The 56,347-nt window shown below is 66.9% G+C and carries 56 protein-coding genes (1 of these 56 only partly in view); 30 read left to right on the forward strand and 26 right to left on the reverse strand.

Annotated elements, in window-relative coordinates; translation table 11 throughout:
• Positions 1–587, forward strand: the 3' portion of a protein-coding gene (locus ABNF93_RS09370; RefSeq protein ID WP_349327457.1) for a LysR family transcriptional regulator. Its footprint begins 328 nt before the window's first position; only the last 587 of its 915 coding nucleotides appear in the window; its start codon lies beyond the left edge, outside the window; the stop codon is at positions 585–587.
• An 11-nt stretch (positions 588–598) separates the two neighbouring features.
• On the opposite strand, the gene ABNF93_RS09375 is transcribed toward ABNF93_RS09370, so the two are convergent.
• Entirely contained in the window at positions 599–1,069 is a 471-nt protein-coding gene (locus tag ABNF93_RS09375; protein ID WP_349327458.1) for a MarR family winged helix-turn-helix transcriptional regulator, read from the reverse strand.
• A 72-nt stretch (positions 1,070–1,141) separates the two neighbouring features.
• Between ABNF93_RS09375 and ABNF93_RS09380 the strand changes: the two genes are divergently transcribed.
• Entirely contained in the window at positions 1,142–1,759 is a 618-nt protein-coding gene (locus ABNF93_RS09380; RefSeq protein ID WP_349327459.1) for a TIGR03086 family metal-binding protein, read from the forward strand.
• Positions 1,760–1,834: 75 nt separating this feature from the next.
• On the opposite strand, the gene ABNF93_RS09385 is transcribed toward ABNF93_RS09380, so the two are convergent.
• The 3 genes from ABNF93_RS09385 to ABNF93_RS09395 all read right to left on the reverse strand — a co-directional run bounded on the left by ABNF93_RS09385 (position 1,835) and on the right by ABNF93_RS09395 (position 3,852).
• Positions 1,835–2,101: a GlsB/YeaQ/YmgE family stress response membrane protein gene (locus ABNF93_RS09385; protein WP_349327460.1), complete on the reverse strand. Its 267-nt coding sequence runs from the start codon at positions 2,099–2,101 to the stop codon at positions 1,835–1,837.
• Positions 2,102–2,220: 119 nt separating this feature from the next.
• Positions 2,221–2,562, reverse strand: coding sequence for a hypothetical protein (locus ABNF93_RS09390; protein WP_349327461.1), 342 nt, complete (start codon positions 2,560–2,562; stop codon positions 2,221–2,223).
• Between the two features lie 90 nt (positions 2,563–2,652).
• Entirely contained in the window at positions 2,653–3,852 is a 1,200-nt protein-coding gene (locus ABNF93_RS09395) for an XdhC family protein (protein WP_349327462.1), read from the reverse strand.
• A gap of 141 nt (positions 3,853–3,993) precedes the next feature.
• Here ABNF93_RS09395 and ABNF93_RS09400 point away from each other — a divergent pair, with 141 nt between their 5' ends.
• Positions 3,994–4,938 carry a helix-turn-helix transcriptional regulator gene (locus tag ABNF93_RS09400; protein WP_349327463.1) on the forward strand — a complete coding sequence of 315 codons (945 nt, stop codon included), beginning with the start codon at positions 3,994–3,996 and terminating at the stop codon, positions 4,936–4,938.
• On the opposite strand, the gene ABNF93_RS09405 is transcribed toward ABNF93_RS09400, so the two are convergent.
• Entirely contained in the window at positions 4,888–5,658 is a 771-nt protein-coding gene (locus ABNF93_RS09405; RefSeq protein ID WP_349327464.1) for a MerR family transcriptional regulator, read from the reverse strand. The genes ABNF93_RS09400 and ABNF93_RS09405 overlap by 51 nt on opposite strands.
• Positions 5,659–5,741: 83 nt before the next feature.
• Here ABNF93_RS09405 and ABNF93_RS09410 point away from each other — a divergent pair, with 83 nt between their 5' ends.
• From ABNF93_RS09410 to ABNF93_RS09420, 3 genes are read left to right on the forward strand one after another with little or no spacing between them, the layout of a single operon-like run.
• Positions 5,742–6,758 carry an ABC transporter ATP-binding protein gene (locus tag ABNF93_RS09410; protein WP_349327466.1) on the forward strand — a complete coding sequence of 339 codons (1,017 nt, stop codon included), beginning with the start codon at positions 5,742–5,744 and terminating at the stop codon, positions 6,756–6,758.
• A complete protein-coding gene (locus ABNF93_RS09415; protein ID WP_349327467.1) occupies positions 6,755–7,525 on the forward strand; it encodes an ABC-2 family transporter protein in 771 nt (256 codons plus the stop codon). The genes ABNF93_RS09410 and ABNF93_RS09415 overlap by 4 nt, the downstream gene beginning before the upstream one ends.
• 15 nt (positions 7,526–7,540) lie before the next feature.
• Positions 7,541–8,326 carry an ABC transporter permease gene (locus tag ABNF93_RS09420; protein WP_349327468.1) on the forward strand — a complete coding sequence of 262 codons (786 nt, stop codon included), beginning with the start codon at positions 7,541–7,543 and terminating at the stop codon, positions 8,324–8,326.
• A gap of 111 nt (positions 8,327–8,437) precedes the next feature.
• Here ABNF93_RS09420 and ABNF93_RS09425 read toward each other — a convergent pair whose 3' ends face one another.
• Together ABNF93_RS09425 and ABNF93_RS09430 are read right to left on the reverse strand one after the other, a co-directional pair.
• Positions 8,438–9,526, reverse strand: a complete 1,089-nt coding sequence (locus tag ABNF93_RS09425; RefSeq protein ID WP_349327469.1) for a hypothetical protein — start codon at positions 9,524–9,526, stop codon at positions 8,438–8,440.
• A gap of 46 nt (positions 9,527–9,572) precedes the next feature.
• Complete coding sequence (locus tag ABNF93_RS09430) at positions 9,573–10,748, reverse strand: alpha/beta hydrolase (RefSeq protein WP_349327470.1); 1,176 nt, start codon at positions 10,746–10,748, stop codon at positions 9,573–9,575.
• Positions 10,749–11,047: 299 nt separating this feature from the next.
• On the opposite strand from ABNF93_RS09430, the gene ABNF93_RS09435 reads away from it, so the two are divergent.
• The 7 genes from ABNF93_RS09435 (at position 11,048) to ABNF93_RS09465 (ending at position 21,448) form a co-directional block, all read left to right on the forward strand.
• Positions 11,048–11,851, forward strand: coding sequence for an SAM-dependent methyltransferase (locus tag ABNF93_RS09435; protein ID WP_349327471.1), 804 nt, complete (start codon positions 11,048–11,050; stop codon positions 11,849–11,851).
• Between the two features lie 293 nt (positions 11,852–12,144).
• Entirely contained in the window at positions 12,145–14,874 is a 2,730-nt protein-coding gene (locus ABNF93_RS09440) for an NEW3 domain-containing protein (RefSeq protein ID WP_349327472.1), read from the forward strand.
• A 14-nt stretch (positions 14,875–14,888) separates the two neighbouring features.
• Positions 14,889–17,816, forward strand: coding sequence for a discoidin domain-containing protein (locus ABNF93_RS09445; RefSeq protein ID WP_349327474.1), 2,928 nt, complete (start codon positions 14,889–14,891; stop codon positions 17,814–17,816).
• 121 nt (positions 17,817–17,937) lie between these two features.
• Entirely contained in the window at positions 17,938–18,972 is a 1,035-nt protein-coding gene (locus ABNF93_RS09450) for an ABC transporter ATP-binding protein (RefSeq protein ID WP_349327475.1), read from the forward strand.
• Positions 18,969–19,766, forward strand: a complete 798-nt coding sequence (locus ABNF93_RS09455; protein WP_349327477.1) for an ABC transporter permease — start codon at positions 18,969–18,971, stop codon at positions 19,764–19,766. The genes ABNF93_RS09450 and ABNF93_RS09455 overlap by 4 nt, the downstream gene beginning before the upstream one ends.
• Positions 19,759–20,598, forward strand: coding sequence for an ABC transporter permease (locus ABNF93_RS09460; RefSeq protein WP_349327478.1), 840 nt, complete (start codon positions 19,759–19,761; stop codon positions 20,596–20,598). Before ABNF93_RS09455 ends, ABNF93_RS09460 begins: the two co-directional genes overlap by 8 nt.
• 112 nt (positions 20,599–20,710) lie before the next feature.
• A complete protein-coding gene (locus ABNF93_RS09465) occupies positions 20,711–21,448 on the forward strand; it encodes a transporter substrate-binding domain-containing protein (protein ID WP_349327479.1) in 738 nt (245 codons plus the stop codon).
• A gap of 33 nt (positions 21,449–21,481) precedes the next feature.
• On the opposite strand, the gene ABNF93_RS09470 is transcribed toward ABNF93_RS09465, so the two are convergent.
• Entirely contained in the window at positions 21,482–22,624 is a 1,143-nt protein-coding gene (locus ABNF93_RS09470) for a glycoside hydrolase family 183 protein (RefSeq protein WP_349327480.1), read from the reverse strand.
• 211 nt (positions 22,625–22,835) lie between these two features.
• Positions 22,836–23,396 (reverse strand): hypothetical protein, encoded by a 561-nt coding sequence (locus tag ABNF93_RS09475; RefSeq protein ID WP_349327481.1) that lies wholly within the window; start codon positions 23,394–23,396, stop codon positions 22,836–22,838.
• Positions 23,397–23,791: 395 nt separating this feature from the next.
• Here ABNF93_RS09475 and ABNF93_RS09480 point away from each other — a divergent pair, with 395 nt between their 5' ends.
• The 3 genes from ABNF93_RS09480 to ABNF93_RS09490 are packed head-to-tail and all read left to right on the forward strand — an operon-like array spanning position 23,792 to position 26,081.
• Positions 23,792–24,418: a dihydrofolate reductase family protein gene (locus ABNF93_RS09480; protein WP_349327482.1), complete on the forward strand. Its 627-nt coding sequence runs from the start codon at positions 23,792–23,794 to the stop codon at positions 24,416–24,418.
• A gap of 35 nt (positions 24,419–24,453) precedes the next feature.
• Positions 24,454–24,789 carry a YciI family protein gene (locus tag ABNF93_RS09485; protein ID WP_349327483.1) on the forward strand — a complete coding sequence of 112 codons (336 nt, stop codon included), beginning with the start codon at positions 24,454–24,456 and terminating at the stop codon, positions 24,787–24,789.
• Between the two features lie 32 nt (positions 24,790–24,821).
• Entirely contained in the window at positions 24,822–26,081 is a 1,260-nt protein-coding gene (locus ABNF93_RS09490; protein WP_349327484.1) for an RNA polymerase sigma factor, read from the forward strand.
• A gap of 36 nt (positions 26,082–26,117) precedes the next feature.
• Here ABNF93_RS09490 and ABNF93_RS09495 read toward each other — a convergent pair whose 3' ends face one another.
• The 6 genes from ABNF93_RS09495 to ABNF93_RS09520 all read right to left on the reverse strand — a co-directional run bounded on the left by ABNF93_RS09495 (position 26,118) and on the right by ABNF93_RS09520 (position 32,487).
• Positions 26,118–26,969 carry an ABC transporter permease gene (locus ABNF93_RS09495; protein ID WP_349327485.1) on the reverse strand — a complete coding sequence of 284 codons (852 nt, stop codon included), beginning with the start codon at positions 26,967–26,969 and terminating at the stop codon, positions 26,118–26,120.
• Positions 26,966–27,778, reverse strand: a complete 813-nt coding sequence (locus tag ABNF93_RS09500) for an ABC transporter permease (protein WP_349327487.1) — start codon at positions 27,776–27,778, stop codon at positions 26,966–26,968. Before ABNF93_RS09500 ends, ABNF93_RS09495 begins: the two co-directional genes overlap by 4 nt.
• Positions 27,775–28,806 carry an ABC transporter ATP-binding protein gene (locus tag ABNF93_RS09505; RefSeq protein WP_349327489.1) on the reverse strand — a complete coding sequence of 344 codons (1,032 nt, stop codon included), beginning with the start codon at positions 28,804–28,806 and terminating at the stop codon, positions 27,775–27,777. The genes ABNF93_RS09500 and ABNF93_RS09505 overlap by 4 nt, the downstream gene beginning before the upstream one ends.
• Positions 28,807–29,064: 258 nt before the next feature.
• Positions 29,065–29,886 carry a glycosyltransferase gene (locus ABNF93_RS09510; RefSeq protein WP_349327490.1) on the reverse strand — a complete coding sequence of 274 codons (822 nt, stop codon included), beginning with the start codon at positions 29,884–29,886 and terminating at the stop codon, positions 29,065–29,067.
• Positions 29,887–29,891: 5 nt separating this feature from the next.
• Positions 29,892–30,668: a hypothetical protein gene (locus ABNF93_RS09515; protein WP_349327491.1), complete on the reverse strand. Its 777-nt coding sequence runs from the start codon at positions 30,666–30,668 to the stop codon at positions 29,892–29,894.
• A 7-nt stretch (positions 30,669–30,675) separates the two neighbouring features.
• Positions 30,676–32,487 (reverse strand): polysaccharide pyruvyl transferase family protein, encoded by a 1,812-nt coding sequence (locus tag ABNF93_RS09520; protein ID WP_349327492.1) that lies wholly within the window; start codon positions 32,485–32,487, stop codon positions 30,676–30,678.
• A gap of 618 nt (positions 32,488–33,105) precedes the next feature.
• Here ABNF93_RS09520 and ABNF93_RS09525 point away from each other — a divergent pair.
• The 8 genes from ABNF93_RS09525 to ABNF93_RS09560 all read left to right on the forward strand — a co-directional run bounded on the left by ABNF93_RS09525 (position 33,106) and on the right by ABNF93_RS09560 (position 38,992).
• On the forward strand, positions 33,106–33,606 hold the full coding sequence (locus ABNF93_RS09525; protein WP_349327493.1) for a MauE/DoxX family redox-associated membrane protein: 501 nt from the start codon (positions 33,106–33,108) through the stop codon (positions 33,604–33,606).
• Entirely contained in the window at positions 33,606–34,172 is a 567-nt protein-coding gene (locus ABNF93_RS09530; RefSeq protein WP_349327494.1) for a hypothetical protein, read from the forward strand. The genes ABNF93_RS09525 and ABNF93_RS09530 overlap by 1 nt, the downstream gene beginning before the upstream one ends.
• Before the next feature lie 5 nt (positions 34,173–34,177).
• Complete coding sequence (locus ABNF93_RS09535) at positions 34,178–34,372, forward strand: hypothetical protein (protein ID WP_349327496.1); 195 nt, start codon at positions 34,178–34,180, stop codon at positions 34,370–34,372.
• 99 nt (positions 34,373–34,471) lie between these two features.
• A complete protein-coding gene (locus ABNF93_RS09540; protein ID WP_349327497.1) occupies positions 34,472–34,954 on the forward strand; it encodes a hypothetical protein in 483 nt (160 codons plus the stop codon).
• A 46-nt stretch (positions 34,955–35,000) separates the two neighbouring features.
• Entirely contained in the window at positions 35,001–35,756 is a 756-nt protein-coding gene (locus ABNF93_RS09545; protein WP_349327498.1) for a hypothetical protein, read from the forward strand.
• A 29-nt stretch (positions 35,757–35,785) separates the two neighbouring features.
• Entirely contained in the window at positions 35,786–36,343 is a 558-nt protein-coding gene (locus ABNF93_RS09550) for a hypothetical protein (protein WP_349327500.1), read from the forward strand.
• A 127-nt stretch (positions 36,344–36,470) separates the two neighbouring features.
• Entirely contained in the window at positions 36,471–37,886 is a 1,416-nt protein-coding gene (locus tag ABNF93_RS09555) for a PhoX family protein (RefSeq protein WP_349327501.1), read from the forward strand.
• A 182-nt stretch (positions 37,887–38,068) separates the two neighbouring features.
• Positions 38,069–38,992 (forward strand): sulfotransferase family protein, encoded by a 924-nt coding sequence (locus ABNF93_RS09560; protein WP_349327503.1) that lies wholly within the window; start codon positions 38,069–38,071, stop codon positions 38,990–38,992.
• Positions 38,993–39,169: 177 nt separating this feature from the next.
• Here the strand turns inward: ABNF93_RS09560 and ABNF93_RS09565 are convergent, their stop codons facing one another.
• From ABNF93_RS09565 to ABNF93_RS09580, 4 genes are all read right to left on the reverse strand, one after another.
• Positions 39,170–39,706 (reverse strand): GNAT family N-acetyltransferase, encoded by a 537-nt coding sequence (locus ABNF93_RS09565; protein ID WP_349327504.1) that lies wholly within the window; start codon positions 39,704–39,706, stop codon positions 39,170–39,172.
• Positions 39,707–39,956: 250 nt separating this feature from the next.
• On the reverse strand, positions 39,957–40,985 hold the full coding sequence (locus tag ABNF93_RS09570; protein WP_349327506.1) for an ankyrin repeat domain-containing protein: 1,029 nt from the start codon (positions 40,983–40,985) through the stop codon (positions 39,957–39,959).
• Positions 40,986–41,312: 327 nt separating this feature from the next.
• The gene (locus tag ABNF93_RS09575; RefSeq protein WP_349327510.1) at positions 41,313–41,747 is read right to left on the reverse strand and encodes a phosphotransferase family protein; all 435 of its coding nucleotides are present in this window, start codon (positions 41,745–41,747) and stop codon (positions 41,313–41,315) included.
• A complete protein-coding gene (locus ABNF93_RS09580; protein ID WP_349327512.1) occupies positions 41,677–42,084 on the reverse strand; it encodes a phosphotransferase in 408 nt (135 codons plus the stop codon). The genes ABNF93_RS09575 and ABNF93_RS09580 overlap by 71 nt, the downstream gene beginning before the upstream one ends.
• A gap of 88 nt (positions 42,085–42,172) precedes the next feature.
• Between ABNF93_RS09580 and ABNF93_RS09585 the strand changes: the two genes are divergently transcribed.
• On the forward strand, positions 42,173–42,682 hold the full coding sequence (locus ABNF93_RS09585) for a hypothetical protein (RefSeq protein ID WP_349327513.1): 510 nt from the start codon (positions 42,173–42,175) through the stop codon (positions 42,680–42,682).
• Positions 42,683–43,079: 397 nt separating this feature from the next.
• On the opposite strand, the gene ABNF93_RS09590 is transcribed toward ABNF93_RS09585, so the two are convergent.
• Positions 43,080–43,709 carry an LUD domain-containing protein gene (locus ABNF93_RS09590; RefSeq protein ID WP_349327514.1) on the reverse strand — a complete coding sequence of 210 codons (630 nt, stop codon included), beginning with the start codon at positions 43,707–43,709 and terminating at the stop codon, positions 43,080–43,082.
• 156 nt (positions 43,710–43,865) lie between these two features.
• On the opposite strand from ABNF93_RS09590, the gene sigJ (ABNF93_RS09595) reads away from it, so the two are divergent.
• Positions 43,866–44,777, forward strand: a complete 912-nt coding sequence (gene sigJ / locus ABNF93_RS09595; RefSeq protein WP_349327516.1) for an RNA polymerase sigma factor SigJ — start codon at positions 43,866–43,868, stop codon at positions 44,775–44,777.
• Between the two features lie 231 nt (positions 44,778–45,008).
• Here the strand turns inward: sigJ (ABNF93_RS09595) and ABNF93_RS09600 are convergent, their stop codons facing one another.
• From ABNF93_RS09600 to ABNF93_RS09610, 3 genes are all read right to left on the reverse strand, one after another.
• The gene (locus ABNF93_RS09600) at positions 45,009–45,443 is read right to left on the reverse strand and encodes an ester cyclase (protein WP_349327517.1); all 435 of its coding nucleotides are present in this window, start codon (positions 45,441–45,443) and stop codon (positions 45,009–45,011) included.
• 244 nt (positions 45,444–45,687) lie between these two features.
• Positions 45,688–47,262, reverse strand: coding sequence for a multicopper oxidase family protein (locus tag ABNF93_RS09605; protein ID WP_349327518.1), 1,575 nt, complete (start codon positions 47,260–47,262; stop codon positions 45,688–45,690).
• Between the two features lie 11 nt (positions 47,263–47,273).
• Positions 47,274–47,693, reverse strand: coding sequence for a hypothetical protein (locus ABNF93_RS09610; protein ID WP_349327519.1), 420 nt, complete (start codon positions 47,691–47,693; stop codon positions 47,274–47,276).
• A gap of 220 nt (positions 47,694–47,913) precedes the next feature.
• On the opposite strand from ABNF93_RS09610, the gene ABNF93_RS09615 reads away from it, so the two are divergent.
• The gene (locus tag ABNF93_RS09615) at positions 47,914–49,464 is read left to right on the forward strand and encodes an FAD-dependent monooxygenase (RefSeq protein ID WP_349327521.1); all 1,551 of its coding nucleotides are present in this window, start codon (positions 47,914–47,916) and stop codon (positions 49,462–49,464) included.
• A 40-nt stretch (positions 49,465–49,504) separates the two neighbouring features.
• Here ABNF93_RS09615 and sigJ (ABNF93_RS09620) read toward each other — a convergent pair whose 3' ends face one another.
• Positions 49,505–50,431 (reverse strand): RNA polymerase sigma factor SigJ, encoded by a 927-nt coding sequence (gene sigJ, locus ABNF93_RS09620; protein WP_349327523.1) that lies wholly within the window; start codon positions 50,429–50,431, stop codon positions 49,505–49,507.
• Between the two features lie 348 nt (positions 50,432–50,779).
• Here sigJ (ABNF93_RS09620) and ABNF93_RS09625 point away from each other — a divergent pair, with 348 nt between their 5' ends.
• Entirely contained in the window at positions 50,780–51,073 is a 294-nt protein-coding gene (locus ABNF93_RS09625) for a nuclear transport factor 2 family protein (RefSeq protein WP_349327524.1), read from the forward strand.
• Positions 51,074–51,249: 176 nt separating this feature from the next.
• On the opposite strand, the gene ABNF93_RS09630 is transcribed toward ABNF93_RS09625, so the two are convergent.
• Positions 51,250–51,663, reverse strand: coding sequence for a VOC family protein (locus ABNF93_RS09630; RefSeq protein ID WP_349327525.1), 414 nt, complete (start codon positions 51,661–51,663; stop codon positions 51,250–51,252).
• A gap of 825 nt (positions 51,664–52,488) precedes the next feature.
• Between ABNF93_RS09630 and ABNF93_RS09635 the strand changes: the two genes are divergently transcribed.
• Both ABNF93_RS09635 and ABNF93_RS09640 read left to right on the forward strand, forming a co-directional pair.
• A complete protein-coding gene (locus ABNF93_RS09635) occupies positions 52,489–52,890 on the forward strand; it encodes a hypothetical protein (protein ID WP_349327526.1) in 402 nt (133 codons plus the stop codon).
• Between the two features lie 87 nt (positions 52,891–52,977).
• Complete coding sequence (locus ABNF93_RS09640) at positions 52,978–53,685, forward strand: sulfotransferase family protein (RefSeq protein WP_349327527.1); 708 nt, start codon at positions 52,978–52,980, stop codon at positions 53,683–53,685.
• Positions 53,686–55,310: 1,625 nt separating this feature from the next.
• Here ABNF93_RS09640 and ABNF93_RS09645 read toward each other — a convergent pair.
• On the reverse strand, positions 55,311–56,216 hold the full coding sequence (locus tag ABNF93_RS09645; RefSeq protein ID WP_349327528.1) for an aminoglycoside phosphotransferase family protein: 906 nt from the start codon (positions 56,214–56,216) through the stop codon (positions 55,311–55,313).
• Positions 56,217–56,347: the final 131 nt, after the last annotated feature.

The raw sequence follows: 56,347 nt of genomic DNA on the forward strand, positions 1-56,347 counted from the left end.
TCGGCCGATTTCGGGCGGTCTGTCCGGAGGTCAGGCTGGAGGCAGGGTTCATGACCACGATGCGACAGATTCCGGCACTCCAGGCCGGTCTCCTCGATGTCGGACTCCTCCGCCCCCAGCAACCGGCGAACGCCTACAGCGGACTGCACACCCGGGTGATCTCGCGGGACGCCATGGTGGCTGTCCTCCCCGCGAGCCACCCACTGGCGGTCAAACGTCGCATCTCGCTGGCTGAGTTGGCCGGCGAAGCCTTCGTCGTCTACCACCGGGAGGAAGGGTCGACCGGCTACGAGGCGATCATCGACCACTGCCGCGGGGCCGGCTTCACTCCGCGCATCGTGCAGGAGGCGGGGGATGCCCAGACCATCGTGGCGCTGGTCGGTGCCAACCTTGGGGTGTCGCTGATGTTGGCCCCGACGCCGGACGTCGACCCTGACCTTGTCACCTATCGCCCGCTCAGTGACCGGATACCGACCTGGGACATGGCACTCGCCTGGTCGGTGGACAACAGGTCGGCCACGCTGGAGCGCTTCCTCGCGATCGCCACGGAGCTGACCGCAGGTGGAGCGCAGGTCGGATCTTCGTGAATGTCCCTGGGCTACGCGGACGGGTCGATGAACTCGTCCGCGGAGACCCTGGAGAGCTCCTGCAGGACGCGAAGGAACGCGCGGCGGTCGGCGGCAGGCACTCGAGCCAGCAGCCGTTCCTCCTGACGCTGGATGGCGTCTTGCGCGGACGTACGAACCCGACGGCCTTTCGCGGTCACTGAGACCAGACGCACCCGACGGTCGTCGGGGTCGGGCTCACGGCGGATCAGGCCGCGGTCCTGCAGGTCGTCGAGGATGGGGATGATCCTGGTCTTGTCCGCGCCGATGGCCTGAGCCAGCGCGGCCTGCGTACGCACCGGTTCGTCCTCCAGCCGGACGAGAACGGTATAGCCCCACATCGACAGGTCGTGGGCACGCAGGACCGGGAGTTCGGCCGCCATCAGGGTGCGGCCCAACGGCGCGACCAGTGCCGCGAGGTCGGGGCGAGTGGGGCGGCTTCCCGACGTGGACTTCCTCCGCATGGAACGACGATATGCCTTGACAAATCATGTGCTCTAGCAGATCGTAAGCGCACGCATATTAATGGAGGCATTATGAGCATCCCTGACCTTCGCGCGGAGCACCGGCGCGCGGCCGAAGCCACCATCGAGGTCGTGTCGCGCCTCACCCATGACGACCTGTCGCGGCCGACTCCGTGCGCCGACTGGAATCTGGGCGACCTGCTCGCGCACATGATCGTCCAGAACCACGGCTTCGCGGCGGCTGCGGAGGGAGGTGGCGCCGACCCGGCGATCTGGAAAGTCGGTCCGCTCGGCGCCGACCCGATGGCCGACCACACGGCCGCCACCGAGCACGTCATGACGGCGTTCGCGGCGGACGGTGTGTTGGACCAGCCGTTCTTCCTCGCGGAGCTGACCGACCAGCCCCTCCCCGCGACCCAGGCGATCAGTTTCCACTTCGTCGACTGTGTGGTGCACGGCTGGGACGTCGCACGCTCGGTGGGGCAACCATGGAAGCTCGACGCCGACCTTCTCCACGCCGCCCTGCCGGTCGCCGAAGCAGTGCCGGACAGCGACTTTCGCACGCTGCCTGGAGCGTCGTTCCGTCCCCGACTGCCGTCGACTCCCGCGGATGACCCGCTCGATCGAATCCTGCGGCTGCTCGGACGCTCGCCCGCGTGGCCCGGCGAGGCCCCTACGCCCGGACTCTGAGCCGCGCGGCCTGGGCGGGTCAGATAGCGGTGTCCGGAGACGTTCGTCGCAGGTGGGCTCCCACCGCTCAACCGCTCAGCGGCGGGTCCGGCCCGCGACAGCGCGCCAGACGAGCAGGACGAGAACGGAGCCGATGATCGCCGTCAGCCAGGACGAGAGGTCCCAGAACTCATCGATGGGGCTGGTGTTGAACAGCACCCCGGCCAGGAATCCACCGAGCAGGGCGCCGGCGACGCCGATGACGAGCGTGACGATCAAACCGCCAGGGTCGTTGCCTGGCAGGAGGAACTTGGCTATCGCTCCACAGATCAGTCCGAGGATGAGGAAGGCGATGATGCCCATGATGTGTGGCGCCCTTCGTGTCTCTCGTGGCCGACGATCGGCCATCGCGGTCCGGGCTGTACTACCCGCTCGCACCACTCGAAACCGCAGCGATTCCCAGCACAGGTGACAGTGGGGCGTCAGGGATTCACCCAGGCGTGCGGATCCTCGGCGTCCGGGTCGGCGAGAAGGTAGGCCGCCGCGGCGGGTTGCGCGGGCCCGGAATCCTCCGCAACCTCGCGGAAGACAAGAACCCGGACGCGTGCGCCTTCATCCGGTGGGTAGTCGGACGGATCATCGAAGACGGTTACCCGTCCTCCGCCGGCAAGGTCACTGGGATGGTCGATGATCCAGTCCTCGAGGATCGCGCGCGCGATGTCGGCACTGGCGCGGTCCCCGACGGTCCGGTCCTGCGCGGTGGTGCTGGTCCGCCATGCGTCCTTGTCGAATAGGTCGATCTGGTACGTGTAAGGCTCGGCCATAGATGAGAAACGTATCCGGCGGACGGCGGTCGATAAAGCCCGCGTCGTTACGGATATCGGACGCGAAGCCGGGTAACCAGCGGGACACCGTCAGGCAGGTCCCTCGTGGTGGATGCGTCCCGCCATCTCGCCGAGCCGTCCACCGGTGCCGCCCCACCTGGCCGCGATGATCTCCGCGCCGATGCTCACCGCGGTCTCTTCCGGCGTACGCGCCCCGAGGTCGAGTCCGATCGGTGACGCGAGCTTCGCAAGCTCCTCAGTCGTCAGGCCGGCCTCCCTCAACCGCGCGATCCGGTCGTCATGCGTACGCCGGGAACCCATCGCACCGACATAGGCCAGCGGCATCCGCAGCGCCACCTCGAGCACCGGGACGTCGAACTTCGGATCGTGGGTGAGAACGCAGACGACGCTGCGTTCGTCGATCCGGCCGGCCGCCCGTTCGCCGGTGAGGTACCGATGCGGCCACTCGACCACGACCTCGTCGGCCTCGGGGAACCGGCGGCTCGTGGCGAACACCGGACGGGCGTCGCACACGGTCACCCGGTAGCCCAGGAAGGCGCCGACCCGGGCGACGGCGGCGGCGAAGTCGATCGCCCCGAACACGATCATGCGCGGAGGCGGAGAGTACGAAGCGACGAAGAGCGTGAGGTCGTCGCCCCGGCGTTCGCCGTCGTGGCCGTAGTGCAGCGCGGCGCTCCGCCCGGTCGCGAGAAGGCCTCGGACATCATCGGTCGCGGCGGCGTCGAGACGCGGTGAACCCAGGGTTCCCGCCACCCGGTCCGTCCACACCACGAGGTGCCGGCCGACACGATCGCCCGGAGGGGCACTGGCGCGCGCACCGGTGCCGGTGGCTGCGGTGGCGCCAGCAGCCGCGCTGGGACCTGCACCAGCGCAGCCGTCGCCGACAGTGGTGACCGTCGCGACCGGCTCGCCCGAACGGATCGACGCTGACACGTCGCCAAGCTCCGGGAAGGTCGCCCGGTCGACCCGCTCGATGTAGACGTCGAGGACCCCACCGCAGGTCAGACCGACCGCGAACGCGTCGTCGTCACTCACGCCGTACCGCTCGAGGCTGGGTCGGCCAGTGTCGACCGCGCGCCGGGCCGCCTCGTAGACCGCGCCCTCGACGCACCCGCCGGAGACGCTGCCGACTACGGAGCCGTCCGGGCCGACCAGCATCGCCGCCCCCACAGGACGGGGTGCCGAGCGCCAGGTCGCGACCACGGTGCCCATGCCGGCGGCTTCGTCCGCCTCCCACCAGCGAACGAGATCGTCGAGCACCTCACGCATGCGTGATCACTCCCACCTGCGCCTCCCTCGCGCGACACTCGTGCCCAGCAGCACATTGATCGAGCTGCGACCCACGCGAGGTGCGGTGCTCCTGGTCGCCTTGATGGTACGCAGCGAGGGCAGATCCACCAGACTGTGCCCATGCGTGCTGACCGGCTGCTCCGCATCGTCTTCCGGCTGCAGGGCCGGGGCATCGTGTCGGCGTCGACGCTGGCTCAGGAGCTGGAGGTCTCGACGCGCACCATCCGCCGCGACATGGAGGCACTGTCGGCCGCCGGCATACCGGTCTACTCGACCCGTGGCGGTGCCGGCGGGTGGGCTCTGGTGGACGACTACCGGACCAGCCTGACCGGCCTGTCCACGACCGAGGCGCTGGCCATGATCGTCGGTCAGCCGCGCGGAATCCTCGCCGACCTCGGCCTCGACGATCCCGGCGACGGTCTGATTCTCAAGCTGCTGGCGGCGGTCGCGCCGGCCGCCCGTGAGCATGCCGAGCACGCCCGGCAGCGCATCCACGTCGAGTTGGGTGGCTACTGGGGTCCCGTCCCTGGCGACCCGCCGCCCGTGCTGCCTCGGCTGTTGCAGGCGATCTGGGACGACCGCGTTGTCAAGATCCGGTACGGCACAGCCGTCGGCACCGTGCAGGTCGCGCCGTACGGCCTGGTCCGCAAGGGCGCGCACTGGTATCTCATCGGGCAGCGGGACGACAAGCTCCGGACCTACCGCGTCTCCCGGATGCGCGACCTGACGGTGACAGCCGTCCCGTTCGCCCGACCGGACGAGTTCGACCTCGTGACGTTCTGGCGGCAGTCGCAGGACGCCTACGCCAAGTTGCTACCGACCTACCCGGTCCGGCTCCGGCTCCGTGACCACGCGCGGATCCGGGCAGGTTGGGCGTTCGCTCGCACCCGGTCGCTGTCGCCGCCTGATGCCGACGGGTGGGTGGAAGCCGAGTTCGACACCGAAGACTGGGAAGGTGCGGTGGGGTTGGTGCGGTCGTTGGGTGGCGACGTGGTGGTAGTCGAACCGGACCGGCTACGTCGTCAGGTGATCGCCGACGCCCATCGGTTGATCGAGCTCAACTGAGTTCTGAAGGTAGCCGTTGAGGGCACTGGTCGCGTGCATCGTCTGCTGGCTGGCGCGTTGGACGGAGCGGCGGCGTTGCTCGAGGGCGGCCAGGGCCTGTGCCGGCCGGCTGGTGGCGAGGTCGTCGAGAACGGACCGGATGCCATCGAAGCGATAGCCGGCGGCACGCAGGAGCGCGACGATCTGGACGCGTTGCATCTGTTCGTGGTCGTAGTAGCGGCTGCGCGTCGTGCCGTCACGGGTCGGCTGTAGAAGTCCTTGCTCTTCCCAGAAGCGCAACGCGGACGGGCGTACGCCGGCGAGTTGGGCGGCGGCGCCGATGCGTACCACCCGGCCGGCCGTGACGCGAGGAGCGCGGGTCTGGGTGCGCGAGATGCGTTCGAGGGTGCGCAGGGTCTCGTCTATCTGGGCACGTTGGCGGTGGAGTTCGGCGTGGCATGCGTCGACGACGGCGAGCGCGGCGGCGCTGTCGCCGGCATGGACAGCGCGCATGACCTGAAGCGCCCGCTGCCAGCCGTACCCCGCGATCAGACATCGAGCCACCCGCAGTGCTTCCACATGAACGTCGGTGTAGCGGCGGTAGCCGTTGGGACTGCGATCCGCGGCGGGGAGGAAGCCCACCTGTTCGTACGTGCGCACCAGCGACGGGCTGATCCCGGCTGTGCGAGCCAGGTCGACCGGCCGCAGCGCCTTCACGTGGGTCTTTAACCGCGGTTGCAAGGTTCTGGCCCTTTCAGGCGTGATCCAGAGGTGAGAAGACCGGTCAACCTTTCAACGGGCTGGAGCCACATACGGTAACTCCCATGATGGCTGGAAAGACAGAGTGTGGGACATCCGATCCGGTCGTGGCGGTGGATGGGCTGGGGATGACCTACCGGGCCCCGGTACGCCCGGCCGGGCTCGCGGCTGCGTTCCGTGCGCTGTGGCGGCGGGAGTACCGGCAGATCGAAGCGGTGGCCGATGTGACGTTCCACCTTGCAGCCGGCGAGCTCGTCGGGTTCATCGGGCCCAATGGCGCCGGCAAGACCACGACCATGAAGATCCTCTCCGGCATCCTGCACCCGACCGCGGGGGAGGCGAGGGTGCTGGGATTCGCGCCCATGCGACGCCAGCACGAGTTCCTCACCCAGATCGCGCTGGTACGAGGAAGCCAGCCGATCGCTGGACCCACGGAACTGACCGTCCTGGACAACTTCAGCTACCGGCGCCTGTTGTACGACATCGCCCCCGCCCAGTTCCGCTCCCACGTCGAGGAACTGACGGACATGCTCGACCTGGAGCCACTCCTGCCGCGACAGGTGCGCGCCCTGAGCCTCGGGGAGCGGATGCGCGCCGGGCTGGCAGTGGCACTTCTGCACCGACCTCGTGTGCTCTTCCTGGACGAGCCCACCATCGGCCTGGACGCCTCCGCGGCAGTGGCGTTCCGCCGCTACATCGCCGATTACGCCTCCCAGACCGGCGCCACCGTGCTCCTCACCAGTCACTACATGGCCGAGGTCGAGGCCTTGTGCCCACGGGTGGTGTTGATCGACCAGGGACGGCTGCGTTATGACGGCAGGCTGGCCGCATTGGCCGCGCAGCTGTCGCCGTACAAGCTGCTGCGAGTGACCACCGGCGACGACTCGGCGTCGGTGTCATGGAATGACTATGGAGAGCTCGACGACTCCGACCCGAGCCAGGTGACGCTTCGCGTTCCTCGGGAAGACGCGCCCCAGATCACCAGTCGACTCCTCGCCGAGGTTCCTGTCATCGATCTCACCGTGGCCGACCCGCCGCTGGAAACCATGATGGACCGGTTCTACCGGGCCGGTGTGGCATGAGCAGGATGGTGCGGCTGGTGGGCCTCGCGATCTGGCGAAGCACTCTGACCCAGTGGAGTTGGCGGTCGTCGGTGATCACCTGGGTGATCGGGCAGGCGGTCACGCCTGTGCTCGGCCTGTTCATCTGGTCGGCTGCCCTGCCAGGCGACTCGGCAGTCTCCACCTACTACGTCGTGCTGCTCGCGGTCCAACTGGTGACGGTCTCCTACGAACACCACACCCTGTCCAACGGCATCTACGACGGTGGTCTCGGTGACTACCTCGTCCAGCCGCAGCCCGTCGTCATCGACTACCTCGGCACCAACATCGGTCTGCGGTTCTGGCACCTGATCTTCGGCATACCGCTCATCGTGGTCGCGGGAGCCGTCGCCGGTGTCCGGCTCGACCCGGTGGGGATCGCGGTGGCGCTGCCCGCACTCCTGGTCGCCGCCGCGCTGCGGTTCCTTTTCACGTACGCACTCGCGCTGTCGGCGCTGTGGACCGAACGCGCACATGGCGTGGTGGGGCTCGGCGAGACCCTGATCTTCCTGCTCGGCGGTACGGCCGCGCCCCTGGGGTTCCTGCCCGAGCCGTTCCGGGTGGTCGGGCAGGCTCTTCCGTTCTGGTCGATGCTCGGTATGCCCGCCGAGATCGCGGCGGGGACCCTGCGCGGGGCCGAGCTCGTGCAGGCGTACGGCGTTCAGCTGGGCTGGCTGATCGCCCTCGCCGGGTTGACCGTGGCCGTCTGGCGGTCCGGCCTGCGCCGCTTCACCGCAGTAGGCGCGTAGGAGGAGGAGACGACCATGCTCAAACTGATCCGGCTGTTCGGGACCTTGTTCTCGTTGTCGTTGCGTCGCCAGATCGCCTTTCGCGCCGACCTCGTCTTCGAGGTCGTCCTCACCGTGGTTGCGCTCGCTTCCGCACTCGTTGCCCTCGCAATGATCTACACCCGTACGAACACACTCGGCGGCTGGCATCCCGGTGAGGCGATCGCCCTCCTCGGCACGTTCCAGATCGTCAGCGGACTCCGCGCGGCATTCGTCGAGCCCAACCTGCAGTGGTTCGGCAACCACGTCAAGGACGGCCGATTCGATGCGCTTCTGACCCAACCCGCGCCCGCGATCTTCCTCGCAAGTCTCAGCAGCTGTGCGCCGCTGGCACTTGCCCAGGTGGGACTCGGCGGTGTCGTCGTCGCGTACGGCGTCCACCACGCGGGCATTACCGTGACGCCGGTCGGGGTAGCCACATGGCTGGTCCTGCTTCTCGCCGCGACCGCGGTCATGTGGGCCACCCGCACGATTCTCGCCGCCACCGTGTTCTGGGCGCTGGGCCTGAGCCTCGACGCCGTCTACGACGCTGTCTGGCAGTTTGCCCGCTATCCCGTCGACGTCTACCGCCGACCGCTGCGGCTGCTGCTCACCTACGTGCTGCCCGTCGCGTTCCTCGCGACCGTCCCGTCGGGAGCTCTCCTGAACGGCGGAGAACTCCTCGTCGTCCTCATGGCCGTGGGTGTCGCCGTCGGCGGCTGTCTTCTCGCCCATCTCGTCTGGCGAGCCGGACTACGCTGCTACACGAGCGCCACCAGCTGAGCAGCGGAAGGGATCCCGCGTGGGTACGTGCGTCTTCTGCAGGGTGGTCGACCGCGAGGCGCCAGCAAGCGTCGAGAGTTGGCGCCGGATGCCCTGCCACGACTCGGGCGATCAGGAGGTGACGAGGTCGATGGCGCGGGCGATTGCCCTCCGAGCTGCGGCCTGGTCGGCCCGGGGACCTAGCCCACACGCCGAAGCGACGTCCACCTGGTGGCCGAAAGCCGATTCCACCAGTGCGAGCACCCGCCGCTGCTCGTCGAGCGGTTGATACTCGTGCGCTATTCCCGCGATCAGTCGGGTCTTGTGCGGGAGCCTGAGGCGGCGCAGATGCTCGTAGTAGGCCTTGTGGAGAGGGGGACTCGGACCATCGGCCATCGGGATGTGGACGAATTCCAGCGTCCGCTCGGCCGGCCAGCGATCGACGATGCCGTTGGCCAGGTCGACCATGGACGTGGTGGAGCGAGGTCTGGCCCCAGGTTTGCTGTGCAGGCTGCCAAAGCACAGGTGAACGCCGAGCCGCGATCCGGGTGGAGTCATGACGGCGAGGTTGGTGACTGCTGTGGCAGCGATGGCGACGACAATCCGCCGAAGGCCCGGTGGCATTTTGGCCGCCAGGAGAGTCTCGGCAGGTATCTCCAGCTGGAAGACCACGTCGTCGCCGGCCAGCTCGTGGATCCGGGAGATCTCGCGGCCGGTGGCCTCGACGACCGGCCGATAGTAGGGCCACATTCTCCCGGCTGAGTCGCCGGTGCGCTGGTAGAACTGCAGGACGCGGTGATTGAAGGCGATGAACGAAAAACTCAGCGGACTCGGCACGCTCACCTGGAACCGCAGGTAAGACCTGTCGTATTCGGCGCTGATCTCTTTGAAGGCCAGTAACGCCTCCTGAGTTTCCTTGAAATATCCCAGATAATCATCGAGCGGCGCGTCCCGCAGCGATCGGCCCCGGCGGAGCCGATACGTGGGACGTGCCGTCAGGGTCGACCAGTCGCCTCTGGTCACGTACTCCAGCGCGGGATGCGTCGCCAGTCCGTCGACCATCGGCGCCACGTACAGGCCGCGACGGCGCGTCTCGCCACTCGGCAGCAAGCCGCGCAGGTGCGGCCCGGCGTTGTCGAGGAAGAAGCGCATGCCTTCGTCGACCGCCGCTGTGTCCGGGGGCAGGCTGCCCACCAGATGGACCGCACGGGTCCGCTCCATGAGGAAGCTCCTTGCTGGCTAGCGGCTGCCTCCGTCGTGGCGGGCGTCAGCAGCGGGACAGACCCGGGCAGTCGATGCCGTCCTGCGGGAGGTAGGCAGCGGATGGTAGCCAGGTGCTCACGACCTGGTCGCGGGGTCGGCCGTCGACCCGGGGGGCCACCAGCCGGTCGGTCGCGCTCGAGTCACCCGCGAGGTAGCGGTCGAACCAGGCCCGCGTGTAGTACGCGAACACCTTGAGCTCGGCCTCGCTGCCGGTCGCGGGAAGTCCGAGGTCAATCTGGCCGGGACCGGCCTGCTGCGCGAAGTCCATGTGCTCGGCGTTGCGAATGGGGACCAACATCGAGGCAACGCCGGCGGCACGCCACGGTTCGAAGCCCGCCCACCGCTGATACTCGGGGTCGCCGGTGAGGCAGAACGGGCGACCACCGTCGGAGTTCAGACTCATCGCCGGCGCCCGAGGCGAGACGTCCCGGGCAGCAAGGTTGAGCAACGTCTTGCAGGGATCCAGGGTCAGTGCCGGGTACCGCCGCGCGAAGAGCATGTCCCAGGCGACAATGGCGCGGATGCGACGGTCCACCTCTTGTGCGGAGCTGACCGCGGAGCCGCCGAGGGAATGCCCTGCCGCGCCCATGCGGCGGGAATCGACCCGTCTGGCGAACGGATTGGCCGGTGAGGCGAGGTAGTCCAGTCCGCTCCGGACCGCGTCGACGCGGGCGGTCTGGCTGCCGAGTACGGATTCGGGAAACAGGTTGTCGAGGTCACCGCAGTTGGGAAGGCCGTCACGACAGGCCGGGTGCGCAAGCAGGTCGGACCGCCCGACACCCTGCGGGTCGATGGTGATCGCGACGTACCCATGGCCGGCGAGGTCGCGAGCCGCCCACTGGAACTCGTTCTGCGTCGACAGTCCGGCTGGAACGATCACCACCGCCGGTAGGCGTTCTTTCCCTGGCTCAGCTGGGGCGAAGACGGTCGCGAACAGGCACGACCCGGTGCCGCGCGAGGGAATGTAGACCTCTCTACTCTGCCACGCCCCCTGCCAGTCGTAGGCAGCCCGCGGCGTGTCCACCCCCGGCAGTGGCGGAGTGCTGAGCCCCGCGCAGGTGGACCCGCTGTCTGCGGCACCTACATCTTTGGGTGCGGCGCTGGCCGGCATCGCCATGACCGCCGTCGATGCCAGGATCGTCGCCGCAAGCAGCGCGGCCGAGCGTATGCAACGTCGCACGATCTGTTCCTCCACGGTGGTGTCACGCCTGAGGGTCGTACGTTGAGGCACACCCGTTCCGTCACCACGAACGTGCGGACGGACCGGCTGAGCGGCTGATCGGCTGGTGAACGGCCGCGGTCCGGCGTTCATGATCACGGCATCCTAACGGTGGACTATGATGACGGCCAGTTCTCGGACCGAAGGCAAGGCCACTCGGTGTGCCGCGATTGCCGCGATGGCAATGGCCGTCGAGGCGGCTGAGCTGGACGGCTCCACCTGGACCGGTGTCGACTGATGCTTCCCCCGACGGAGACTCGATGAGCGACGCAGAAGGATCCCTGACGCCGACGCCTGCCGGCGTCTACGACGCCGCTCTCGGCGGTACGGCGAACACCGCGGCTGACCGGGCGGTTGTGGAGCGTGCCAAGGAGGCAATGCCCGACGTGATCCTGGCGGCCTGGGCCAACCGTGGATTCCTGCAGCGGGCGGTCAGGCGGATGGCGCACGAGTTGGGGATCCGGCAGTTCCTCGATCTCGGGTCCGGCATGCCGACTCAGCGCAACACCCACGAGGTGGTCGCCGAGGCCAGGCCGGACGGCCGGGTGGTCTACGTCGACGTGAATCAGGCCGTGGTCGCCCGTTCACGCGAGATCCTCGCCGGGGCGAGTGACACGACCGCGATCCAGGGTGACATTCGGCAACCCGAGGCGATCCTGGCGCACGAGGAGACCAGGCGTTTGATCGACTTCACCCAGCCTGTCGGCGTCCTGGCCGTTGCCGTGACGCACTTCCTGCCCGACGAAGACGATCCGTGGGGGCTGATCGCCCACTTCATGGACGCTGTTCCGACCGGCTCCTACCTCGCCCTGTCCGCCGTCACCTCCGACTACCAGGAGGAGACCTGGCGCAAGACGCTGCAGCAGGCTGGTCCGAGTTACGACGCCTACCCGCGGACCCGCGCAGAAGTGGAGCGGTTCTTCAAGGGGTTGGAGATCCAGCCACCGTACGAAGGCGCCGATCCGGCCGTCGTCCACATCGGCCTGTGGGGGGCCGAGGACCCCGAGGTGGCCGACGACGACAGCTCGCGGCTGGCCTACGCCGCGCTGGCCCGCAAGCGGTAGCCGGCCGTCGCCTCCGCAGGAAGGGGACAGGTCACGGCCACGACAGGGACGTCCTCGGTTGCGGAGAGTGTTCCGGACGACAGCTGAACCTCTGACCGTCGTTGGCGCTTCCCCGCAGACGCATCGACGCTGCACCGTGCTCCGCGAGCCGCTCGCGTGACCGCAAGCGGCTGTTGACATGCCCAACCGCGACATTAGCGTGACAGGCGCTCGTCCATAGGCTGCGAGCACGCCTGGCATTTCCGTTCGGTGGAACCTTGTCTTCGGTGATTCGCACGTGTCGGGAGGGTGACGTGCCCAGAGTCAACCGGCGTCATGTGTTGGGCTTCGGACTGGCCGGAGTCGGGGCGGTGGCGTTGGGTGGTGCACCGGCTTCGGCGGCGGTGTCGACCGCTCCTGACAGCGCGAGCGAACCGTTGCTGGTCTATGACCTTGCCGGCCTGCACGACCTCGAGCTCGCTGATCCGACGCAGGCCAGACGGGCATACGACGAACTCCATTTCGTCGCCACCCTGCAGGGAATCGTCAACCGTTCCCACCCACGGCTCTATGTCCACTTCCTCAACCACAACGAGTTCGGCGACATCGACATCGACGCGTACTGGCTCGACGTGTTGCAGGAGCGAGGTGGGTTGCTGGACGGACGAGAGATCCGGCAGGTAGCGAGCCTGGACGAACTCGTGTCCACGTTCCGGCCGTTGCTGCGCGGTGCGGTGGTGTGGGATCCGGCGGTGCCGGCCACGTCGAACGTCGCCTCGACGGTGGCGGGTGCGCGTGATGTCGTGGCGATCCGCTACGACCGCACGGAGGGATCGCTTTTCCAGCGGTATGTCGACGGGTCAGGAAAGCTCCGGCTGCCGGTCAAGGTGTGGCTCATCCAACCGGATGGTTCGCCCCTCTTCACCGGTCAGGGAACGATTCCAGACACCGACCGCGCCACCACCCGAAGCCCGAAGTGTGACGCGTACCTGTGGGCGGTCGAGCAGTACCTGCGCTCAGGCGAATCCGTACCGGAGTTCGCGTACTACCTCGATGCGTACTGGCTGAACGATCCCAAGGGCCAACTGCCCCAGGCCTTGTTGACCAACCACGACTACCTGGTTTCCCGGCGCGGATTCTTCTTCGACCTGCTGCCGTGGGACGACGAGACGCCGGTGGACGACCGAGCCCAGGAGGTGGGCACCGACCAGCGCACGTTGGAGGAGATCCTCCGCGTGGGTCATCAGCGGTCCGGCGGCACGTTCGTCCCGGTGCACGGATTCGTTCCTTGGCAGTACAAGTACACGAGCGTAGGGAACGCCGGCGGACATGACCCGGTCCCGACGGAGTGGCGATTCGTCCAGGTCATCTCGGCGTTCAATGCCTATGCCGACGCTGACGCGGAGACTCTGGACGGCATGGCCAATGCGTCGGTGTTTCGGCATGCGCGGCTTCGGTCGCACTATCCGCAAGGCCCCAGGCCGACGGCTGATGAGCTTCGGGCCCGAGGATTTCTCGATGCCGATGGTGGGGTGGTGCCGCGCCGCTACGTGATGCTCTACGTCGGCGACTACGACTCGGCGGCCTGGATCTATCAGACCACGCCCTACCTGTGGGACGATCCGGCGCGGGGGAGCGTGCCGTTGAACTGGGCGTTCAACCCCAATCTCGCCGCCCGGATGCCGGTGGCCATGGACCGTGTTCGCCGTACCGCGACCGAGAAGGACACGTTCATCGCCGGTGACTCCGGCGCGGGGTACATCAATCCAGGGATGCTGACCGAGCCGAGAGAGTTCTCCGGTCTCCCGTCCGGTGTCGCGGCGTGGCGTGAGCACTGCCGCGCGCACTATCAGCGGTGGGATCTCTCCGTGACCGGGTTCATCATCGACGGCTTCGCGCCGCCGATGGACGAGGCCACACTGCAGGCCTACGCCGACTTCTCGCCGGACGGCTTCGCCGCCCAGAAAGTGCCGCCGCTCGGACTCGTGGGCGAGACGCCGTACGTCCGGATGAGGGGTGACCTGCCCCGTGGAACCGTGGCCGAGGGGGCGGCGGCATTCCGGGGTTACCTCGACGGCGACGTCGCCGCGCCGCCGTACGTTCCTGAGTTCCACAGCATGCGCACCATCCTCATGTCGCCGAGCTGGCATCGGGACGTGGTGGCCGCGGTCCGGGCCGAGATCCCTGAGTCAGGGGTGGAGGTCGTCGACGCACACACCTTCTACGCGCTCGTCCGCCACTATCTGCTCGACCAGGTGCTCCTGACCCCGCTGCTCACCGTCGCCGCCCGCGAGGGTGGTGCGTCGCCACTCCTCTTCGAGGCGACGAGTTACCTACGCACGCCGGTCACGGCGACGCTCGCCCTCGAGCTCCCCGCAGGATGGAGTGTCGAGCCGGACGAGCGCGAGTTCTCCGTCGGGCCGGACGAGACGGTACGCGTCTCTGTCGAGGTCACGGTGCCGGCCGACACGCCTCTGGGCGAGCACACCGTGACGGCAGTTCTCCGGTACGAAGGGCAGACGAGGCGGAGGACGTTTGTCACGATGGTCGTCGAGCGGTCCTACGCCGATGCAGCGGAGGTCGACGTCGTGCTCGGACAGCAGAACCAGCCACGAGGGCTGGACCTGGTGGAGCAGGCCGACGGGCAGACGACCCCTGACACCGTGGCGGAACGCGAGTGCCGACGGCCGCTCTTCACCCAGTGGGAATCGTCGTACTTCTATCTGCGGGTCGACGACACGTTTCTGTTCGACGCCCGGGACACCTCCGCGTTCGTCTCGGTGGAGTACTTCGACGCACCCGACCTGTCGTTCAGCCTCCACTACGACTCGAACGATCCCACGGGCGCGGTCGAAGGTGCCTACACCGACGGCGGCGCCAGGCAGACGGCTGGAACCAACGCGTGGGTGAGCACGACGTTCGAGCTGCCCGACGTACGGTTCGCCAACCGGCAGAACGGTGGAGCAGACCTGCGACTCGCGACCACGGACGATCTGTGCGTGGCGCGCGTCGCCGTCTCGCGGACCCGCCCGGACCAGCCGTGAAGGAGGAGGCACACGTGCACCGACGACGTGGCCCAGTGGTCCTGCTGGTCGCTGTCCTGCTCGCGGTCGTGTGCCCCACGACCGCGACGGGCATGAGGATTCCCGGCCGCGTGGGTGCGGCCTCATCGGTGGCGCCGAACTCTGATCCGGCGAGAATCACGGATGGTGACATCTTCACCCACTACACGAGCGCCGCCCATGACAGTCCACACGCGCATGAGTGGGTGGCTGTCGACATGGGGCAGGTCAGGCACCACGTCAACCGGGTGCGTCTCTATCCCCGGGAGGGGTCGCACGGGTTCCCCGAACGCTTCGCTATCGAGGTGAGTGCCGACGGCGAGCACTGGCGGGACGTGTCCGACAGCCGAGTCTCCCGCGCCGAACCGGGTGGCTGGGGGCAGGTGATCGTGGACTTCCGCGGCACGTCCGCGCGTTACGTACGCCTCAACGCAAGCCGCCTGGGCCGTGACGACGAGGGGCGGTACTCGCTGCAACTCGCCGAGCTCACGGTCGAGGCCCTCGACGCCGAACGGCCCGATCGGCGAGCGAGCGTCGAGGACGTCGAGGTGTCCACCGAAGCACCCGGGCATCTGGCGCGGGTGCTCATCGACGGTGGCGGGAGCGACTACTGGAGCTCGACGCCGACCGCGGACCCGACAACGACTGAAAGCGTGACGGTCCGCTTCGCCAAGCTCCATGACATCAGCGCGCTGTCGCTCCTTCCGGCGTCGGGCGGCCGTGGGTTTCCGATCGACTTCCGGCTGCAGTACAGCACCGACGGGACCACGTTCACCGACATCGCCGGTCAGGCTCACCTCGGTCATGAGCCGAAGCCAGGTGTGCAGACGTTCCGCTTCGAACCCGTCCGCGCCGCCGCGTTGCGGGTCGTGGCCACGCGCCTCGACCAGATCGCGGACGGCGTCCATGCGTTCCGTCTCGCCGAGATCGGCGCCGAGGTCGGTGCGCCGTTCCGGACGAACCTTCCGGGCGACTTCGATCGCCGATGGAACGAGATGTGGCTGCAGTACGGCGCGGTCGCCGACGGACAGGACTCGGTCTACCAGTTCGGCAACGAGCCGAACTATTTCGAGTGGATGGCGCGCAAGATCCTCTGGTCGCGTGAGGCCGGATACCGAGAGGCACTGAAGGATCGCGTACGCGAGCATCCGCAGAATCCGCAGGGGTATGTGTGGTCCTGGGGCGACAACCCGCGCTGGCCGAGCGGCAATGCCCTGCATCAGACCACGAGTCCGATGTACATTCTGGCGGCGTGGCGGATCGCGGTCTGGGACGATCCCGACTTCCTCGCTGATGTCGACACCACCAAGGCCGCAGACGTACCGACGATCGTCGGATATGAGGCGACGAAGACCACGCCGGCCGTACCAGACGGTGGCAGCCTCGGACAGAGCTTCGCGGTCGAGGAGGAGTGGACCGCGGTCGGTGGGCGCTTTCCCACGTTCGGAGCGCAGGGTTCCGCCATGACCCTGTCGGTCTACCGCGGCGGTCCCGGTGGTGAGCTCGTTGGCACCCGCCGGTTCGACAGTGTTCCGGACGCGTCCTGGCAGTACGTCACGTTCGATGCTCCGCAGCCGCCGGGCGAGTACTACCTCGAGATGACCGACCCGGACGGGCCGATCCACTGGTGGAGCACTGACGAGGACGTGGAGGTCGGATGGCAGGCATTCACCGACGGCCACCCGACCGAGGGCGATCGATCGCTGCGTGTTCAGCTGGCCCGGCAGGACACCTTCAACACAGACGCGTCGAAGGGGCGGACAGTCTGGGAGAAGATCGTCGAGTCGTGGCGCTATCTGGAGGGCCACGGTGCCAAGAGCGGAATTCTCGTCATCGACAACGACGAGAACGACGGAACACCGGCGGGGGAGCCCAGCAACTACTGGGACAACCTCAAGATGGGCTACAAGGAGCCGTACACGAACCTCTACTTCTACGCCGCCACCCAGGCGATGAGCGACCTGTACCGCCTGCGCGGCAACGACGCGGAGGCCGACCGGCTCGCCGAGCTGGCCGCCGTGGTCCGGAGGGAGTACCGGCAGACGTTCTGGAGTGAGGAGAAGGGGCGGTTCGTCTCCACCGTCGACATCGACGGCACGGTGTGGGACTTCGGACTCACCTTCCTGAACCTGGAGGCGATCGCCTACGGACTGGCGAGCCAGCGCCAGGCCGAACGGATCCTCTCATGGTTGGACGGAGACCGCACGATCTCGGGAGAGCGGTCCACCGGAGCCGACATCTACCACTTCACCTTCGCTCCCCGCGCGAACACCGTGCCCATCGAGTCGGCCGGCAAGCCGTACTGGTGGAACGACGTCGGCGGCGCGATCTCCCTCGATGCTGCCGCCGCGTGGGATGAGCACCTGGAGAACGGTGGGGCGATCTTCTACACGTCGTTCTACGACATCCTGGCCCGCCACCGCACCCGCGGCGTCGACGACGCCTTCGCGCGGATGCTCGCTATTGCCGACGAATACGCTGTGGACGAGATCGAGCGACGCCCCCGCAACTCCTACGGAGCGGACTGGCGCCTGGGCACCACAGGGCCGTTCCCGGAGTCCGGCCTGGTGCCCGCCTCGATGATCTACACCGTGTTCGGCGCGGACGCGTCCGCTGCTGGGCTACGCCTTGCTCCGAAGCTACCCCGGCAGATGAGCCGGGCAACGGTGGAGGACTTCACCTTCCGCGGCCGCAGCTACGACATCACCGTCGACCGGAACGGTGTGCGGCTCGACACGAGCGAACCGGGGCGTTCAACGCTGTCGTTGGAGGTGGAAGGCCTGCGCCCGGGACGCCGCTACCAGGCGACGGTATCCGCGCCGAGCGGTGGGCCGAGAGCACAGGAGCAGGTCACGGCCGACGCGTCAGGGGCCGTCCGGCTCCGGGTCAGCATCGACGGACCCACCCGGCTGATCGTCCGGTGACCTCTGCCGCGCAATCGGGGCACCCGGCAGCGAGGCCGGCCGTCGGTGGCGCAGGCGACCAGGCGAGTCGCGCCGCTGAATTCGCTTGCCGGCCAGGGACCCGTCTGAGAGTGTGGCGCCGGTGTCCCTCGTGCAGGAAGCCACGCCCCAGACCGCCCAGCGCCCCCTCGTGCGGGCGGCTGGGCTGGTCAAGGAGTTCCGCCGAGCCAAGCGGATCGCCGGCCGACTGGGCGGGCTCCGCACCTTCCTCAGCCGCGAGCATGACGTGATTCGGGCCGTCGACGACGTCTCGTTCGACATCGGCAACGGCGAACTGGTCGGCTATCTCGGGCCCAACGGTGCCGGGAAGTCGACGACGATCAAGATGCTCACCGGGATTCTCACGCCCACCGGCGGCACGGTCTCGGTCGCGGGTAAGGACCCGTCGCGCGAACGCAAGGCGAACGCGCTCAACATCGGCGTCGTGTTCGGTCAGCGCAGCCAGCTGTGGTGGGACCTGCCGCTGCGGGAGTCGTTCCGCGCGGTGCGGGACCTCTATGGCGTACCCACGCGGGAGGGCGACCAGAGGCAGCGTGAGCTCGTGGAGCTGCTCGACATGGAGGACTTCCTCGACGCGCCGGTTCGTCAACTCTCGCTGGGACAGCGGATGCGCGGTGATCTGGCCGCGGCCATGCTCTACCAACCGCGACTGCTCTTCCTCGACGAGCCGACGGTCGGCCTCGACGTGGTAGCGAAGCAGCGCATCCGCGAGTTCGTCGCGCATGAGAACGCCGAGCGCGGCACCACGGTTGTTCTCACGACCCACGATCTGGAGGACGTGGAGCAGCTGTGCCGGCGGATCGTCCTTATCGACCACGGCCGGGTGCTCTACGACGGCGCACTCAGCGAGCTCATGGCGCAGTACGCGCCGCACCGCGATCTCGTCGTCACGCTGGCCGAGCCGGCGGACGTCACGGTGGCCGGTGCGGAGCAGGTCGGGCGGGAAGGGCCGGTCGTGACGCTGCGCTTCCGCTCCGACCAGGTGAGGGCGCCGGAAGTCATCGCGACGGTCACGGCGGCGCACGCGGTCGTCGACCTGTCCGTGGTCGAGCCGCGACTCGAGGCGGTCATCGGCCGCATCTACACCCAGCGCGGTCTGCCGGTGAGCCCGGGATGAACGCGCTGCGGCCGCTGCTGAGCCAGGCACGGATCGGCATGCTCACGCCATGGGCCTATCGGGCGTCGATGCTCCTGTCGTTTCTCGTCCTCGCCCTCCAGATCGCCCTCTACAGCGTGGTGTGGCGCGCGATCTACTCAGGTCATGACGGCCCGGTCGCCGGCGCGGACGTGCAGACGGCGGTCGGGTACGCAGTGCTGGGGCTCACCGTCGCCGGCGTGCTCGACACGTCGCCGTACTGGTCGATCGAGTCCCGCGTGCGAAGCGGCCTGATCGGGGTCGACCTCACCCGCCCGATCGGCCTGCTGACGCAGAACCTCGCGGTCCAGACGGGGCAGGTCGTCGGCGCGTTGCCGACCGTCGCGATCGGGCTCGGCACGGGCCTGATCGTGGGCGGGCTCGCGCCCCCTGCGAGCGCCGGTGCCGGGGCGGGGTTCGCGGTGAGTCTGCTGCTCGCGTTCGGCGTATCGCAGTTGATCACGCTGCTGCTGTCCCTGACGTCGTTCTGGACGCTGGAGGTGGGCGGCCTGGGCATGGCGCTCTTCGTCGTACGGACCTTCATGTCGGGTGCGGTGCTGCCGCTGTGGTTCATGCCCGGCTGGCTCCAGGTGCTCGCCGGCGTTCTGCCGTTCCAGGCGGCGACGTACACGCCACTCTCGGTCTACTTCGGCCGGCCGCCTGGCGGTCTCGCTGCGGCGCTCGGCGTACAGGCTCTGTGGATCGTCGTGCTCGGCGCGCTCTGCGCGTGGCTGTGGTCGCGGGCGCGGCATCGGGTGGTCGTTCAGGGTGGCTGACCTCGCTGACTTCGCCGACCTCGCCAAGCCCCCGTCGGCGTTGCGGCAGTACGCCGTGCTGGTGCGCATCGGTCTGGCATCGGCGGTGCAGTACCGCGCGGACTTCGCGATGACCGCGGTCGGGGCGATCTGCTACGAGGCGGTGTCCCTGGCATTCGTCGGTGTGATCGTCTACGCGTTCGGCAGCATCGGCGGGTGGAGCTTCGTCGAGGTCGCCTTCGTGTACGGGATCCGATCGATGGGGCACGCACTGCACGGTGTGCTCTCCGGGCAGCTGTGGGCGACGGACCATGTGGTGCGGGAGGGGGAGTTCGACCGCTACCTGCTGCGGCCGGTCAATCCGCTGATTCAGCTGCTGACAAGGCGATTCCAGGTCACGGCGGTGGGCGACCTCGTGTTCGGCCTCGTCGTCCTTTCGGTCACGGCAGTGGCCGCGCCGGTGGCGTGGTCGGTCGGGTCGGTCGCGTTCCTCGTCGCCGCCGTGGTCGGCAGTGCCTTCGTCGAGTCCGCTGTCATGCTGGCGATCGCTTCGTTGACGTTCCGGCTCCTCGTCAGCTCGCCCATCCTGCAGATGGCGGACACGGTGTTCGTCACGTTCGGGCCGTACCCGCTGAGCGTGCTACCGCGGAGCGTCGCGTACCTGCTGACGTTCGTGTTGCCACTGGCGTACGCGGCGTTCTTCCCGGCCGCGGTGCTGCTGCACCGGACGAGTGAGTTGTTCGTGCCGACCTGGGTTGCCGTCGCGTCACCGGCGATCGGACTGTTGCTGTACGTCGCCGCTGTGGGCTTCTTCCATCGGCAGATGCGCCACTACTCCAGCCCGGGGCACTAGGTGCACCTGGCCCGGGACGCTATCGGCAGGTTGCGTCAGTCAGGTCGCGCATCACCTGGCATTGGATCGAGGGTCGGACTTACACAACCACTCCACGGCTACGCTCGCTTCCATGACGATCGTGACTGCGGCCATCGCCAAGGACCTGGCCCCGACGGGCCCCCTGCGCGCCGCGATCAACCTGGGTAACCCGGTGCTGGCCCAGGGCACGCCCGCGGCGCCGACCGGTGTGACGGTCGACATCGCGCGCGAGGTCGGTGCGCGCCTCGCCCGCCAGGTGGAGCTCATCTGCTTCGACGCGGCGCGGAAGTCCTACGGCGCGATGGCGGCAGGGCATGCCGACCTCTGCTTCCTGGCCGTCGAGCCCGCACGCGAAGCCGAAGTTGCCTTCACCGCGCCGTACGTCGTGATCGACGGCGTGTTCGCCGTCCGCCTGGACTCGGACATCACCGCGGTCGCTGACGTCGACCGTCCGGGCGTGCGGATCGGCGTGAAGCGTGGGTCTGCGTACGACCTGTTCCTCTCCCGGACCCTTCAGCACGCGAGCGTTGTGCGCGGACTGGAGGGAGTCGACGAGTTCCACCCCCAGGGCCTGGAGGTGGCGGCCGGTATCCGGCAGCCGGTGGCCGAGTTCGTGGCGAGCCACGACGACGTCCGCCTCATCGAGGATCCGTTCATGCAGATCCAGCAGGCGGTGGGTACGACCACGACGCGTCGGCCCGAGACCGTCCGGTTCCTCCGGGACCTGGTCGAGGAACTGAAGGCCAACGGGTTCGTCGCCGAAGCTCTCCGGCGCGCGGATCGAGCCGACGCCACGGTCGCCCCGCTCGCGCCGGAATGGCGGACGTAGCCCCTCACCGGGACGACGACTCCACGCCGGCTGCTACAACCGGCGATCGAGACCCTGGAAGCGGTACTGCATCACGTGGTAGATGCTGTTGTCGCTGGTGTTCCACTGGCTGACCGTGAGGTGCAGGTCGTCGAGTGTCGACCCAGGTATGACGTAGCTGCCGTACAGCTGCGCGACGTGATTGGTGTCCTGGTTGCCCCAACCCGACCCGTGGAGGAGGGTGACCCGCTCGGTCTGCCGCAGGTCCTGGGTGGGGTGGTCGAGCACCATGGCGCTGATCCGGTAGTGAGGGCCGTCGAACCAGGTGAACACCCACCGCTTGCCGAGCTTGCGCAGCGACATCTCGCCGATGATGTCGTCGATAACCGTGTCCGGCCCGGCGCCCCATCGCCAGGTGTCGCCGTCGCGGCCCCAGGGCTCCCACGCGTCGGGGTTGGTGAGGTCCTGAGGACGTACGCGATGCAGGATCATCGGGCTCTCGCGCAGGAACTCGGCGGTGTAGACGTACACCCAGCCGTCGTCGCCGAGTTCCCAGGTGCACAGGTTCCACATCTTGTTGTACGCATCGCCGGGGAACCGGGCGCCCGAGTCCTGCCAGGTCGCCCCGTTGTCGGTCGAGGTCCAGATGCCGCTCCAGATCACGTTGCCGAAGCCCTGGTTGACCACGGCGTGGAGGTAGATCGTGTCGCCGATCGTGATCACGTCCGAGGGGATGATCGTGGAGATCTCATCGCCGTGCTCATACGGGATGAGTTGCGCGGCGGGGACTCCACCGACCGCGCCGGAGAAGGTCACCCCTCGCTCGAGGACGCGGGTCTTTGACCACAGGGCGGTCGGGGAGCGCCAGTTGTCTCCCCAGTTCTCGCCGCTGAAGCTGTCGCCGAAGACGTACAGCGACCGGCCGTCGGGGCAGCGGGTCACGCAGCCGAGGTCGACCCAGTCCAGTCCGAACTTCCCGGTGATGTCGGGGCCGGTGAGGTTCTTGACCTTGGTGATCTTGATCCCGTCCGCATAGACCGGCGGATACTCCAGTGGGTCGGCCGCGGCCGGGGACCAGGCACCCCCGGCGATGCCGGTGCCGATCGCACCGGCGGTGCCCCCGAGTAGGAGTCGACGCGAAATGCTCGAGAGTGGACGGTCAGACGATGGCATCGGGTGGGACATGTGGTCGCTCACTTCCTCGCGGTAGAAAACGATTTCCCGAATCCTCAGACCGGAACTCTAGCGGATTTTGTCGACCACGTCGGCCACGGCAACGCTGTTCGTTCGGGAGGGCGCCCGACCGGTCCATGCGAACCTGTCCACGCCATCGCGAACGTCAGCAGCCGGTAGGAAGGTGTGGGGTGTCGCATGCCTTCATGCGGCCGACACCCCACGACCGCGGTGCCTACCTGGTCTTGGAGATGAACCCGAGGCTGCCGTCGACGTGCCAGCCTTGCTGCCTGAGTTGCCTCGCCAGCGTCCTGTTCGTGACGCGCCACGAGCCGTTGCGGGAAACCCGGAAGATCTGGAACCTCGACGATCCGGCAGTCTTCGACACGTGGCCGACCACGCCCTCGTAGACGAACTTGCCCGAGCTGGCCAACCGGTGGCGCTCGGTCGGCGAGGCCGTGATGATGTAGGAGCTCTTCGCCTTGTAGCGCAGCCGGTAGAGCTTCAGCACGCCGGCAGCGGACTTCACCCGGACGTAGCCGAGGTTGCGGTCTGTCTTGCGGAATCCGTTCGAAACCGCCCGGCGAACCTCGGTGGGGTTCGCCGAGTAGAAGAATCCCTTGCGGCCGGGGGTCACGAGCTCGTGGAGCTTGCTCCGCGTTGCGGCGCTCGCGGTCACGCCAGCCGCCTCCGAGCCGGACCGAGGCTCCTCCGCAGCATTGGCGATGCTGGGAGTGATCAGTCCTACCGCGAGGAGCGCGAGTGCGCCGCCGAGCAGCCGGATCCGTTTACTCATGTGTGGTCTCCCTTGGCTTTGCTGTCTTCGCCCTCTCACCGGGCATGGTGAACGCGACGCTGGTCGCCGGACCCGTGGCCCGCGCCAGGCAGAGGCAGCGAACCAGCAAGGGCTGTCACTTCCATGCCATCGGGATGTCGCCAGAGATGCGGAGCCCTTGAGAGATGCGGAGCCCGTGAGAGATGCGGAGCCCGTGAGAGATGCGGAGCCCCTGAGGCCGGGTGGCCGCGCGGTGGGATCGGCCGTGGGGGAGTTCGGCGCGAGTAAAGGGAGGGGCGCAGGGCAGATGCCCCACGGATTCTTCCCGGACGCGCTGTCGATTTCGGCCGGCCCCGTTCGCCGTCGTTGGTGAGGGCGTCACCACCGGCGCCGAACGTACGAGCGAAGGAAGCGACATGCGGAAACTGATGGTGACCACGTTCCTGTCCCTGGACGGTGTCGTGCAGGCGCCTGGCGGCGGCGACGAGGACCGCGACGGCGGGTTCGAGCACGGCGGCTGGGCGGTCCCCCACATCGACCAGCGGTTCCTCGAGCAGGTGCCCTCGGTGACCGGCAGGGCCGGCGCGCTCCTGCTCGGGCGCAGGACCTACGACATCTTCGCCGCCACCTGGCCCCTGGCCGGGACGGACGACCCGATCGGCGCGAGGATGAACAGCCTGCCGAAGTACGTCGCGTCACGGACTCTCGACACCGTGTCGTGGCAGAACTCGACCCTGCTCACCGGGGATGTCCCGGAGGCGGTCCGCAAGCTCAAGCAAGGCGAGGGCGGCGAGATCCAGGTCCACGGCAGCGGCGGGCTGATCCAGACCCTGCTCCGGCACGACCTCGTCGACGAGTTCCACCTGCTGGTCCTCCCGGTCCTCCTCGGCTCCGGCAAGCGGCTCTTTGCGGAGGGGACCGTCCCGGCCGGCCTCAAGCTGGTCGAGAACGCGACATTGAGCACCGGTGTCGTCGTCAGCACGTACGTACGCGAGGGCACGGTCGAGTACGGTGCGATAGGCCCGGAGACCGGTAACTGGTGAGCATCCGAGGCGATTGGACAGAACGGGACGAAGCCATGCCGCAGTACGCGATTCTGATCTACGAGCAGGAAACTCCCGGAGGCGTCGCCGACATCCCGCCCGAGGTGATGGAAGCCAACATGGCCGCCGGGGAGAAGATCGCCGCGATGGGCGCGCGCATCGTCTACGAACCGGCGCTGCAGCCCAGCACCACCACCCGGACGATCCACAAAGACGGCCTCGTCACCGACGGTCCGTTCCTGGAGAGCAAGGAGGTGCTCGCCGGGTGGTTCGTCGTGGAGGCAGCCGACCTCGAGCAGGCGATCGCCATCGGGAAGCTGCTCCCGATCATGGCGGGCGCCGTCGAGGTGCGGCCGCTGCTCGGGGAGTGACAGGTGCTCGCGGTGTGACAGGTGCTCGCGGTGTGACAGCAAACCAGCAGGCGGTCCGTCAGGCGGTCGCCGACGCGCACCGTCGCGAGTGGGCCACCGTGCTCGCCGCGACGGTCCGCGTCGCCCGCGACCTGGACCTGGCGCAGGACTGCGTCCAGGACGCGTACGCCGCCGCGCTCGACGCGTGGGCGCGTGACGGCGTACCCGCGAGGCCGGGCGCCTGGTTGACCACGGCGGCAAGGCACAACGCGCTCGACATCCTCCGCCGCGCGAGCACGCTGCGATCGAAGCTGCACCTGCTGGTGGAGCCGACGCCGACCGACGCCGACCCTCCGGCCGACCCCGCGGCCGACCGGGCGCTGCCCGACGACCGCCTACGGCTGGTGTTCCTGTGCTGCCACCCGGCTCTTGCCACCGAGGCGCAGGTGGCACTCACGCTGCGGCTGGTGTGCGGCGTGACGACCCCTGACATCGCGGCGGCGTTCCTGGTCTCCGAGGCCACCATGGCGGCCAGAATCACCCGGGCGAAGAAGAAGATCACCTCGGCGGGGATCCCGTTCCGGATACCCGCTCCCGACGCGCTGCCGGAACGGTTGGACGCAGCCCTCACGACGATCCACCTGCTCTTCACCACCGGGCACACCGCGCCGACGGGGCCCGCGCTGACCAGGAACGACCTCGCCGACCGCGCGCTCGACCTGGCCCGCGTGCTGCGCGACCTGATGCCGGCCGAGCGCGAGGTCCAGGGACTCCTCGCGCTGCTGTTGGCCAACCACGCCCGCCGCGCCACCCGCACCACCCCCGACGGGCGCCTGCTCCTGCTGGAGGAACAGGACCGGTCGGCCTGGGACGCCGACGCGATCGCCGAGGCGCACGACCTGGTTCACGGCGCGCTTCGCGGTGGCAGTCCCGGCCGGTTCGCCCTGCAGGCCGCGATCGCGGCGCTGCACGCGACCGCCCCGACCTACAGCGACACGGACTGGGCCCAGATCCTGGTGCTCTACGACGAGTTGTCGCACATCTGGCCGTCGCCGGTGGTCGCGCTCAACCGGGCCGTGGCGGTCGCGATGGTGAGGGGCCCGGAGGCGGCGCTGGCCGAGATCGAGGCTCTGCAGCACGAGCCGCGACTCGCGGCCTACCACTACCTGCCGGCCGTCAAGGCCGACCTGCTGCGTCGCCTGGGTCGGAACGCCGACGCCGCGGCGGCGTACGAACGCGCGATCACCTTGGCCGACAACGACGCCGAACGCGCGTTCCTCGCCGGCCGGCTCGCCGAGGTGGACGCCGGCTAGACAGGCCGGGGCCCATCCGCCCTGACAAAGTCCTGACTAGCTGCTGGCACTGGAGTAGGACCGGAGCCCGTACCGCCACTGCGCGCGGACGAGTGCCACCGCGATCACGGTGAGGCCGAGACCTCCCGCGACCGGCAGCCACCCGAGGTCGCCTTGGAGGGCCTGCGCCGGGAACGTCGACGCGAACGCGACGGGGAACGCGAAGGTAAGGAACGCGCGCACCCCGATCGGGAAGAACACCAGCGGATACCGACCCGAATCGACCAGGTTGAGATAGATGAACGCGATGGCGTTCACCGACTGCAGCCAGAAGGCGAGGAACGACAACGCGCTCCACACGCAGGCGAGCAGCACCAGGCCGCAGGTAGCGAGCACAATCGCCTGGAGGATCTCGAGGGCGTTCGGAGTCGCTCCCGAGAGGACGAGGCCGAGCACGAGCACCAGGCCGCCGCCACCGACGTTGCCGAGTTCGGCGACGTTGATCCACCGCACCGTCAGGTAGAACTGGCTCGACACCGGGCGGAGGAGCACGCCGTCGAGCTCGCCGTCGGTGATATAGGTCGTCATCCGGTTGAGGTTGGGCGCGACGAACGTCGCTATCAGGCTGGTGACGATCTGGAACATGCCGACGAGCGTGATCACCTCGGCTTGTGACCAGCCGCGCACGTCGTCTGTGTACCCGTACAACAGGAGGATCGGAACGATCCCGAGCCCGAGCTGTACGATCCCGACGGCCAATGTGGTCACGAAGTGCGCCCGGTAGTGGGTTTCGCGGACGACGGCCCGCGCGAAGAATCCCCGCCAGATCCGCAGGTGGCGCCATTGCCGGTGCAGCCAGTTCCGGTCGAGCGGGCGCCGCTCGTCGGCATACGTTCGGTCGCTGCTCATGCGCCGACCGCCGAGTACGCACGGATGCCGTTCGACCAGACGGCGCGAGCGACCACTCCGAACGCGAGCACGTAGGCGAGCTGAATGCCCAGGCCCGCAAGGAGATCGGCACCAGAGAGATTGCCAGCCACGATCTCGACCGGGAACGACACCGTGTAGCGGAACGGCTGGTTGTCGATGAATCCGCGCGACCAGTCGGGCATCAGGGCGAGCGGCACGATCGAGCCGGACAGCACGTTGGCGATGAGCATCCGCGCCTGCGCGATCGCCAGCACGTCATCCATCCAGAACGCGAGAGAGCCGATCATGATGTCGATCGTGAACACCAGGACGGCGCCGAGCACGAGACTGACCGCGAACAGCGCCCACCGACCAGGACCGGCAGGGATGTTCATCGAATCCCGGAAGACCCACCACAGCACCCCGACCATCGGCGCGAGGGCGAAGAGCTTCATGATCTTCTCGGAAACGTTGTTGGCGACGAAGCCGAGGAACAACGAGGCCGGCCGAACCATCCAGGTAGAGAGTCTGCCGAGCCGGATGTCGCGTGCCAGGAACCCGGTCAGCCACGAGGAGGTCGCCATCGTGACGAAGCTCAGCAGCACGAAGTAGGTCGTGACGTACCGCTCGTCAACCGGGAGTTGCGCGCCGTTCGCGATTGCTGTTCGCCAGATGAGCAACGAGATGATCGGCACGCTGATGTTGGCGGCCATGAAGATGAGCCACGCGCCGCGGTACACAGAGGCTTGCACGATGTTGGCGGCGGTCATCCTTCGCAGGACGCGGAGATTGCGCAGCAGCGTGGTCATGAGGGATCCCCCAACGTGCTGCGGCGGAGGAACAGGTCGCGCATGATCTCCTCGATGCCGGTGTCCGTGACATCGAGGTCGACCAGTGGACCGATCCGGGTCAGCTGCTCCAGGACCTCGCCGGCACGCTCGCGTTCTACCTCCAGCTTGACCACCTGGTCAGTGCTGTCGACCGCGGTGACGCCGGCGAGGTCGGCCAGTCGGCTGCCGTCGACGGCGTGCGCGTACGTCGCCTGGACCAGCTTGCGCGGCCGCGCGGCTCGGACGAGTTCGTCGAGGCCACCGTCGTACTGAAGCCGCCCGTGGTCGATGATCATCACTCGCGAACAGAGCGCCTCGATGTCGTCCATGTCGTGGCTGGTCACGAGGATCGTCGTGCCGCGCAGCTTGTTGACCTCGGTGAGGAACGTGCGTACGCGGGCCTTCGCCACGACGTCGAGACCGATCGTCGGCTCGTCGAGGAACAGGATCTCCGGCCCGTGCACGAGTGCCGCCATCAGCTCGAGCTTCATCCGTTCGCCGAGGGAGGTCTTGCGGACTTGGACGTTCAGCAGGTCCTGGACCTCGAGCAGCTCGGCGAGCTCGGTCACGTTGCGGTCGAACTCGGCCGTGGACAGGCCGTACATGTCCTTGTGCAGAAGGAGGCTCTCCATGGCGGGGACGTCCCACCAGAGCATGGTCTTCTGGCCCATCACAAGTGCGATCCGGCGCAGGTAGTCGTGCTTGCGGTCCGACGGCGTGTAGCCGAGCACCTCCAGGTCGCCGGACGTCGTGTAGAGGAGGCCGGAGAGCATCTTCAGCGTGGTGGTCTTGCCGGCGCCGTTCGGGCCCAGCAGCCCGACAACCTCGCCGCGGTTGATGGTGAAGGTGATCTTGTCGACGGCGAGGCGCGTCTCGTAGGTGCGGCGGACCAGACTCTTCGCCGCACCCGCCAGTCCGGCGCCCTGCTGATGGAACTTGTAGGTCTTGGTGAGCTCAGCCGCCGCGATGACAGGAGGCTGATCGAAGCAAGCTTGAACGGACGTCACGTGTGAGCACCGCTCTCGAGGACAGGGGATGGTTCGGACCGGGCAGCGTCCATGCGCAGAGCGCAGAGCTGATCCACCGATACCTCGCCGCGGCGGTGTCATCCCCTGAGGTACTTCCGGCGTGCGGCTGCCACCTGCACACTAGGGCATTCCGAAAACCCATGTCCATCGCCTTTCGCGCGAAGGTCCGCGTGGCAGGCGAGGATCGAGCTACGACGACGACCCCTTCGGCCGGCACACGGTCTCGCGAACCACTTTCTAACGCTCCGACGTGGAGCCCGGTGACATGGTGGCCCACCTGGTATGGGCGTCGGCGGGGGGTAGTTCACTGTTGGTGAGGAAAGTCTCGAGCGCGCGCCAGCTGCCGAACTTCGTGGCGTTCTTCAGACCGAACGCCATACGCGCAAAGGGAGCCCATCTTCCGAACACCCGGTTGAGAGCCACCGCTCGGGCGTGGCTGTCCTCAGGGCTGCCCCACTGGGTGCCCGAGCTCACCCGCGGGTGTGTCCCGAAGATCACGGGCACGGCATCACCGGAAAGTCCAGCCCGCAACAGGTCCATGATGAAGATGTACTCGTCGCCGAGATGGAGGTCGGTACCCGCGCCGAAGCGCACGTCGAAACGTACGCCCTTGGCCCGGACCTGCGACAGATCGATCAGCATTTCGTACGTCGCCGCTTTGGCGGAGTTGAACGGAGTCAGGGGCGTCACGTGCCGTGGATACCTTTTCCGCATCGATCCGGACGGATCCGTCCCTTGCCCGAGGGCCAGCGCATGGCCGGTTCGTTGCAGGTGGCGGATCCCCTCACCAACGCCTGCGAGATTCACCGTCACATCGTCATCGCCGAACAGCAGGTAGCGCCCGCGCGCACACTCGATTGACGCGTTTCGGCTCTTCGCGACCCCAGTACCGGGAACAGGAATGACGCGCGCTCGTGCCAACTCGCCGTCGCACGGCAGCGGTCCCCCTTGAACGCACACCAGCACCTCGTTGTCCGGAGCAATGCCCGCCAACGAGATGTTGTGTGCCCTCGCCGCCATGGTCGAGTACGCGATCGTCAGGACAGTCGCATTTGGCATGGTGATCAGTTGTCCCCTCGTCGAGCCGATGCACGAGCAAACCGCATGATGCTGGCCGAGAGCGTCCCGAGTTGCCCGGAGAGTAGACGTAAGCCAAGGAACAGCACGATGGCGTTCGCGCTGGTGATATCGCCGAGCAGAGTGCGGAGCAGCATGTACACCAGCACGAGGACCATGCCGACGCTGGCCAGCATCGCGCCGAACTCCGCATCTCGCACTCGCCCACCCACTCGCTGGGGAATCGCGACCGTTCCCGGGCGGTTGCCCATCGTGATGTAGTCCTTCTGCAAGGCGAACTGCCGACGGTAGATCGCGGAGACCAGGGCCAGCACAACGGCGACCACCAGGATGTTGACCACTCCCGTGGGCCAGTCGATGAAGAGGAACAGCGTGCTGAACATCACCGCCTGGACGAGGCTGACGAGGACGCCGGACAACTCGAACGCCAGTGCCCATTCCCAGCTCTCCTGGCTGGGGCTTCGCGTTCGTCCCGCGATCTCGAAGCCGTCCCGGAAGACACGTACGCGTACCAGCCGGACCAGGTGATGGACACCTCGGGTGAGACCGAAGGCAAGGAGGAAGATCCCGATCTGCAGAATCGCACCGTTGGTGTCCTGGGTGAAGGCCTCCGGACCATCGATGATGAGTGATGAGAACATCTCGAGCACCAGCATCTCCGCGACCGGAAGCGTCGCGGTGACCACGATGAGAAGGCCGACCACCGTCCGACTCTTGCGGGTCGTGAACAGCCTGCTGAACGCGGTGAGCAGGTGCGCGAGCATGCCGAACCTAGGCGCTCATCGAGAGGTACGTGGAAATCCCGGAGGCGATGGCCTGCTCGATTTCATCCAACTTACTCTCCGTGATCTTCTCTTTCGAGATCATGGAGTCGAAGTCGACGCGACGCAGATCCGTGGAGATCGGGATGGGTGCGTACACCGCCCCCAGCCCGACGCCGAGAGAGTAGTCCCTGTACTTGATTCCGCTGCCGTGGACGGCCGACTCGAAACCTTCGAAGGTGACCAAACAGCATGGGATGCCGTAGCTGTGGCAGATGATCATCACGTGCATCGCGCTGGTGACAACGGCGTCGTACCCATTCAGCTCGGCCACGAACGAGCGGATCTCGTTGGGGTGTGACCGGAGGACGGTGAGTTCGTCCATGGTCTCTGGGAGGGCGGTAGGAAGGTTGGCGTGCTTGTGGTGCCGCACCAGGGCGATCCTGCCGTTCGTCAAGCCGCGTTCCACCGGAATGGCGCGTGCGATGAGTGCCCCGGGGTCGCCGAAGCTCTCGATGCTCGGCCCGCCGCACTGCTGGACGAGTTCGGCTGTGAGGGGACCACGAACGGAGATGTAGCGCGCCCTCCGGTCGATCTGGATGTCGGCGCTGCTGATGCCCGTGCCGACGACGATCGAGCTCGGTTTGATGAACCGTCCGATGGAGCCGGTCGAGAAGATGTGCGGCTCATGCATGGGTGCGGTTGGGCTCTGATAGAGAATTGACCGGTCTGTTTTGCCGTCGAGGATCAGCGGGCTCAGCCAGTCGCCGAAGTTCCCGGGGAACGGGTGCGGCCACCAGGCCAGTCTGATCGGGTCCGCGTCTGGGTTCTTGCTCGCGTACTCCGAAAACGCGTCGGCTGCCCGTTTCGCGGCGATCTCCGAATCGGAGGGTATTCGGCTCGAGGCCAACCGGCTGAACGCCTCGTCGACCCTGGATACCTCACCTCGTTGACCAGCAATGATCATTTCGCTGACGATTCGACTGCGGTGCGGGGATCCGGCACCGTTCAGGGCCAACCGGTCGCCAACCAGGCCACCACCGGTCAAGACATTTGTGATACCGCAGGTGTCGGCGACCTTGCGCAGCCATCGGGCGGCTCGGTCCGGAAGTTTCCGTTCCATCAGCTTGGCTCCACGAAGTGCCTGATGCCGCAGTCCTCGCAGCGCCCGCACCGAGTCGGAGCCGCCCAGACGACCGTGCTGCTTCACCCTGTGCTTGAAGTTCGAGACGTTGCCGCTGGCGCCGAACGAGAAGAACGTGGACACGCCGCCGGGGGTTACCTGTGCATGGGAGATCACGGCAGCCGACGGGATGACCTGGAACGATAGGCGCGGAGCGTTGGACCGCCAGGACTCTTCGAAGAAGTAGTCATCCGTGGCCTTGATCTCGGCACTCTGCTCCAGCAGGTCGGCGTCATGGATGAACTTCCGCGCACTCGGCGTGGTGTTGATACCGAAGAAGCAGGGCTCCCAGAACCTGGTGCGATTGGCGTACCCGATGCGCATGGGGGAGCCGAACCCGCGTTGGAACCCGATGATGTCGGCGGTGAACCCGGCGACATATGTAGGCAGCTCCAACAGGGCGCAGTCGACGTCGATCCAGAAGACCTTCTTGTCCGGGTGTTCGTCGCAAACCCTGGCGAGGAACCCGATCTTCTTGCGGCAGATGTCGGCCCAGTCCTCGTCGGCCGCCTTCTCGATCTCCTCGAGTCTGTAGGCGACGCCGATACGCTCGAGGTGCCTCCGGAGCGAAGTAGCACACCCTCGGTAATATTCGTCCGCGGTATGGAATGAGCAGACGACGATGTCCGAAAGATTCATAGATATCCCTAGACGTTTGGCCGTTGAACTGCATGACGGTTGGGCTTTTCAGGATGCAGATCGGGTATCCAACGAACATCGACGGATTCCAGGGCTGGAATTCCTGCGGTGATCCGAGCCGTGAGTAGTCCGCACGAGAACCGTGTGACCGAAGACGCTCACGGTGCTATGACCCCCTTCGCCGGCGTCATGGCGTTGACAAAAGATGAGGATGACCAAGGTGGCAATTGTCTTCTGTCTGACCACCAGCGGCCGCGCACGCCACGCATCTAGTCCCATCTCCAGGTGCAGTCCCCAGTAAGCGCGACTCCCCGCACTGACGACGCGGTGACGCCCGCTTGGGCTGCTGAGTACCTTCTGCGCTCAGCCGTAGGTCCCGCAAGGGCATTTGCCTCCGAACTGGCTGCACAGTAGACGCCCCGTGTCTGCGGGCACGCGAGCGTACTCTCCACATTCGGCGATCACCTGAATGTCGCCAATCTCGCGAGGTCCCTCAAGGCATGCCGCTGCCGTGGGAATTTCCTTGTCGGGCGCGTCGTGCTCAGTGAGAGTCAGGTCAGGCAGAGAAGCGGTGGGGAGGGGCGCATGTGGTCACCTAGCCTCCCGACCATCCCGACCATGGTGTCGGCGACGGTCGCAGTCGGTGGGGCGCTGCTGTTGTTGACAGCAGCTGTCGAACACATGCTGCACTTCACCAGGCTGCGTGCGGTCCTGATCGCGCAGCGGGTGGTGCCCTACCGTCTGCACCGCACCCTCGCCGTCGGGCTGGTTGGTGTGGAGTTCGGTGTGGGTTCCGGTGCCTGCGTGACAGTTCTGACCCTCCCGTTCGTGCGGCAGACGGTCTTTTTCGCCGAAGCAGGCGTCTATGGGTTGTTCCTTGGCTACCTGACCTTCTTACGGTTCGGGCGGGGTCCAGTGCCGTGCGGCTGCTTTGGCGACGGACCGGTGCGCGCGCAGATCCTCGTTCGCGCTGGGGTGTTCGCGGTCGCTGCCGCTGCTACTGCCGTTTTGGCGACTGAACCTTTGGTAACGCTGACTTCGGTGCCCCTCATGGGCGCGGCTCTGGTTGTCGCCGTCGCGGCGCGCGTCTTGCCCGGCATGTCGTCTCGGAGGATCTGATGGAGGCTCTCGTCGGTGCGGTCGTCTTGGCGTGGCTCGCGCTCATCGTTCTCGCATTTGCGATGGCAGGGCTGTTACGCCAGCTCCGTGATATCCAGTCCGGTCTCGCCCGGCCGGTCGCGCAGGGCCCGGGTACGGCTCCGGTGCTACGGGAAGTCCCTGCATCCGTACGGCCGCGTGGTGGGACGGCGTATTCGGTCGTACTCCTTGTCGACGAACACTGCCCGATCTGCGCCGAGGTCGCCCCGGTCTTCGCCCAGCTCGCGGCAACTGGGTCACCCACCCTGACATTTGTCGTTCTCGGACGATCGAGAAGTGAGTCCTACGAGCGAGATGAGCGGGTCGAGTACGTCGCCGATGCCGGCGGTTACAGCCGACTTGACCCTGGTTGGCGGCCGGCGATCGTCGCAATTGATCGACAAGGAAGGGTCGTCGTTGCCGAACCCACCGGATCCGAAGAGGCGGTGCGCGCCGTGGTCTCTCAGATTGCCAGCAGGATGGCGAAGGTCACCCCACTCGAGCCTGGCCCGTCCGAACCCACACTGTCCGACTCGTCGGGTAGCTGAGGGCCATGGCGACGGCGAGACAGCGCAGCGGACGGTCCGGGCTGCTACGTTCGTTTGCTCATCCGCTCGCACCGGGACTCGGCATCGCCCTCGGTGCGATCGGTGTGGCGAGCTGGCAGGCAGTAGCGGATCCACCGGGTGCCCTGTCGTGGGTGGTGGTGGCGCTGGCCGCCGGATACTCGATCTCGGGATCGGTTTGAAGCTACAACTCAGCAATGCTGATCTCGTCGGTCTGGCGAGGGGGTTCTCGATGGTGGTTTTCTGCCGGCCTACTGGTTGGTGGGTTCACATCCAGCCTGGTGGCCGTCGCGCTCGGTACGTCATTGCTGCGTCCCTTGCTTCCCGTCCGGCTGGCCGTAGGTGTCGTCCTCACCGTGTTCGTGGTGATCGCTCTCCAGGAGTTCGGGATATTCCGGCTCCGTCTTCCTCAGAATGCGCGCCAGGTGCCCGAGTCGATTTCAGCCGACGGCGCCCGCTACGGCGCCCTGCACTTTGGCTTCGAGATGGGATCTGGTGTTCGTACGTACATGACCAGCGGGCTGCCCCACGTGTTGGCCGCGGGCGTGCTGTTAGTGGCGGGATGGCCGGCGGCGCTGCTCGCCGGAGTTGGTTTCGGGGCTGGTCGCGCACTCATGGTGCTGTCCCGTCACGCCTACGGCGACGACGGCCGGTGGGACCAATCGCTCGCGAGATACGACACCTCGATTCGAGCCCTGATGACGCTCGCGACTGCTCTCGCCTATGGCTCGCTCCTCTACACGGCAGTAGCCGGTGCCGCCTGAGAGACAGCCCCGCTCACCCACGCATGCGTACCAGGAGGAGAGATCGGTGAGAGATCATCCGGGACCGATCAGTTCGGCGACGCGGGCCCGCTTCCGGGCACCGGACGGTGGATGGTTGACCGTCGACGCGGCAGGCTACAACCTCGAAGAGCCTTGGTCCGCCTCGGTACAGGTCACCACGAAGCGTCCGTACGCAGGTACGCCGGACGGGTTGCAGCTGCGGGACCTTCACATCACCGTCGTCGGGAACTATGACATGGTGCTGGAACGCGTCATCGGCGGTCGCTGGGCGAACGTTGTCGAGGCACAGGGCGGACACCTCCTGATCGGCCACTGCGAGACGGCCGAGCAGGGTCTGGCGGTGTGGCGAGGGCCGTGGCACGAGGTGGCGACCTGGTTGCCTGATCCCAGGATGTCAGGCTCGGACGCCCTGCGGTACTTCGCCCGCCTGTACTTCGAGGACAGTCCGGAAGGCCTCTGCGTCAGGCCGACCGCCCCCGCCGTCGACCGCGTGGAGGTTCTCGACGTCAGCAAGAAGATCCCGGGCGTGGGATTCCTCGATATCCGCAAGCCCGAAACGGCCCATCAGCTCGTTCCGGACTGGTCGGGCGCGCCGGTTCCGACTGGCGAGGTCTGGATGGAGGACGTGGCCTCGACCCCGCAGGAGCCTTCAAAGATCGTGCTGCTCCACGCAACGCCGAGCACGGTGACGACGCTCAGCGGCGAGGCGGAGCTCAACGTCGACTGGAAAGACGGGCTGGAATTCCTCTTCAACGTCAACGAGCTCAGCTGGACAGACTAATGAGGCACCAGACACGAGGAGAGGCAACCATGAGCGTTGAGCCCATTCCCAGTGCGAGTACGCCGCCTGCCAACGCGACACCGAGCGCGGTCAGGAAACTCATCATGGATCGTGTCCTCACCCGTCGAAGCGTGCTGAGAGGCGTACTCACCACAGGGATGGTTCTCGGAATCAGCGCCCTTGACCTGCTCCCTGGTCGCAACAGGGCCGAGGCATGGCTTTACGGGAGTCATCCCTGGCAGATCTGGACTCACTGTGCGGACTACAGCACGTCCACAAGGAGAACCAACTGGCGCTGGTGCAACCCCGCCTCCGCGCGCGTCAGCTCGAGATTCTGCCAGCGGGCGTACAACCGCCACCGGACGGACGGTGAGCGCCGCACCGACTGTGAGTATGAGGACTTCCGTCGCGACTATCGATGTTGGAACCTGTCCGACTCCCGCGTGATCAATGCGTGGGTCTGGCGAAGGGGCCAGACCGGTGGCGACATCGACAGCGTCATATGTTCCGATGGCAGGACGTACGTCTACAACAGCTGTGGCCGCGACTACGAGTACAAGTCGGTCTGCCGGCGGTACCTCAGCTGAACCCCCGACACCTACCGGAGCCGGTGGTCTCAGACTGTTCGGGAAGTCTTCGGTTGCTGTTGGGGCGCAGCCGTCGTGTGCCGGGCTAACGTCACGTGACCGTTTCGTTTTGCGCTGGGAGTATCACGTGACAGATACCAGTTCAGGTAGCTCCAACCCCGGACCGCTGGGCTCAGGCGCCGGCTCCGGCCGGCGGCAGTTCCTGCGGGGCGGAGTCGCGACCGCCGCGTCGCTGTTCGCACTCGGGCCATTGGAGGCGCTGGGGGCGCGGACCGCGGGTGCGGCGCCGATGAGCAAGCGAGCGTCGAGCCCTGACTACGGCCCGCTCTATCCGGTCAAGGACGACACAACAGGCCTCGAGCTGCTCCGGCTGCCCAAGGGGTTCGAGTACATCAGTTACGGCTGGACCGGCGACCCGATGTCCGACGACATGCCGACGCCGAGCGCGCACGACGGCATGGCGGCGTTCCGCCGTCCCGACGGCAAGGTCGCGATCGTCCGGAACCACGAGCGGGGCGCGTACGACGGTGCGTTCGTCGACCGGGCGTACAACCCGACGGCGGGCGGGGGCACGACAAACCTGGTGTTCGATCCTGACAAGGGGAAGTTCCTCGAGTCGTACGCCAGCCTGTCCGGCACGATCCGCAACTGCGCGGGCGGTCCGACGCCGTGGGGAACCTGGCTCACCTGTGAGGAGACGACCGAGATCGCGCCGAACGGAACCCGGCACGGCTACGTGTTCGAGGTGCCGTACGGCGGGAAGGGTGACCCACGTCCACTCACGGGGATGGGTCGCTACAGTCACGAGGCCGTCGCACTCGACCCGGGCACCGGGATCGTGTACCTCACCGAGGACGCGACGCCCTCCGGGCTGTATCGGTACCTGCCGGTGAAGAGGGGTGAGCTGGTTGCGGGCGGTGAGCTGCAGATGCTCGTGGTGGAGACCGCTGACGGCTCGTCCTACACGACCTACGCTGACGACACCGGCACGGAGTACAGCACCTCGTGGGTGACGATCGACAACCCCGACTACGCACCGGGCGAAATTCGTCCGGCGCTGCAGGGTCAAGCCAAGGGCGCGGCGGTGTTCCGGCGCCTCGAGGGTGCGTGGTGGGGCAACGATCGGGTCTACATCGTCTCGACGAGCGGTGGCCCCTCGGGACAGGGCCAGGTCTTCGAGTACGACCCGGCCAGCGAGAGCATGCGGGTGCTGTTCGCGTCACCGGACCGGGCGGTGCTCAACAACCCGGACAACATCTGCGTCAGCCCGCGCGGCGGCATCGTGCTGTGCGAGGACGGAAGCGAGGGCGAGTACCTCCACGGGCTCACCACCGACGGGGAGATCTTCCCGTTCGCGCTGAACCAGGTCGTCATCCCGGCCGGGGGCGTTCCCGGCAAGAAGGTCGCGCCGGGCAACTACTCCGGCTCGGAGTGGTGCGGGTCGACGTTCGAGCCCAAGAACGGCAACTGGCTCTTCGCCAACGCGCAGAGCCCGGGAATCACCTTCGCCATCACCGGCCCGTTCCTCAACGGCTCACTCTGAGCCACATCATCAGGGGATCTTGGTGGGGTGTTCACGCACGCCGTCGTGGAAGTTCCCTGGAACGAACGGAGAGTGGTGAGGCCGGCCGCGACGGCGCTCCCTTCGAGCAGGGCGCCGTCGCGGCCGGCGGACTTCGCCACCCTCTTCACCTTCGGTTCACCTTTTGCCAGTAACGTTCGCCCGTGAATCTGCTGGAGATCTCCCGGACCGAACGAGTAACCGCTCCGGTCTTCATCGTCGGCGAGGCACGCAGCGGCACGACGATCCTCTACCGCAGCATGCAGAAGCATCCGGCCTTTCGCCCGCGGTCGGAGAACCTGTGGGAGAGCAAGATCATGGTGCACGTCGAGAATGCGGCGTCGTTCGGGCCGCGCGAACCCGGAACGATGTATGGCCACATGGCCCACGACGACGACCGGTACCAGGCGTTTCTCACCTCGATCGCTCCGCTGCGACCGCTGCTGGCAGCCGGTGAGGCCGCGCTCCGCCGCGTACCAGCCCGCCACCGGAGTCGCATCTGGACGGCCAGCGGACATCCGCTCGTCGTACGTTCGTACTTCCACCATGTGCGCTCTGCTCGTGGCGTGAAGCGCGTGCTCGAGAAGACACCCAGCCACGTCAACTACGTCCACAGGTTGCTTCGGTGCTACCCGAAGGCCCGGCTGATCTACATCCACCGGCACCCGGTCGATGTCTACACCTCGTACGTACGCCGTGCACGGGTCGATCCCGTGGCGGCGCGCTGGGCGGCGCTGAAGCCGACGGCGTTCGCGCAGCGGTGGGCGAGGAACACTACGCTGGCACTGGCTGCCGCGGCTGAGGTGCCGGCCTCGTTTCTGATGGTTCGCTATGAGCAGTTCACCGCAGAACCGGACGAGACCATGCGAGGCATCTGCGACTTCATCGGAGAGCCGTTCGATCTCGAGATCGTCCGCGAGCCCAATCCCGACCTCGCCAGGCGCCGCGCCGCACCGCACCTGTTCGGCGAGATCACCACGAAGACGAAGGAGTGGCGCGACTACGTAACCCCGCTGGACGCGGCGGCACTCCAGCAACGGCTGGCACCCGTCATGGACAGGCTTTCCTACCAGCCGTACCCGAGCTGACCGGCGGGGTCAGGGAGAAGTGCGGAGCGGGCCGGGTACCTCGTAGGTGGTGCCGCCGCTACTGGAGCTGGTGCTTCCGCGCTGGGAGGAGAAGTACGGACGGTTGCCGGCGGGGTCATCCGACGCCGACCACAGCGTGTGCGACTTCGGCTTCGGGGCAGGGCCTGTGTCAGGTCCTCACGGACTGGCTGTTGGCGAGGGTGAAGCGGGGCGTTCGAAGACGAGTTCCAGGCCGTCTTCTTCGTCCCACTGGTCGCCGATCTTGGTGAAGCCGAACTTGGCGATCGTCGCCAGCGATGCCTCGTTGTCCGGGCTGATCGACGCCCGTACGACCTGTACCGCCGGTTCGGCGGCGGCTCGTTCGAGCAGCGCGGCAAGGATCGCTGTCGCATAGCCTTGCCGCCGGTGCCCCGGGTCGACCGTGTACCCGACTTCTACCATGCCCCGGTCGTCCGGCGGTCCGTGATACCCCGCGTACCCGATCACCACGCCGTCAGGCTCGGCGACCACCGCTCGGGCGATCCACGCGGCGGCTTCCGGCTCGGTCTCGAGTTGCTTGAGCCGGTAGTTCCAGAGCCACTTCGCGCGATCGTCGACGAACAACCGGCCGAGTTCGACGCCGGATTCCGCCCGGGCCGTGGCGAGGTCGTCAGCGAGCAATGCCGACATGGCTTTACGGGACAACTCCGCGAAGCGGATCTGGTGAGAGGACATGCCGCCGATAATGCGGGGCCGCGGCCCGGGCAGTCCACGGGATTTGCGCGCCGCACCACGCACGGTGGCGGGTGCGACGCCGAGACCCTCGTCACCGCCGCACGCCGAGCGGCCGCCTTGACCATGCCGATCCTCGGGAAGCGCGTGTCCGGCCAGTCCTCGAGTACGTGCTTGACCGTGCAATGACCTACCGCTCCCGCCTCACCTTGCAGCTCGCAGCCTGCGTGACCATGCCCTGAGCAACTTCGCATCACGAAGCCGAGTTCGTGATTGGCTCGAGGATTGCCTCGACCTGGGTGTGGTTGCCGCCGTGACCGACGCCGGAGCGGTGTCTGCACCAGGCCAGCGGTGTGGCGTTCCTGATGGGGTCGACGCCTTCGACCCTGCGGTTGGGGTCGGCACCGCGCGTAAGTAGGTGTGCCACGCTGGCGTCCTTGCCTTCCCACGCCGCGCAATGCAGGGCGGTGCCGCCGCCAGGCTCAGTGAGCGTCCGGAACTCAGAGTTGACATCCAGACCGGTATCGAGGATCTGGTCGATAACCGTCAACCGCTCGCACACGGCTGCGGCGCGCAAAGCACCGACCAGGATCTCGTGCGTGACGTCAGCCAGACCGTAGTGGTCGATGTCGCCGGCACCTGCCGCCTCGACCAGATCGTGAACGACCGCACCAGCGCCGACGAGTATGTCGACGGCGGGAACAATGCCGTAGTGCACGGCATGCGCGAGTGCGGTGCCACTGCCGGGCGCGGCTGGTCCTGTCGCCTCCAGATCCGCGCCGGCGTCGATGAGGACACGTACCATCTCGGGTTCGCCATGGCTCGCTGCGGTGATCAGAGGTGATTCTCCGTCTCCGTTCGTGGAGACACCCTGGGCGAGCAGGACCCGGGTCAGGTCGCCTGCCCGATGGTGGTTCCACCAGCCGTGGAGTAGCCCGATACCGATGTACTGCAAAGCCGGGAGAGTCGTGTCGCTGTCGGGGAAGCGGATGCCGTCCGTCGCGAGAGCCGGATCTGCGGCCACCAAGGAGGCGAACCCGTCGATGTCCCCGTCCGCGATGAGTCGGAGCCGTTTGACCTCGCTGTGAAGTCGTGGCCAGCTGGCGAATCCGTACTCCCGGGCCAACGCGAGTTGTGCCGTGTGGAGTGAGATCTCGGGTGAAACAACGCTGATCCGCGCCCGCGCGTCGGGTTCACCGGCCGCCGCGGCTCGGTGAAGATCCTTCGCCTGCCGACGAAGCTGGTCGAGATCAGGACGCACGGGAAGCGTACGAGAAGACATGCCGTCTCCCTCCGAATGCCTGCGGTCCGCGCTCAGGCCGAGGAAGAGGCCAACAAGAATCAGTCGAAAGCCGGAGGTGGACTCAGTCCTGCCCGCGGACCCGGCAGCGCCCTCCAGCGCAAGAACGACTATACGGCCACAGTTGCCGGCCTGTCACGGTCAACGCTTGCGACCGCCCACGCAGTCCGTACGCCGGACCAACGGATGTCGGTCGAGGTAGGCGCCGGCTACTCGCCTGATCGTCTTGACGCTTACCTCTGTGGGAGGTCTCCGGGAGAGGATTGGCCGGGTCCCTCCCATCGGCGGACGCCGATCGATGTCTACGGCTCAGAGACCGAGGTTGGACAGGGCCGATCGCAGGAACGCGTCACGACGCGCGGTTGCTGTCGCGTCGTACAGCTCGGTGGGGGTGTTGAGTGCGGCAACGGCGTCCCAGTAGGCGACGTCACGCGCTCTCGTGCCGGCTGCACGCTCCCAGCCGTCGAGCACGTGGGCGGGTGCTTCTGGGTCAAACGTGATCGCGACTTGCTTGCGGAGCTCGCACAGGTCGACCCCTGGTGCGCCGGCGCCGGCGGTCTTCCAGTCAATGAGCGCCGCAATGTCGTCGCCGGTCCAGATGAGGTTGCCGGGCCAGACGTCGCCGTGGACATAGACAGGCTCGCCGGGCGGCAGGCCATGCGCCGTGATCAGCTCATCGGCTTTCCGCAGCAGTGGTGTCGTCGGCATCCGGTCCGCACGGCGGTCGTCGGCGAAGTCGTCCACGGCGATCGGTCGTGGCCGGAACGGCAGGTTCACGCGGAGCCATCGCCACAGCATGCACGCGTGCCAGGGCCGCGCCGGCGGTACGCAGCCGTTCGGCCGACGAGGGTGGCGGCCAGGCGGCGGTGCCCGGGACAACGGTCTCCAGCGTCACCGGAACTCCAGCCAGGACGCCCTGGAGGTCGGCTTCTATCAGTCGCGGGGCCGGCAACATGCACTGTTCGGCCACCTCGAGAGCGGTTGCTCCGGTGGCGACCATTGCGGCGTCGATCCGCGGAGTGGGTGCGCGCAGCACGGCGTCCGTCATCCGACCCCGATAGTCGAGTCGCTCGAACGGCACCCGAAGACGATGCGCGTGATGCGCTTCTTGCGCATGATGCGCATCTCCCGCTAGGCTTCCGGCCACTCGCGAGGAACGAGAGAGGTCCATGGCCCGACTCAACATCAGCATCCCCGACGCGTTGTACGAGCGTCTTGACCGGCTAAGGGATCGTGTGAACGCCTCGAAGGTGTGCGCGGCTGCCCTGGAGAAGGAGCTGGACATGGTGGAAGGACCCACCCTCGTGGCGGACAACGTCGATACGAAGGTCGCGCGGCTGATCGAGCGGCTGCGGGGCGAGCGGGAGAAGTGGTACCAGCGAGGGGTCAAGGCCGGAGAGGCCTGGGCCATCGACGTCGCGACGCTTGGCGAACTCAACGAGTTCAAGCAGACCTGGTCCGGGGTCGACCACCTCGACCCGCTGACGGCCGACTCAGGCGAGATGGAGGGCTGGCAGGACCAGCTTCCCGACACGTTCACCGAACGCGATGACACGGTGTGGAACGCGCCGCTCGACGACGACCCTGAACTCCGTGGTGCGTACGTCCTGGGGTGGTACCGCGGCGTCCGCGACCTGTGGAACGTCGCCCGCCCACTCCTCAAAAACCGTCCCGGCTAGGCGATCGCTCACGGGAATCAAAGGGAAGTGCTGAGCGTAGGCGGCTCAGCCCCGTTTCGTTTGGCCGTCCACGACGTGGGCGGTGTGCATCTTCAAGCGCGGGGTTCGATGAGTGAGTGGTATCCGCGCGCTTGTAGTTGGTCGAGCTCTGCGTACTGGCCGCCTGCGGCGATGAGATCGGTGTGCGTGCCTTGTTCGATGATGCGACCGGCTCCATCGGCGCCGTCCACACGACCCTCGCAGACGCCCAGTCCGGCGCCAGCGCCAAGTCCGCCACCCAGCGTGCCGTCGCGGCCGCCGAGGACATCCCCCTGACCAGCACTCGGACGCCCGACGCAACGTCTGATCGGCTTGTCACCCGGCTGGAGGATCTGGGCCCGCTGCCCGGACGGGTGGTTCAGAAGCCGATGGTTTCGCGGAGCAGCAGGACGGTGCCGCGTCCAGGCTGGTATTCCGCGTTGAGGATGAGAAGGCGGTTGATGGCGCTGGGCCACCCATAGGCCTCCTGGGCGCGGGCGTTCTCCAGCGGCAGGCAGTGGTCTTCGACGCGACGCAGCGCGCCGCTCAGGTCGGGCACCACCTTCTGCGCCCCGACGATCCAGATCGCGCGGGCGGCGCCGCCGGAGTAGCTGGGCAGCTGGCTTCCGCTGCCCGAGGCGACCACGAGGGAACCGGTCTCGGTGACCGCGTGGACGCTGCCTACGACGACGTCAGGGCTGGCGCGCAGCCGCCGGATCTCGTCCGCCTGGGTGGTGCGGTCCATGGCCAGGGTGCGCGGCTTGACGGCCTCGTATCGCCCACCGGTGTTGATGTCCTCATCGATGCCGGACAGGCGGAGGGTCTCGCTGGCCCCGGTGAACACGGTTGCGCCCTCCGGGACCAGCTCCTTGACACGGCTACGCGCGGCGGCGGCGTCATCGAGGATCTCGACGGTGAAACCGTTCGCGGTCAGCGCGGCGGCCGCCCGCTCCAGACGACGCCCGGGCGCCGCGTCGGCGAAGGGTGTTTCCGGAACTGAAGTGGTCATGATGCTCTGAGCTCCCTGTTCGCTGGATGATGTGTTGGTTTCACCAGTTCGACAACACAGCCCTCAGGAATGTGAGCCGGTGTGTCGCCTCACATTCCGGTGCGCCGTCTTGTCGTACTGGTGAGGACCGATGCGACAGAGGGGGCCGACGGCACCATGACCACCCGATCCGAGCCAGAACAGAGCCGGCCCGACGCGGGCCTGGACGCGATCATGAGCGAGCGGCATCACCTGATCAATCTCGCGTACCGGCTGCTGGGCTCCCTGGCCGAGGCCGAGGACGCCGTCCAGGAGACCTACACCCGCTGGTACGCCATGTCCCAGCAGCAGCAGTACGCCATCGAGTCTCCCGGCGCCTGGCTGACGACGGTCGCCAGCCGCATCTGCCTCAACCTGCTCGGCTCGGCACGGGTCCGGCGAGAGGCGTACGTGGGCGAATGGATCCCCGAGCCGCTCCCCGACGGCACCGTCACCGACCCTGCCGACCGGGTCACCCTGGACGAGTCGGTCAACCTGGCGTTCCTGGTCGTGCTGGAGTCGATGACCCCGGCGGAACGCGTCGCGTTCATCCTGCACGACGTGTTCTGCCACTCCTTCGCCGAAGTGGCCGAGATCGTCGGCCGTACCCCGGCGGCGTGCCGCCAGCTGGCCTCCTCGGCCCGCCGCCGCATCCGGGCCTCGCAGCCTTCCGCGACGACTCCGGCAGCCCAGCCCACCGGCGTCGTCAGGGACTTCAAGCGGGCTTGGGAGGCCAAGGACATCGACGCCCTCATCGGTCTGCTCGACCCCGACGCCACGGCGACCGCCGACGGCGGCGGCCTCGCCACGACCTTCCTGCACCCCATCGAAGGCGGCGAGCAGATCGCGCACGCCTGGGCCGAACTCGCCCGTCGCAGGCTCGACAACATGACACTCCTGGAACGTACGGTCAACGGTCAGCCCGGCCTGGTGGCTCAGCAAGACGGCGTCACCGTGACGGTGTTCGCGTTCGACGTCGTGGGCGACCGCATCAAGCACATCTGGGTAGTACGCAACCCCGACAAACTCCGCCGTTGGACGAAGGGCTGAGGTGCGTCTCCCTGGGCTCTGTAAGACGCCCGACGCCGTGTGTGCGTTCACCGACTGCGGATTGCTTGCCCATTGGCGACCGTGATCTTGATGATCGCGAAGCTCGTCGGCCACAGGGGTTCCCTCGACCAGGGCGTCGGGCTCGGCGGTTGCGCCTGGGACGGCCAGCGATGGCGGCGAGCCGCGCACGCTCGGCTTCGAATTCGGTCCCGTCCGTGGCGGCCACGGCTCTCAGGAGGAAACTAGCCCGAGCTGGCGCATCTGTGAGGCGACGTCAACGACTCCCCAGGTTTCGGCGACTCGGCCATCGGCGACGCGGCCGATGAAGATCTCGTTCCAGGTGATGTGTTTGCCGGTGGGTTGAACGCCCATGTATTCGCCTCTGTGGGTGCCGGACACGGTGTTCCGGCTGACGACCTTGTCGCCTTCGGCGATCACGTCCTCAACCGTCACGTGGAGGTCAGGGAATCCGCGTAGGAGTACGTCCCACAGTTGCTTCATCATTTCGCTGCCGCTGGCATCGACCCTCAGTGGCGTGCGAATGATCACGTCGGGTTGGAATACCTCGTCGATCGTCGTCGAGATCACGTGCGGGTCGCCGCTGTTTAGAGCTGCGTTGAGGCGGCGGAGCGCCTCCTTGTTCGTTGATTCCTGGGTTGATGTCATCTGGACCTTCTTCTTGTGCGAGTGAAGGGTCGCGCCACTTTCGGCCGCAACTGGCGCTACGGCGGAGCAGTCAGTCAATGTGAACGGTGACACTGCCGATCATCAGCAGGGTCAGTCCGACGGAGGTTCACGTGATGCCCTTCTGCCAGGCGGTCAGGTTCTTTGCTCTTCGCCGGTTATGACGATCCACGGTCCCGGTTTGTCAGGCAGCGGGTGGTGAACGGCTGGAGATGGTCGCAGGTGGTCAGATCACTTCGAAGTTCGCCATCATCGCCATGTCCTCGTGCTCGGCGTTGTGGCAGTGGAAGACGTAGCGGCCTCGGTAGCCGTGGAATCGAGTGATCACCTCGACTGCTTCGGCCGGCCTCAGGTCGACGGTGTCCTTGTGACCGGCGTCGTACGGTCCCGGTGGGCGACCATGGCGGGTCAGGATCTGGAATCCCACGAGATGCAGATGGACCGGGTGATGCAAGTCGGCGGCGAACCGCCAGATCTCGACATCTCCGAGCCGAGGCGTCGCCGCCATGTGATCCGGCGAGAAGGGCTTGCCGCCGATCAGCCAGCCTGCGTGTCCGTGGACCGGGCCGCTGTGGAAGCTGAACTCGCGAACCGTTGTGGCCTGCTCGCGGGTCAGTCGCGGAAGGTCGCTGAGTTTCCGCGGGATGCGGCTCGGATCGTATTCGCGGCGGGTGACGACGAACTGCATCACTCGGGCGGTCGGCCCGGCGCCGAGGCGGTTGCGGACGGTGACCCTGGTGCCGACCGGGTAGCGGCTGAAGTCGACTATCAGGTCGTAGCGTTCGGCCGGTGCGATGGGCAGGTGCTCGTGACGACGTGGTGCGTCAAGGAGTCCTTGGTCGCTGCCGATCTGGACGAAGCCGGCGCCGCCGGGTGGCGGCGGGTCCAGGGTCAGGTCGTAGCGGCGGGCGTTTGAGGCGTTGAGGACGCGCAGTCGGTATCTGGCTGCTGCCACTTCGTGGACCGGCCAGGGTGCGCCATTGACCAGAATGACGTCGCCGAACACGCCCTCCACGTAGGCGTCCTGAACGCCCGGGGTCGTGCGCAGGGTCGGGTCGAGGGACGGGTAGGCGAAGGCGCCGTGCTCGTCGAAGGCACGATCGGCGATCATCAGCGGCAGCTCACGTTCGCCCGATGGCAGGTCCAGCGCGTCTTCCTCGTCGTCGCGGATCAGGTGGAAGCCGACCAGCCCCCGGTACACCGCGGGGCCGGTGAAGTCCATCCGGTGATCGTGGTACCACAACGTGGCGGCGCGCTGCTGGGGCGGATAGCGGTAGTCACGTTCGCGGTGCGCGATCCGCGCCCGGTCGTCGTGCATGCCGCCCGCATGGTCGCCGTGGCCGGCATGGTCGGCGTCCCAGCCGGCGGCTGGTGTGAGGAGATCGGTTGGGTAACCGTCGGAGTCGGCAGGGGTGTGCCCGCCGTGCAGGTGGACCACGGTCGGGACGGGAAGTTCGTTTCGGTGGTGAACGACGGTGGTTCGGTCCTTGCGGGACTCGATCGTCGGTCCGGGAAAGGTCCCCTCGTAGCCCCAGATCGGTGTACGGACGCCGGGAATGATCTCGGCAGTCGACTCCCGCTGCACGATCCGGTAGTAGTCGGTGTCGCCCGTCGTCCGGGTGGGTTGGAGCACCCGTGTGGTCGTCAGCGGTTGCTGGAACGGCTCCGGCAACGGAATACTGCTGCGCAACAGCTCACCGCTCCCGCGCCCACCGTGGCGCAGTATCCGCGGTCCGGTCAGTCCGGCGGCGAGCGCGATTCCCGCCCCGGCGGACAAGCCCAGGAGCGTCCGTCGAGGCATGCTCTGTCGGGTCATCCTTCCACCCGCCATCGTTGCGGCCGCCACACGGCGACGGTTGTCAGCACAATCGCGGTGACAAGAGCGACGCCGAGCGGGACGTGCAGGTCGAGGGCGCCCGCGAGCCCGGCGAAGTACTGGCCGGTTTCGCCTGCCGCGATCAGCAGGCTGGCAATGAGCAGCCAGGCCGGTCCGCGGAGCAGCCACAGCACCAAGGCCGTCACCAGCTGGACGAAGCCGAGGGAGAAGACGACGTCGGCGCCCCAGCGGTGCGGCCACAGCAGGTCGTAGTCTCCGCTCAGATAGCCGCCGGCGAACACCGGCTGGCCGAAGATCGCCAGCGCGTGAACGCTCACGATCATCCGATTCACCAGCAACGCCAGCCGTCGCGGCTTGGACCAGGCCGTGATCCCGGTCGTAGTCGTGATCGCCATCGTGACTCCCGAGGAGATGGTTGATCGGTGGTGACTCGAACCGTTCGACGAGATGGCGGCCCGAACTGTCAGCAGGAACGTGCGCCTTCCTGACAAGTCGCGGGTCTGGGTCGTCGGAACGAGTGAGACACCGAGCTCTCCGGACCAGGTGCCATCACCTGCTGAGCGAGTCGGAAGGAGATGAGCCGATCAATGAACAGATCCTGCGGAGGTGGACGCGATGGGTAGCGATCGACCGGAAACCGACCAGCCCGACGTCCTCGTCGTCGGCGCCGGACCGACAGGAATGGTCGCCGCACTGGTTCTCACCGCGAACGGGGTGTCCTGCCGGGTCGTGGAACGTCGCACCGAGCCGAACGAGAGTTCGCGCGCGCTGGGTCTCCAAGCCCGCTCGATGGAACTGCTCGCCGGCCTCGGTCTCGCCGACCGCATCGCCCGGGTTGCCTACACGTTGACCGGAGCATCGATCATGCGCGGCGACGACGAGCTGGTCCGGATGCCGTGGGTGCCCCCGGAGAGCGCCTATCCGTACACCTACGTGCTGCCACAGCAGGGGTTGGAGGCGATTCTGCGTCAGCGTCTCGACCAGCTCGAGATCCCGGTTGACGCGGGCTGCGAGCTGGACGAGCTGACCCAGGATGACCGATCGGTCACCGCTCGGCTGACCGATGGCCGGCGGCTGGGGGCGCGGTGGCTGGTCGGTGCGGACGGATCCCGGAGCAGGGTTCGGGAACAACTCGGAATCCCGTTCACAGGGGTAGCCACCGGCGAGACGTACTACCTCGGCGATACGGTCCTTGATCCGGCGCCACCGATCCAGGACAGCGCAATGTGGCTCGGCCCCGAGGGCCCTCTGATGCTCATGCGTCTGCCCGGCCCGGACCATCTGTGGCGCATCTTCGTCGACGTCACCGACCGGGCGCGCCACGGCAGCGTGCCCGAACCGACTCCCGACATCCTGGAACGGATTCTGCAATCAAGGGGACCGACGCAGATCAGCATCTCTCGGGCCGACTGGACGTCGATATTTCGTACCCGGGTCTGCCTTGCCTACCAGTACCGGAAGGGTCGGGTCTTCCTTGCCGGCGACGCCGCGCACGTGTTCCCACCGTTCGGCGGCCAGGGGATGAACCTCGGCATCCAGGACGCGTTCAACCTCGCCTGGCGGTTGGCCCGCGTCGACCGCGGAGCCCCAACCGAGCTGCTGGACGACTATCAGACCGAACGACGGCCTGCGGCTGAGGCGACAATTCGCGACGTCGAAATCCGGCGCCGCATCTTCGCGCTACGCAACCCGCTCGCCCGGGCCGGGCGGGACCTCCTGCTCAGTGCGACCAGCAGGAGCCAGGGTGGCGCCCGGCGCAGCAGTCGGCAGAACTCCCAGCTCGACGTGAGTTACTCCCGTCGCCGGCTGCCACGACCGGCCACCGCTGCGCCGGTTACCGGTGACCGCGCACCCGATACGCCGGTGGGCGCGGGAACGATCCACGACCATATCGGACCCGACCACCTGACTCTGATCATCTTCGACCCCGCCGGCGCCCAGTCCGACTCGAACCTCCAATCGCACACCAACATGCCCGACACCGACCTTGTCATCGTCCGCGTCGACGACGGCTCCGATCCCGACGGCACGGCTCGCGCCGCCTACGGGATGCGTCGTGGGGGATTCGTCCTCGTCCGACCGGACGGGCACATCGCCGATCTCGGTCCGAACCCGGCGGCGGCCCGGGACGCCCTCACCCGATTCGCTGCCGACCCGAAGGGTTGAGGGGAAATCCCACCAGGAAGCTCCGGCATCAGCCCTCAGTTCAGCCTTCAGTCCAGGAACGGAGCTTCTCCGGATTGCGAACGGCCCAGATGTGTCTGATCTTTCCGGCGACGATATCGAAGGCGAACACGGTGACCGTGCGGCCGTCTTGCTGTGCGACCAATCCAGGCTGGCCGTTGACCGTACGCTCCAGGATTGTTGCGTCGGTTGCCAGCCGGACGAACTCCGCATAGGTGCGCGCGATCTGTCCGCTACCAGTGAGCGGTTCGAGGGCCGCACGGGCGATACCACCGCCGTCGCCGACCGCGACGGCGTCCGGGTCCAACAAGCCGATCAAAGCCTGGATGTCCATGGCTTCCCACGCCTGCTTGAAGTCTCGCACGATCCTCGCCTGCTCGACGGTGGGGGTCGCAGAAGGCTGCGCAGCGTCGACGCGCCGACGGGCGCTGAAGGCCAGCTGCCGGCACGCCCCCGGCGTCCGTCCGGTGATTTCGGCAATGTCGGAGAACGGGAAATGGAAGACATCGCGCAGGATGAACGCGACGCGTTCGGCCGGAGTCATCGATTCCAGTACGACAAGAAACGCCATGCTGATCGACTCGTCCAAGGTGACCCGATCCGCCGGATCGACGGTCGTCCCGCCATCGCGTGCAAGACCAACCCATTCGGCCCGCGCCGGCACCGGTTCCGGGATCCACTGGCCGACGTAACGCTCCCGACGGGCTCGAGCCGAGCCGAGCATGTCGAGGCAGATGCGGCTGGTGACCTTGGACAACCACGCACCCGGCGTTTCGATGGATGCCTGCTGCTCCTCGGACATGGAGTACCAGCGGGTGTACGCCTCCTGGACCGCATCCTCGGCATCCGACAGCGAGCCAAGAAGCCGATACGCAAGGTTGGTCAGCTTCCGACGCTCGCTCATGATCGCCGGATCGGGCAGGCCGCTCCCCTCGCTTCGGTTCTCCATGGGTGCCGCAGCCACCTTCCCTCGTCGTCTCAGCTCTTACCTCATCGACAAGATGACGGGCCGAAATGTCAGGCGGGCCGGGACGCCTGACAATCCGCGGCGGCGGGTCGTCGTAGCTGGCAACGCCACTCCCCAAAGGAGGAACCAGATGAGCGACTACCAGGCACTCGCCGACCGCTTCGAGATCTTCGCCCTGCAAGCCGAGTTCACCGATGCCGCGATGATGCGCGACAACGACCGAGTCGCGTCGCTGTTCACCCACGATGCCGTGTACCGCATCCCGGTTGCGAATATCGAGATGTCCGGAGCGGAGCAGATCCGCGCTGGAACCCACCGGCTCGACGGCGTATGGGAATTTTTCATCCAAACCACCCATCCGGCACGATCCAGGTCGACGGCGATACAGCGTCCGGTCGGGCCTACGTCAGTGAACTCGGGCGCCTCAACGAAGGCCGATCGATGTTCAACCACGGCCTGTTCCACGACCGCTACCGCCGCACACCTGACGGATGGAAGTTCACCGAACGCGTCTTCGAAGTCCGCTACTTCGACACGACTCCGCTCACCGGCTCACCCCGTGTCGAGGTCGACCTGACGAAGCCGGCCGAGGCGAACGAGACCTCGACACAAGCAGCCTCCTAGCCGCCACCCCCTCGGGCTCCTGCCCGCCATCATGGCGGGCAGGAGGATCTCTGCCCGCCCGTCCATGATCACAAGCCCACACTGGAGACCCACACCACGACTACCGCGACGCCACCTCAGGTTCGACGAAGTCCGGGACAACCTCCACCCGCACTCGCCACAAGCTCTCTCGGCAGCTACTCCGCGTAAGGCTGGTTCTCTCCCTGGGCGCTGTATCCGATGTCCCAAATGTAGCCGTCCGGGTCCGCAAACGAACCGCCGTACCCGCCCCACTGCTTGGTGGAGGCGGGCTTGAGGATCGTGGCGCCGGCCTTCTCGGCCTCGGCGATGATCTCGTCGACCCGCGCCTCGCTGCGGACTACGTAGGTGAGAACCAGCCCGCTGAATCCGCTGCCCTCCGGGTTCGCGCCCACCTCTGCGGCCAGGCCCTCTCGGCCGTAGAAGCCGACGAGCGCCCGGCCGTCCGACCCGAAGAACACCGAGACGCCGTAGTCCTGCTCAATCTCCCAGCCGAGACCCTCCGTGTAGAACCGCTTGGACCGGTCCATGTCCTGGACGCCGAGAAGGATCGAGCTCACATGCGCTTTCATGCGTTGTCCCCTTTGGTGATATCCGGTGATGCACATGACAACCACGCTACGTACGGCTCAGTGACCGGCGCTTCTTCATTCCTGATCGGTTTGGTCACCTGCTTCGCCACGCACCACGGCATTGGCTATGGAGGTGTAATCGGACACCGGATGTTGGTGGTATCCGACACCGGTGCGCGGGCCGTTGATCGAGTGTTGGTCGGGATCGACACCACCGGGACCCTAAGGCTGCCGGTGAGGTCCGGAAGCTCTCCTCAGCTGCGTGGGGCGCCATCGATGGGGGCGAGTGACTCAGCTCGCCAGAACTGACTGTCGATCGCGGGCGAAGCACCCGGGGAGATCGCCACCGCGGTGTACGAGGATGCCTGTCATGAACCGTACGTCAGCGCAGCCACGGCGCCATTCCGTGCACGGCCGCCTGGCTCGGATTCGGTCGCGATTTCGACGGCACCTTCGGCGACCGCCTCACATTCAGAGGGCTTGAGTCGTCGTACTGCTCAAAGAACGCCATTCAGCGAAGTCGGTCCAGATCCTCCTGTACGACGTCTTCGGCGTCGGCCAACGAGCCGAGGAGTCTGTAGGCGAGATTGGTCGACGCCGCTCGCTCATGATCGCGCTCAGGCCCGGAACGAGCCGGTCATGTCCTGGCCCGGACTGGGTGCTCATCGTGGCGACAACTCCCTCGGTCGCAACAGCCTCACCAGTTCGACGAAACAGCGCACTCGATTGTGACGTGAGCGTGTCGCCTCACATTCCGGTGGGTTGTTTCGTCGGACTACCGAGACACCAGGTCGTACGCCTCGAGATGGAGAAGGGATGCCCACCATGTCCACGCCCACGACGGTCAGGCAGGGCAACTTTATGTTCCTGCGCGTCGCGATCACCCTGCAAACCTTGGCCGTCTTCGTCGCATCGATCACCGCCGGCCTGCTGTTGTCCTCGCCCGGCGGAGGCGTACTGCACACTGTTTCGGCGTATGGAGTGTTGACCATGGCGTTGTTGCACCTGGTCGCCGCCGTCTTGGCGTGGCGGATAGCCGGCGTCCCGCCCAGACCCACGGTGCTGTATGCGGTCGGGTTCTTTGGGGCCACGCTGGCGCAGATAGCGCTGGGCTTAGCGCACGTGACGACCCTACACGTCCCATTGGGCGTCCTGATGTTCGGCGGAAGCGTCTTTCAGCTCGGCCGGGCCTTGGCTGGCCGAGCTTATGTGGCCGCCGCGGCATGACGCAGGAAACGGGCTGAGCGCGAGGTGCGGCAACCGTGCCTCACCTCGAGTACTGCCAACCATCTGTTGCTTAGGGAAGGAAACTGCATGGTAAAGGTGATTGGGGCCGGGCTACCGCGTACCGGCACCACGTCGACGAAGGCCGCGCTCGAGAAGCTCGGGTTCGACCCCTGCTACCACATGTACGAGGTGTTCACGCACCGTCATGTGGACCGGTGGTTGCCGGCAGTCGAGGGGAAGACCCTCGACTGGGATCGGGTTCTGGCTGGATATCGGGCCACGCTGGACTGGCCGGCGAGCCACTTCTGGCGTGAGCAAGCCGAGGCCTATCCCGAGGCGAAGGTGCTCCTCACTGTGCGCGATCCCGAGCGTTGGTTCATCAGCTTCCGCATGCTGACCACCCGCAACGGTGACCTGGAAAGGTTGGACCTCACCAAGCTGCCCGAGCAGGCCGCCGCAATCGTCGGCTCCATGCGGGGGATGCTTCCCGTGCTCGACATGATGGGTCGCTCGCTGTTCGGCAGCGACTGGCGTTTCGGCGTCGACGAGGTTGACGAACAAACCGCCATCGAGGCGTTCAACCGGCACGTGTCGACGGTGAAGGAATCCCTGCCAGCCGAACGTCTGCTGGTTTTCGACGTTCGTGACGGCTGGGGCCCGCTGTGTGAGTTCCTCGGTGTCGAGCCGCCAGCGGGCGAACCCTTCCCGCGACTGAACGACACCCAGGCCATGCAGGAAAACTTCGAACGTCTGATGTCCGGCGGCGAGATGGTATCGCCGTTCTTCGGCAGGTAAGCGGGCTTCGCTGACATCGGGTCCGGGGACGCCAAGGTGTTCCCGTTCGTCCCGACAGAGGGAATCCCGAGCCGTGACCTCGCCGTCCGCGCGGGTGTGCGCAAACAAACCATGGTGCAGTCAGTCCGTCGACTCGAGCAGGCCGGCCAATCGCATGACGTCGATCGACGAGAGTCCGCTCGACTGACCCGACCGGCTGTACGGGTACGGGCCAGTCGACAGCGGCTCAGGGCTGGGCGATGACCGAAGGTCCACTGGTTGTTCACGATGGTGGCGCTCGGTGTGCCAGCGCCCGTGTGATACCCCACGTGATTTAGCAGCGATGACTGTCAGTTGCCGGTCGGCGAGGGTGTGGTGGCAGTGCTCAGGTGCAGCCGGGTTGCCATGTCGAGTCGGACCTCGCCAGGTCACTCCGCCGATGGGCGAAGGTTGTCAGCGTGGCGCCCGGGAGGATTCGAGCCTCCGACCAACGGATGAGAAGGACCGGGCGAGCAACTTTCGCGGTGCCGGATCGCGCTTGCGTGCTGCCCAGATGGCGCGCTCAACGTAAGTAGAAGGTTGGGATCGTGGGGGGTCACACTGGGGTCAGGCGAGCCGTACAGCATGGGACGCCCCGGTGGGCCGGCTGGAGCCTCCGGGAATGTGCGTCGAGCGCACAAGCATCTCTCCTCGGCGCAACCCCAGGGTCCGGTGCGTTTACTCCACGGGGCTCCCGCGCGGCATGGTGGATCTTGCAGCGGGCATCCAGTCGGACCAGTCGTGGTTCGTCGCAGGTGCCGATGCCCACCAGGGACACCGATGTCCGGTCTGCTAGATCGTGGAGCAGCCAAGTGGTACGCCGGGGTGCCCTCTACCGATGGTGTAGGGAATGCGGTGTTCAAGCCGTCGAACCCTGTCTGGGTCGACGTGTGGTTCGATCCCGACTTGGATGTGCGTCCGATCGGGTGCCCAGCGTATCTCCGCGAGCATGAAACCGAGGCTCTTTGCCTGCCTGATCAAGCTCCTGGCTTCCTCAACATAGTCCTTGTCAGAGTATGTGCGCTCCAGCTTCGCTCCCGGCCTCACCTCCAACGCTTGGCCTGAGCTGTCGGAGCCGCAACTCTCGTCCCTGTTCATAGGAAGTACTCCCGCGGTGCCTACCTTGCCCATTCGGTGAAATGGAGCCTTGACTTTACCGCTCCCTGATTGATGAACACGGCCTCATAGCAGGTTCGTCCTTGCTTCCGCCCGGCATGCGGAAACGCCTATGCCCGGATGGACCATCCCGTGCTCCGGCCGGCCGAATGACCGCGAACCCGTCTATCGTCCATCCATGGACCGGCGCCAGGATCGGCCTCGGCGGCTCGGCTGCGTGAGTGCTAGGCAAACACAACGGCGGATCTGAGGAGTGTGACCTTGTGGCCTGGGCGATGTTCAAGTATCGGGCGATCGTTTTTGAGTCGGCGGATCTTGATGCGGAGAGTGCGGTTTTGGGCACGCTCCTGGACGGCAAGTCGAGGCCGGTGAGAGTTGGCACACCGTCTACGTCGACAGCGGCTGTGCGCTCGGGGTCCAGCTGGGCTGTCACTAGGCGGGTCGCCATCTGCCCGAGCGAGACGCCACCCTTTCTAGATCCCTGAGCTTTGCTACACCAGGCGCTGCGATGAGAGCTGTTCCGTACGCTCGAGGCATTCGCGGAATCCCCTCGCGTTTCCGACCGACCTGCACTCCAGCGCGAGCTCCACACAGCACGCGAAGGTCCAGCCCGCGATGCGTCGCGCATCAAGATCCAGACGATCGGCAAACAAGGCGACCTGCTCCCGCGCGTCACGCAGGTCACACCGCGACAGAGAGTGCCCCACGTCAAACGCGCGATCACCGAGCACCGGATACGGATCGATCGCCAGCCATCCACGCTCCGAGAGCACCACGTTGCTCGGCCCGAGATCGCCGTGGAGCAGCACCGTGTCCGTAGAAGACGAGGTCAGGGACGTGAACAGCTCGTCCGCCTGCGCGACGACGCCTCGATCCACCGGCGGCTCAAACCGATCGAACCAGTCCCACATCGTCTCGCGGGAGCGCTCCACCAACCTCGCGAGTGGCTCGAACTCGTCGTCTGCAGGAGGCTCGACTGCGTGCAGCTCGGCGAGTACCGACGCAACGGCCTTGTTCCCGGTCGCGACGTCGAGGTCATCACCGTTCGTGCCGGGCACGCACCGCTCGAGCAGCAAGACCTGGCTCGCCTCGTCGGAGTCGAAAAGTCGCGCCGCTCCGCGACCAGCCCAGTGTTGCAGGCCCTTCGCCGCCCAGGGGTTGCGATGACCCGGACACTCCACCTTCAACACCGCGTCGCTGCCGTCCGCTCGACGTACGGGAGCAACCCACCCGACGTTGCCGCCCGGCTCGAACGGGGCGCCCACATGCAGCTGCCAGGCACACGCCGCGTCAGCGACCAGACTCGGTAGTCGCGCCAGCCAGTTGCGTCCGACATCGCCGAACGCCGGGACGACGATGTGCGCCAACCGATCCGGAATTCGAAGCGCAGTCGTCATGCATCAGCCCCTTGGTGTGCCTAACTCGTACTTGAACAGACGGCTTCCCCGTAGGCGATCTTAGGGGAAGGAGTGTCTGCCACTGTCCAGGCGACATGATGGGCGTCACGCCGCGTTTCGCTCGGCCGGTC

Origin of the sequence: Actinopolymorpha sp. B9G3, assembly GCF_040120725.1 — a bacterium.
Classification (GTDB): domain Bacteria; phylum Actinomycetota; class Actinomycetes; order Propionibacteriales; family Actinopolymorphaceae; genus Thermasporomyces.

Coding starts and splice junctions, on each gene's coding strand:
- ABNF93_RS09375 (WP_349327458.1), bottom strand. CDS start 1,069: ATGCGGAGGAAGTCCACGTCGGGAAGCCGCCCCACTCGCCCCGACCTC.
- ABNF93_RS09380 (WP_349327459.1), top strand. CDS start 1,142: ATGAGCATCCCTGACCTTCGCGCGGAGCACCGGCGCGCGGCCGAAGCC.
- ABNF93_RS09385 (WP_349327460.1), bottom strand. CDS start 2,101: ATGGGCATCATCGCCTTCCTCATCCTCGGACTGATCTGTGGAGCGATA.
- ABNF93_RS09390 (WP_349327461.1), bottom strand. CDS start 2,562: ATGGCCGAGCCTTACACGTACCAGATCGACCTATTCGACAAGGACGCA.
- ABNF93_RS09395 (WP_349327462.1), bottom strand. CDS start 3,852: ATGCGTGAGGTGCTCGACGATCTCGTTCGCTGGTGGGAGGCGGACGAA.
- ABNF93_RS09400 (WP_349327463.1), top strand. CDS start 3,994: ATGCGTGCTGACCGGCTGCTCCGCATCGTCTTCCGGCTGCAGGGCCGG.
- ABNF93_RS09410 (WP_349327466.1), top strand. CDS start 5,742: ATGATGGCTGGAAAGACAGAGTGTGGGACATCCGATCCGGTCGTGGCG.
- ABNF93_RS09415 (WP_349327467.1), top strand. CDS start 6,755: ATGAGCAGGATGGTGCGGCTGGTGGGCCTCGCGATCTGGCGAAGCACT.
- ABNF93_RS09420 (WP_349327468.1), top strand. CDS start 7,541: ATGCTCAAACTGATCCGGCTGTTCGGGACCTTGTTCTCGTTGTCGTTG.
- ABNF93_RS09425 (WP_349327469.1), bottom strand. CDS start 9,526: ATGGAGCGGACCCGTGCGGTCCATCTGGTGGGCAGCCTGCCCCCGGAC.
- ABNF93_RS09435 (WP_349327471.1), top strand. CDS start 11,048: ATGAGCGACGCAGAAGGATCCCTGACGCCGACGCCTGCCGGCGTCTAC.
- ABNF93_RS09455 (WP_349327477.1), top strand. CDS start 18,969: ATGAACGCGCTGCGGCCGCTGCTGAGCCAGGCACGGATCGGCATGCTC.
- ABNF93_RS09465 (WP_349327479.1), top strand. CDS start 20,711: ATGACGATCGTGACTGCGGCCATCGCCAAGGACCTGGCCCCGACGGGC.
- ABNF93_RS09475 (WP_349327481.1), bottom strand. CDS start 23,396: ATGAGTAAACGGATCCGGCTGCTCGGCGGCGCACTCGCGCTCCTCGCG.
- ABNF93_RS09480 (WP_349327482.1), top strand. CDS start 23,792: ATGCGGAAACTGATGGTGACCACGTTCCTGTCCCTGGACGGTGTCGTG.
- ABNF93_RS09485 (WP_349327483.1), top strand. CDS start 24,454: ATGCCGCAGTACGCGATTCTGATCTACGAGCAGGAAACTCCCGGAGGC.
- ABNF93_RS09495 (WP_349327485.1), bottom strand. CDS start 26,969: ATGAGCAGCGACCGAACGTATGCCGACGAGCGGCGCCCGCTCGACCGG.
- ABNF93_RS09500 (WP_349327487.1), bottom strand. CDS start 27,778: ATGACCACGCTGCTGCGCAATCTCCGCGTCCTGCGAAGGATGACCGCC.
- ABNF93_RS09510 (WP_349327490.1), bottom strand. CDS start 29,886: ATGCCAAATGCGACTGTCCTGACGATCGCGTACTCGACCATGGCGGCG.
- ABNF93_RS09515 (WP_349327491.1), bottom strand. CDS start 30,668: ATGCTCGCGCACCTGCTCACCGCGTTCAGCAGGCTGTTCACGACCCGC.
- ABNF93_RS09520 (WP_349327492.1), bottom strand. CDS start 32,487: ATGAATCTTTCGGACATCGTCGTCTGCTCATTCCATACCGCGGACGAA.
- ABNF93_RS09525 (WP_349327493.1), top strand. CDS start 33,106: ATGGTGTCGGCGACGGTCGCAGTCGGTGGGGCGCTGCTGTTGTTGACA.
- ABNF93_RS09530 (WP_349327494.1), top strand. CDS start 33,606: ATGGAGGCTCTCGTCGGTGCGGTCGTCTTGGCGTGGCTCGCGCTCATC.
- ABNF93_RS09535 (WP_349327496.1), top strand. CDS start 34,178: ATGGCGACGGCGAGACAGCGCAGCGGACGGTCCGGGCTGCTACGTTCG.
- ABNF93_RS09550 (WP_349327500.1), top strand. CDS start 35,786: ATGAGCGTTGAGCCCATTCCCAGTGCGAGTACGCCGCCTGCCAACGCG.
- ABNF93_RS09565 (WP_349327504.1), bottom strand. CDS start 39,706: ATGTCCTCTCACCAGATCCGCTTCGCGGAGTTGTCCCGTAAAGCCATG.
- ABNF93_RS09570 (WP_349327506.1), bottom strand. CDS start 40,985: ATGTCTTCTCGTACGCTTCCCGTGCGTCCTGATCTCGACCAGCTTCGT.
- ABNF93_RS09585 (WP_349327513.1), top strand. CDS start 42,173: ATGGCCCGACTCAACATCAGCATCCCCGACGCGTTGTACGAGCGTCTT.
- ABNF93_RS09590 (WP_349327514.1), bottom strand. CDS start 43,709: ATGACCACTTCAGTTCCGGAAACACCCTTCGCCGACGCGGCGCCCGGG.
- sigJ (WP_349327516.1), top strand. CDS start 43,866: ATGACCACCCGATCCGAGCCAGAACAGAGCCGGCCCGACGCGGGCCTG.
- ABNF93_RS09600 (WP_349327517.1), bottom strand. CDS start 45,443: ATGACATCAACCCAGGAATCAACGAACAAGGAGGCGCTCCGCCGCCTC.
- ABNF93_RS09605 (WP_349327518.1), bottom strand. CDS start 47,262: ATGCCTCGACGGACGCTCCTGGGCTTGTCCGCCGGGGCGGGAATCGCG.
- ABNF93_RS09610 (WP_349327519.1), bottom strand. CDS start 47,693: ATGGCGATCACGACTACGACCGGGATCACGGCCTGGTCCAAGCCGCGA.
- ABNF93_RS09615 (WP_349327521.1), top strand. CDS start 47,914: ATGGGTAGCGATCGACCGGAAACCGACCAGCCCGACGTCCTCGTCGTC.
- sigJ (WP_349327523.1), bottom strand. CDS start 50,431: ATGGAGAACCGAAGCGAGGGGAGCGGCCTGCCCGATCCGGCGATCATG.
- ABNF93_RS09625 (WP_349327524.1), top strand. CDS start 50,780: ATGGGAATTTTTCATCCAAACCACCCATCCGGCACGATCCAGGTCGAC.
- ABNF93_RS09630 (WP_349327525.1), bottom strand. CDS start 51,663: ATGAAAGCGCATGTGAGCTCGATCCTTCTCGGCGTCCAGGACATGGAC.
- ABNF93_RS09635 (WP_349327526.1), top strand. CDS start 52,489: ATGTCCACGCCCACGACGGTCAGGCAGGGCAACTTTATGTTCCTGCGC.
- ABNF93_RS09640 (WP_349327527.1), top strand. CDS start 52,978: ATGGTAAAGGTGATTGGGGCCGGGCTACCGCGTACCGGCACCACGTCG.
- ABNF93_RS09645 (WP_349327528.1), bottom strand. CDS start 56,216: ATGACGACTGCGCTTCGAATTCCGGATCGGTTGGCGCACATCGTCGTC.